Consider the following 57,180-nt stretch of genomic DNA (forward strand, 5'->3'; position numbering starts at 1 on the left):
GATTAAGTACAATTTTAAATGACAATCGAATAAAACGTTCCTTTCAACAATTTGAGACAGTTTATTGTTCATTTGTTTGGAGAACGTTTTATTTTTGCGCCAAATTTAGGCAAGCAGTTGGACTCTATGTAATGCTTGTAACCATTAATAGACTTCGAAAAACGATTAGATAGGAGTGATAGTTTTGGAACCTACTCGTGTACTTCAGGTAGTTACCATCATGAACCGCGGCGGACTTGAAACCATGTTAATGAATTATTACCGACAAATAGATCGCAGCAAAATACAATTCGATTTTATGGTACACCGAGAAGAAAGAGGGCATTATGATGATGAAATTTTAAAGCTTGGTGGGAAGATATACACGATGCCGCAAATTCGTCCGGGGAACTACAGACTATATTTTAAAATGCTGGACGAGTTTTTTGAGCAACACTCGGAATATAGCGTTGTACATTCACACATTAATGAAAATAGCAGTTTTGTACTGAGAGCAGCGAAGAGTGCGAATGTTCCCTGCAGAATTGCGCATAGTCACCTAAGTGATTTGGGGATTGATTTAAAACTGCCTTTTCGTATGTATGCAAGATTTGTAATGAAGAATAATCCAAACAAGTTTTTTGCATGTTCCAGAAATGCCGGTCAGTGGTTGTTCGGAAAGGGAGTATCGGATTCCGATGACATGACAGTTCTTAACAACGCTGTTGATGTAGACAGTTTTAAGCTTGATAAAGGTATAAGAAATCAGATTAGACAAGAATTGCAAGTGGGCGATAAATTGGTCTTGGGACATGTGGGGAGATTTAACAAGCAGAAAAATCACGATTTCTTAATTGACATATTCAAGTCTGTTCATGATAAATGTCCTGAATCTATGCTTGTGTTAGTTGGTGATGGATATTTAAAACCAGCTATAGAAAAGAAGGTTGCAAGGTTAGGTTTAAGTTCACATGTAAGATTCCTAGGAGTGAGAGAAGATATTGAAGCACTTCTGCAGGGGATGGATTTATTTGTTTTTCCTTCTCGCTTTGAAGGACTTCCTGTTGTACTTATTGAAGCGCAGGCAGCTGGTCTAATGTGTCTTGTTTCTGACGCGATCACACGAGAAACTGATGCTACGGGGCGTATTCAATTTATTAGTCTAAAGCAATCCCCTGTGGAGTGGGCGTCTCAAGTGCTTGCTTCTACTTACGAGCATGAAGATACATCTAGACTAATGCGTACAAATGGATTTGACACTATTGAAATGTCTAAATGGCTAGCAAATTATTATATAAACAATGGAACATATACAAATCAAGCTTAAATGTATGGAGGTAATGAAATGGTTCCGGTAGTAACAGTTTTCACACCAACATTCAATCGTGCGTATACTCTTCATTTATGCTATGAAAGTTTAAAAAGGCAAACTTCCAAAAAATTTGTTTGGCTAATCATTGATGATGGTTCAACAGATGACACTGCTGAACTAGTTCAACAATGGATATTGGACGGAGTTGTTAAGATTCAGTATCATTACCAAAATAATCAAGGAATGCATGGAGCTCATAACACGGCTTATGAACTTATTAACACTGAACTCAATGTTTGCATCGATTCAGATGACTATATGGCCGATAATGCCATTGAGCTTATTGTTGGTTATTGGGGGAAATATGGTAATGATAAATATGCTGGTATTGTAGGTTTAGATGCTGCACCTAATGGAAATATGATTGGCACAAAGTTACCAAATCATATTAAAGCCTCGAAAATATCAGAATTATATGCGAGACACAAGATCACAGGTGATAAAAAACTTGTATATCGGTCTGAATTAACACGTAAATGTCCACCATATCCGATCTTCGCAGGAGAAAAATATTGCCCATTAAGTTATAAATACCTTTTAATCGATCAAGAGTGTCCATTACTAATTATGAATGAAATATTATGTCATGTTGAGTATCTAGCTGATGGGTCCAGTATGAACATAATCAACCAATATAAGAGAAATCCAAAGGGTTTTTTACATTTCAGAAAAGTAGCTATGAGGTTTGCTCCAACCTATAAAGACAGATTGCGTGAGTCTATTCATTACGTTTCAAGTAATTTAATGATCAATAATTATAAATTTCTAATGGAGTCATCCTATAAATGGACTACGTTACTAGCAACGCCATTTGGTATATTACTCTATTTTTATATTTTGAATACGAATAGGAAGACAGTACTAAAGAATAATTAATAAGAAGTATTTTGCTTTGAATGAAAGGAATTGGTATCTTGGCCATTTTCTATATTAATCTTGTTCTAGTTTATATTTCTTCTTTGTTATCAAGATGCTTTGTTAAAAAAACGCCGTTATTAACTCTTCCTAGACCGAACTTTTTAATGGCTTTGTTTGCTTTGGTATTTATGGTTCTTGTTTCAGGGCTTCGTAGAAATATTGGTGATACTTATTTTTATATGAACTCCTATGCTCAAACTGATTTTAACTGGGAAAGTATTATAGGTGAAAAAGATATTGGATTTAATATCTTTCAAATGCTTTTACAAAAGATATCCCATGATCCTCAGTTACTAGTTTTCGTAGTAGCATTGCTAACGAATGTACTTGTTTTTATCACCTTGTATAATTATTCAAGATTATTTGAATTGAGTCTTTATATTTATATAACTAGTGGAATGTTTCTAATGTCGATGAACGGAATAAGGCAATTTTTGGCAGCTGCGATTGTATTTTCTGCGACTAAATACTTATTTAGTGGAGATTGGAAAAAATATATTTTAATTATCCTTTTAGCAGCACAATTCCACCAAAGTGCTCTTATTCTAATCCCTATCTATTTTATCGTAAGACGGAAAGCATGGACGTGGGTAACTACATCACTTCTTTTTGTAGCAATATTAATAGTGATTGGGTTTAATCAATTTTCATCGGCATTATTTTCCGTATTAGAAAATAGTCAATACAGCGAATATCAAAACTTTTCGGAAGGGGGAACGAATATTCTTCGAGTTGCTGTTAGTGCGGTTCCTATCCTTTTTGCATATCTGGGAAGACATAAACTAAGAAGTCTCTTTCCCCAAAGCGATTATGTTGTAAATATGTGCTTGTTAGCATTTGTTTTTATGGTCATTTCTACTCAAAATTGGATCTTCGCTAGATTCACCTTTTATTTTGGTTTGTACATCCCATTATTATTATCATGGATTGTACATCTATTTGCGGTAAGAGAACAGAAGTTAATCTATTACTTAATAATTGTCTTCTATTTTATATACTATTTCTATGAAAACGTTATAGCTTTAAAAATAGTCTATCATAGTAACTTTATTAATTAAAAAGAGGAATCGGAGTTAGTAAATAAGATTCGGAAGTCAGGTGGAAGTATGATAAATGTTGAAAATAAGCACAGAATTTTGCATATTGTCAGTGCTATGAAACGGGGGGGGGCCGAGACTCTATTAATGAATGTTCATAGAAATCTGAACACATCAAAAATCCAGTTCGATTATGTTTCTCATAGTAGTGAAACATGTGATTATGACGACGAGATAAGTTCGCTAGGCGGCAGAATATATAGAGTTCCAAGCTTGGGGCAATCGGGACCTCTTTCCTATATTAATCACTTGAAAAAGATTATGTCTAGTCAGGATTATGATGCTGTACATGCACATACCGATTATCAGAGTGGCATCGTTACACTAGCCGCGAAAATGGCAGGCATACAAAAAAGAGTCTGCCATTCTCACAGCAATAATTGGGGTAGGGGCGATGGTTTTAAGGAAAAAATGATATTAAAAACTTTACGAGCAATAATTAAATATTCCGCTACCGATTACTGTGCGTGCAGCATTGATGCTGCACGCTTCCTTTTTGGCGAGGTATATACGAATAAGCAGAGGGTGCGATTATTAAAAAACGGAATAGATATCAATCAATTTACACAATACACGGACACTGACTATTGTGTTAGGCAAGAACTCGGCATAGCGATTGGAAGTAAAATAATAGGTCATATTGGTCGGTTTTCAGAATCGAAGAATCATCAGTTTCTGCTGCGGATTCTAAAACAAATGCTAGAGGATGGCAAAGATGTCGTTGCAGTTTTGGTCGGCGATGGTCCGTTAATGCAACTTATCGAAGAAGAATCAACTCGTATGGGAGTTTACAATCAAATAAGATTTCTGGGTGTAAGAAGTGATATCCCCAGATTGATGAGGGCATTCGATGTTTTCGTATTCCCGTCATTATTTGAGGGGTTTGGTATCGTGATGTTAGAAGCACAAGGTTCAGGCACACCATGTATTGCTGCTGATACGGTTCCTAAGACCACTGATTTAGATCTAGGACTAATATCATTTGTTAGCTTAAATGACCCTATCGAAAAATGGACTAAAGAAATCGATAAGGCTTTCTTAAAAGAGAGACCGGATGATCACCAAATTACAAGTCACTTCGTAAGATCAGGTTTCGATATCAAACAAAATATTCAAGATTGGATGGTTTTATACGGGTTAGGGTGAAGGGGGAATAATCGATGAATAAGAAAAAACTATTAATCACCTCCTTTGATATGGCTATTGGAGGTGTTGAACGCAGTTTGATCGGATTGCTCAATCAGATTGATTACAGTAAATATGATGTGGATTTAATGTTATACAAACATGAAGGGGAACTATTCTCTCTGATACCCATTGAACCGAATTTATTACAGGAGATTCGAGAATACTCAACGTTTAGAAAATCAACGAAAGAAATTTTAAAAGAGGGTAATGTCTCCATTGGAATTACAAGACTTCTAGCAAAATACATAGGGACATTGCATGGCAAGCGTATTAAAAGTGAAGAACCGGGATATCTGGTGATTCAGTACGGGTGGAAAATGTCTCTTCCCTTTCTTCCTTCATTAAAAGATGAATATGATGCGGCTATTAGTTTTTTATGGCCTCATTATTTCGTTGGAAATAAGGTGCGGGCTAAAAGGAAAATTGGATGGATACATACCGATTATTCGAATATTTCCATTAATAAAGCACTAGACGATCAAATGTGGAACGCCATGGATAACATAGTTGCTGTTTCAGAAGGTTGTAAAGATTCCTTTCTAAACGTGTTTCCTTCCCTCTTGAGTAAGGTAGCAGTAATGGAGAATATCATTTCACCATCTTTTATTCGAGAACAAGCCAAAGACGACGTTACTTATGAAATGCCGATTATTCCGGGACGAACTAAGCTCCTTACGGTTGGCAGATTTTCTTACGCAAAAGGCATTGATGATGCTGTATATGCTTGTCGAAATCTCTTGGATAAGGGGTTTGATATTGAATGGTATGTGGTAGGTTATGGATCCMAAGAAGGCGAACTTCGTGAATTAATCAACAAATTAAGTCTTCAGGATCGATTTAAGATTCTGGGGAAAAGGACTAATCCTTATCCCTATATTAAAGCGTGCGATATCTATGTGCAGCCCTCGAGATACGAGGGGAAAGCTGTAACCGTTCGTGAGGCTCAAATACTTGGAAAGCCTGTACTTATTACTAATTTTCCAACTGCAAATAGTCAAGTTTACGATGGAGTTGACGGACTAATCACCCCAATGGGCATTGATGGTGTAGTTAATGGAGTCAGCAAACTTATTTCAGACAATGAGTTAAGAAGAAGATTGATAAAGAATACATTACTTAACGATTATAGTAACGGTAGTGAAATTGAGAAGTTGTATGCTCTGATAGATGTGTAATCTAATAATTATTTGGAGGACGAAAAATCATGGCAATTCTCGTAACAGGTGGAGCAGGCTACATTGGAAGTCACACATGTGTGGAGTTATTGAATGCGGGGTATGACATCGTCGTCGTTGATAATCTAAGTAATAGCAGTGCTGAATCTTTGCTGCGAGTAACGGAGCTTACAGGCAAAGAATTCGAGTTCTATCCCATCAGTTTGAACAATCGACCGGATATGGAGAGCATCTTTAGGGACCACAATATTGAAGCCGTGATTCATCTTGCTGGGCTTAAAGCCGTTGGCGAATCCGTTTCTGTACCTCTACGTTATTATCATAATAATATCTCGGGTTCAATTGTCTTATGCGAAATTATGCAAGAATTTGCAGTGAATAAGATTGTGTTTAGTTCATCCGCTACGGTTTACGGAGCGTCGGAACGTGTACCGATCGCTGAGAATGCGCCGCTTGGAGCAACCAATGCCTACGGACGTACGAAACTCATGATMGAAGAAATATTGAGAGATCTGTACGTATCTGATCCAACATGGAGTATTGCGCTACTGCGTTATTTTAACCCAATAGGCGCTCATGAAAGTGGTCGATTAGGAGAGGATCCGAAGGGGATCCCTAACAATCTGATGCCTTATATCACGAAAGTAGCGATAGGTGAATTAAACGAGTTGCAAATTTATGGCCATGATTATGAAACCGTAGATGGTACAGGTGTAAGAGATTATATCCATGTAGTGGATCTAGCACGTGGACACTTGAAGGCACTTGAGAAGGTTATGACAAACGCAGGGGTAGAGGCTTACAATCTGGGAACGGGTCACGGATTCAGTGTCCTCGAGATGGTTACTACTTTCGAGCGTGTAACTGGCATGCGTATCCCTTATAAAATAGCAACTCGAAGGCCGGGAGATATCGGTATATGCTACTCAGATCCAACCAAGGCAGCAAGAGAATTGGGATGGGTTRCTGATAAAGGTATTGATGAGATGTGTCTAGATGCTTGGCGTTGGCAGTCCAATAACCCCAATGGTTATCTGGAAGAAGAGGACACCTTTGACGGGGTTCACAATCCACGACTTATTGTGATGTAGGAGTTAGGAGTAGATCATTTATGAAAAGATTGTTTGATGTGATTGTCGCTATCTCGTTACTACTAGTATTTCTACCGATTATTGGTATCGTTGCCCTTCTGATTAGACTGAAACTAGGATCGCCAGTCATTTTTAAACAGCAAAGGCCAGGCTTACATGAAAAGCCGATTAATCTACTAAAGCTGCGCTCCATGACGGATGCCAGAGATAACGAAGGAAACTTATTGCCTGATGCAATGAGATTGACTCCCTTTGGTCGTTTTCTTAGGAAATTCAGTCTGGATGAATTATTACAATTGATCAATGTGATCAAAGGGGATTTAAGTCTAGTTGGGCCTAGGCCGTTACTGATGGATTATTTATCCCTCTATTCAGAAKAACAGGCAAAACGTCATTTAGTCCGACCCGGTATTACGGGATGGGCGCAAGTGCATGGCAGAAATGCGATTTCATGGGAAGAAAAATTCAAGCTCGACATTTGGTATGTAGAGAATAGAAGCTTTATGTTGGATCTCAAAATACTAGTATTAACGGTCGGCAAAGTGCTGAAGTCCGAAGGTGTCAGTCATGGGAATCATGTGACGATGGAGAAATTCTCTGGATCTAATCTTTCGTGAAAAGAAGTGATCGGTTGTGCAGTTTGTCGTGATTGGTGAAGGTGGTCACAGCAAGGTAATTAGAGAAATAATTCGAGCAAACAAAGCCAATGAAATCGTCGCTATTTTAGATGATAAGTATGATGCCCTCATTTTGAAAAATGGTTTGTATCAGGGACCAATTTCCTCAGCACATCAAATATTTGGTCTCGGAAATGAGTTGAAATGGGTTGTTGCCATTGGCAATAACGAACGAAGAAAGTCAATCATTGCGAAACTAGGCATACCCCATGAGCACTTTGCAACCCTTATCCATGAGACAGCAGTCATTAGCTCAAGTGCGTCCCTAGGTCATGGTACAGTCATCATGGCTAACACGGTTATTAATGCAGACGCCCATATTGGTCACCATGCCATTATTAATACAGGGGCAATCGTTGAGCATGATTGTCGGATTGAGGATTATGTTCACATCGCACCTAGGGCAACGTTGACTGGCGCTGTTGTTATCAAGGAAGGAAGCATGTTAGGAGCAGGAGCGACAGTCATCCCTGGCAAACAGGTTGGCGAATGGGCCATGGTAGGAGCGGGAGCAACGGTTATCCATGATATTCCCTCGTACCGGACAGCCGTAGGAACCCCAGCGATACTAATTAACCAAAAGAATTGAATGAAAGGTGTGGTTCATCTCATGTTTACCAACAAAAAAAGAATCTATCTGTCCCCCCCGCATATGAGCGGTAACGAAATAGCGTATATCCATGACGCCTTCGATACAAATTGGATCGCTCCGCTAGGACCGCATGTCGATTCCTTCGAAAAAGAGCTAGCAACCTATGCGGGTCTTGTTGATGCGGCAGCAGTTAGTTCGGGCACAGCGGCCATTCATCTTGCCTTGCGACTATTGGATGTTACAGAAGGGGACACTGTTTTTTGTTCAAGTTTAACTTTTGTGGCTAGTGCCAATCCAATTGTCTATTTAGGAGCTACGCCTATTTTTATCGATTCAGAACCAGATACGTGGAATATGTCTCCGCAGGCTTTGGAACGTGCTTTGAATGAGGCGGCTCGTAATGGGAAATTGCCTAAAGCTGTCATTGTCGTTAATTTATATGGTCAAAGTGCCAAAATGGACGAAATCTCAGCCTTGTGCAAATCGTTTCAAGTGCCAATCGTTGAAGACGCGGCGGAATCCTTAGGCTCGACCTATAAAGGAAGAGCAAGCGGATCGTTTGGAAAGTTTGGCATCTATTCCTTCAATGGCAATAAGATTATTTCCACATCAGGCGGAGGTATGCTGGTATCTAATGATACTGAGGGGCTGAACAAGGCACGTTTTCTAGCGACACAAGCACGAGATTACGCTCCACATTATCAGCATAGCCAGATCGGCTACAATTATCGTATGAGTAACGTTTTGGCAGGGATTGGCAGGGCGCAGCTCGCGGTTTTGGAAGAGAGAGTTGCTGCTAGACGTGTTGTATTTGCACGCTATTATCACGAATTAGCTCATTTGCCAGGTATTCAATTTATGCCGGAGTTGGCTGATACACGATCTAATAGGTGGCTGACAGCATTGACAATCGATGCGAAGGAGGCTGGGGTGACGGTTGAGTCATTAATCAATCTCCTGGCGGAAGAGAATATTGAGGCTCGTCCCGTTTGGAAGCCGCTGCATATGCAGCCTCTATTTGAGGGTGTCGCCTATTACCCGCATAGTGAGAATGACAATGTGTCGGAGCGATTATTCCAATCAGGCTTATGCCTGCCATCGGGTTCAAGTATGACTGAAGAAGAGCAAGATCGCGTCATTGCTTGTATTCAGAAATCTATACAAAAAGCCAAGAGTATCAGTGCTTAAGTAAGGTTTGCTTACTTATTTTTGTCCATTTTGGCGCGATGATGAATCATTTTCTGGAATAAGGTTATTTTCATTTGTATGTCAAGACAGTCTCGATAGAGGATATAATTGTAGTCATGCATGAATTTATGGTACGCATGTATCACACTTTTCCATCCTTTGATCCTAAATGAGGTCATTGCATGATTCCCCCCTTCAGTACAATCGTATGAGTAAATAGATAAATCTATTCAAGTATTACTAAATACTGACTTGCTGTTCTTTATTAAGAATCATAGATGAGGAGGCTATAATAATGTGCGGAATTGTGGGATATATCGGGAGTCAGGATGCGAAGGAGATTTTGGTAAAAGGATTAGAAAAGCTAGAATATCGAGGGTATGATTCTTCGGGTATTGCGATTTTAAACGACAGTGGTTTACATCTGTATAAAGAGAAAGGCAGGATTGCAGCACTTCGGGAAGTGATCGATCCTGAGCAAGAGGCGTTGGTAGGAATCGGTCACACGAGGTGGGCGACGCATGGCAAACCAAGTAAGCGCAATGCACATCCTCATCAAAGTCACAATGGTAGATTCACGGTCGTACATAATGGTGTGATTGAGAATTATCAAGAGCTGAAGGAGAAGTGCCTTGCTCATATTCCATTCTCCAGTGATACGGACACAGAGGTCATTGTACAAAAGATGGAGCAACTCGTGGACAGCGGATTATCTGTCGAGGAGGCTTTTCGGCAGTTACTACTAGCCATTAAAGGTTCATACGCTGTTGCAGTATTAGATAGTCAGGATACGGAAACCATTTATGTTGGCAAAAATAAAAGTCCTTTACTCATCGGGCTTGGAGCCGATTTCCATGTTATTACGAGCGATGCGATGGCGATGCTGCAGCTTACGAATCAATTCGTCGAATTGATGGATGAAGAGATGGTGATTCTTCGCCAGCATACCAAAATAATTAAAAACTTAGATGGTGAAACGATTCAAAGAAGACCTTTTCAAGTAAAACTGGATGCCAGCGATATAGAGAAAGGGTTATACCCGCACTATATGCTCAAGGAGATTGACGAACAGCCAGTGGTTATTCGCAAGGTAATATCCAAATATCAGGATGGCCAAGGGGGAATCTTAATTGACTCGCAGTTGCGCGAACGTATGACTATGGCGGATCGCATCTATATCATTGCATGTGGAACCAGTTATCACGCTGGATTAGTTGGTAAGCAACTGATCGAGAAAATCGCGAACATCCCAGTTGAAGCACATATCGCCAGCGAGTTCCTGTATAACAGGCCTATATTGTCCGCGAATCCGCTGTTTATCTTTATTTCGCAGAGCGGTGAGACGGCAGATAGCCGAGGCGTATTGGTTGCGATTAAACAGATGGGTTATCCTACCGTCACGATAACGAACGTACCTGGCTCGACGTTATCTCGAGAAGCCGATTATACGTTACTGACGCATGCAGGACCAGAGATCGCTGTAGCTTCAACGAAAGCCTACACGGCACAAATTGCTGTATTAGCGTTGCTAGCCTTCGATAGTGTAAGAGAGAAAAGCATGGAGCAGTTGCATGGTATGAATCCTTTTCATGAGCTGAGTATCGCTGCGAACGCGATGGAAATTCTGATTAATAAGAAGGAGATGATGGAAGAGGTCGTTTGGCAATATCTCACTTCCTCACGAAATTGCTTTTTTATCGGCCGAGGGGTAGATTATTACGTTGCATTAGAAGGCGCGTTAAAGCTGAAGGAGATTTCCTACATCCAAGCTGAAGGGTTCGCAGGCGGGGAACTCAAACATGGCACAATTGCCCTAGTTGAGGAGGGGACACCTGCCATTGCTCTCATTACACAGTCACATATTCGTGCGAATGTTCGGAGCAATGTGCAAGAAATCATGGCACGAGGTGCCAATGTGTGTATGATTACTATGGAAGGATCAGAGGAGAGCGGCGATCAAATTGTGCTGCCTGCGGTACATGAGTTGCTAACTCCTTTGGTGTCGGTGATTCCATTACAATTAATTTCTTATTATGCAGCTAAATATCGGGGCTGTGATATTGATAAGCCCAGAAATCTTGCCAAAAGTGTCACTGTGGAGTGATGATAACGATGATTGGTCACAATATATCGAGCATTCGTAAGCAAAGGGGGTATACATTGTCCGAGCTCTCGGAACGGACAGGTATTTCCAAGTCGTATTTAAGCAATATTGAGAGAAATTTGAAACAGAATCCTTCCATTCATGTCATCGAGAAAATTGCTTTGGTTCTTAAGGTTGATCTGAAAATACTTTTGAAAATTGCTGTAGAGGTGGAAACCAATCAGCAACTTGATCAGGAATGGATGGATTTTATTGCGGACTTAAAAAAGTCAGGAATTAAAAAGGAACGGATCCATGAGCTGAAAATCTTGATCGAGTTTATGAAATGGCATAATGACAAAATAACGAGTGTGTGATGAGATCTTATGAACTTATTCATGATAGATAAGCCAACACTAGCCCCTAAGGGGGCTAGTGTTGTTCTTTATTGGGAACAATATTTGTTCTTTAATAGGAATTCTGTTATACTAATAAGAGCAACTATTCCATTTTAAAGGGAAGATCTAATATGATTGGTAAACGCGTACAACAATTAAGGAAAGAAAAGGGCCTGTCCCTCACAGAATTAGCTGAGCGGGCAGGTGTGGCCAAATCGTATATTAGCAGCCTGGAGCGTGACATCCAAAAGAATCCTTCTATCCAGTTTCTAGAGAAGATTGCAGCTGTATTAAAGGTGCCTGTCGATCGGCTTATTGATGATCAAGAAGAGACAGTTGCAGGTGAGCGAGAGTTAGATGAGGAATGGTATGAAATCATTAAAGAAGCAATGACCTCTGGTGTAGATAAGCAACAATTTCGGGAATTTTTGGATTTCAATAAATGGAGAATGAAACGGCCTAACGATGAATAGCTAGCTTTGCTATGTAAACTTATGGGGACATACAAGGATCATTTTCATTTGTGTTTTGTGTTAGTTTCTTGGGTTGGAAGGGGTTTCTTAAGAATGCGCGGATATCTTCCATAGTAAGTCCCATCTTACGAGCGCTCATAATAAGATTGATCCACTCTGCATCATACTCTTCTATATCCATTTGCTTTAGCATATTCACAACCGACCCCTCCAAAACTTTCTGTGTAAGATACGCTTTGTATCGTTATATGTATTATCGCATGTTTTTTCTCCGAAATCAATCCCGTTAACATTAAAATTATACAAACTGTATCATTAATTGAGAAGAGGATTATGTATTATTTTGTATGCGATACAAGTCTTTAGACCTAGTTAGGAGGCGGACGCAGCATGGATGATACTCCCTTAAGTCGCAGGTCATTCCTCAAGCATAGTCTATTGGCGGTTGGTTCTCTAGGGATATTAGCGGGAATGAGCGGTGCTTATGGTATTTTCGGTGAGCCGAATTGGATCCAGACAACGACGGTTAAACTATCATACAAGCATTATCCAGCTTCGTTCGCGGGTATGCGAATCGTACAATTCAGCGATACACATATTAGCAAGTATTATGGCTTATCTCATTTAACTAGATTGACTCAGCTGCTGCAGCGACAAGAGCCTGATATCCTTGTTTTTACTGGTGATTTATTCGATTCCAGAGATGGCGAAATATCGGATGACGTGATTCCAATTCTATCTCAACTTCAAGCAGCGTATGGGAAATTTGCGGTACTAGGCAATCATGATCTGCGTATGGATGCGGCACGAATAACGGAGGTATTGGAGCAATCTGGTTTTAAAGTACTCGTCAATGAAAGCCAAAGAATCAGCCGAGGAGATGACAGTATTCATATTGTCGGTGTGGATGAGATATTCCATGGTAAACCTAATCTACCACTCGCCTTAAAAGGAATAGACCAAGATGAATTCGTCCTCTTGCTCGCACATGAGCCCGATTTTGCCGACTTGGCTTCGAAGTATCCTGTCGATTTACAACTTTCCGGCCACAGTCACGGTGGGCAGATTCGTATTCCTTTCTATGGAAGTGTATTCACACCAGACCTGGGCCAGAAGTACTCGATAGGTTTGTATAACTTCGACGGAACGGAATTCCATGTGTACACCAACCGCGGTATTGGTACGACTTTATTACCGATTCGATTTAATTGCCGACCTGAGATCACTGTATTCGTCCTCGAGACGAATTCCATATAAACGCAAAAACTCCGCGGCACAATGGATGCAGCGGAGTTTTCTATCAATAGCAGAACCACTTTTTCCAGATATTATAGGAGTCTTCGCATTCAATATCTTCGAAATCGAAATCATCCCAACAATCATCCCAATTATAATCGTCCCAGTCGTTATTGTTGTGATTGTTGTTGTTGCCCTTATCTTTATCCTTATCTTTATCCTTATCTTTATCCTTATCTTTATCTTTATCGTTATTCTTGTCTTTGTCGTTCTTGTTTTGATTGTTGTTATTGTTGCTATTGCTGTTGCTGTTGCTGTTGTTATTGCTGTTCGTGTTGCCATATGTATTTGAATTGAATATTTTACTTAAATTATTCATGAATTGAGATAGTAGCGTATTCTTCTGTGAATTTCCGTTATCATAGCCTGAAGCAAAGGCTGATGCAGGAAATAGAATGGTAGTCAAGATTATGACAATAAGAGGTATTCTTAGCATTTTTTTGAACATAGATGGCGCGACCTCCTTTCTTAATAGTATAGTAGTGTAGTAATATAGTATTGTTCTTTATTAAGAATTATACATTAAATTTTCGGGTTTGAGAACAGCGAAAGGCATAGATCATTTCTTAAATTTATGATACAATATGTAACATAATAGATGGAAAGGGAGTGGTATGCCAATAAAATGATAGCTTCACATATAAATAGATACATATCGTAACATATCCTATGAAACTAATTAAGGTCATGTGAGGTGCTACTCATGCAAGTTGTTCAACCAATTAGAGAACAAGAGAAGATTGAGCAAATCCAGGAAGTGTTGAAAGAACAATCGGTTCGTGACTGGCTGCTTTTCACAATTGGAATTAATTCAGGGCTCCATCTTAGTGATATTCTCTATTTAAAAGTAAAAGATGTAACCGATCGCAATATTGTGAGTGTAAGAGAGGAGAAAACGGGGAAAGTAAAGACATTCCAGCTTTCTTCGCAGCTGAAGGCTTATATTAAGGAATATGTCCAATATATGGATGAAGACAATTACTTATTTCCTTCTCAGCGTACGGGTCACCCTATTAAGCGAATTCGTGTTTATCGGATTCTTAATCAGGCTGCAAAGCAGGTAGGCTTAACAGATATAGGTACGCATACCCTTCGTAAGACCTATGGCTATCATTACTACCTCAAAACGAGAAATGTCTCTGTACTTAGAGATTTGTTTAATCAGTCAGCACCATCCGTGACTTTAAAGTATATTGGTGTCAATAACTAATGGAAGGCTGAGCGTTGAGAGCAGCTACTAATTACTCTAATGAACGCTCAGCCCTAACAAAAGCAATAAATCTTCTTGCTTCCTCGGCAGATAATCGTTTTCCATCCACTGTTAATGAAAACTTCTGTAGTATACCCTCGTCTGTTAAATCGAGATTTTCGACAAAGTCTCGCACTTCTTCGTCCAAGACCGTTTGTTGATGGTTCGTGCGGCCTAGCAAATAATCAATAGAAACATTGAAAAAATTTGCAATCTTATTAATAGTTTCATAATCAGGTTCCCGGCGATTGGTCTCATAGTGAGACAGGGATGCTCGGGAAATACCTATTTTGACGGATAAATCCTCTTGGGTTAGTCCTCTTTTTTCACGTAAAAGTGCAATTCGATCTCCGTATTTCAGCTTGATCAGTCCTCACTGTTCATAATCATTCACTTATTATATCCACTATCATTAACGAAATATACCAGAAGATAATTATAACAAAGCAGAGATTCATTTGACTAGATACAAAATGTATTTGAAATAATTAATAACCTCTTGATAAGTTACGAAATGTATCATATAATGAATATTATATACATATTGTAACAGGTTACGACATTTAGTCATACATTAAGGGGTGGGAAAAGATGATTAATTATGAAAAAGTATTTTGTGTCGAATGTAATGCCATGATGGACAAGTGCTATGCCAAAAAGATTTTTAAGACGGGCTACTACCATACCACAATTCCATTGGCCCATTGTATGAAGTGCGAGACTATGCAACCTATTTACTTTCCGAGCTATGTAGAAGGAATGGCTGTTGCGAGTTGGATTTGATCGGATAAGGCGGGAGCAACATGAGAGACATGAAATGGACTTGTGATCACCAATAAGCCACATTCTCTTAGTTGCATAAGAGACGTGGCTTATTATTTGTTTTCTTTCTTGTAATTCTATAATCTCGATGATACAATACGTATCTGATAAATAGATAAGTTAAAGGAGTGACTACATGCGTCGTTGGGTAGTGTACACTGCAGGCTGTCTTTTTGTTGGAATCATCGGGGGGGATTAGGTGTTTATAGGAAATATGAGCCCGTTCATCACTTTGAGCAAGTAGATGCTACCGATAAAATCATTCAATGTGCTTCTTCTTGGGACAGACGCAAGAAGTGATGAGAATTCTAGATCGGATGTTGTTATCGTTATGCACATTATTCCCAGCACGTGTAAAATCAATATGATCTCCATCCCCAGAGACAGTCGCGTCTACATAGAAGTGTGGGATACACCAAAATAAACCATGCTCATATCCTTGGTGAGATGCGGGGAGGTAACGAGGAGGGGACGAAAGAAGCTCTTCAAACCGTATCCAATTTTTTAGATGTACCGATCAATTATTACATGAAGACTAATTTTAAAGGGTTTGAAGATTTCATCGATACCATTGGCGGCGTGAATGTAGAGGTTAAAAACGATATTTATTTACTTCATTCTGGGGTGACACTACCTCAAGGCAAGCAGCATATTGATGGCAAATTGGCGCTGAGTCTGGCAAGAGAACGATACGCCTTTGCGAATGGAGATTTCGACAGGCAGAGCGAGCAAACACAGCTACTAAAAACGATTGCTACAGAAATTCTGAGACCAGAGCATATTGGTGAAATCGCAGGTTTGCTAACAAAGGTCAAGAAAGATATCGTGGATACGAATTTCCAAGATAGCGATATCATTAGCTTAGCCTGGCTATTCAAAGGAATGACTGCGGACGATTTTACAACCAAGCAAGTACCTGGCCAAAGTGGCTATGAGATGGATCCGTTAGTACAATCACGGCTATATTATTGGATTCCGGATATGGTGAAAGTGAAGGAAATCAGCGCTACGTTATTTAAAGATTAAGCTTTGCAGTCAAAAAAGAACTAACTTTCGCACTTTAGATACGTTTCGTATCTGAATAATTGGAATTATTTTTTTTCAAAATGACATCGTACGAGAGCCGCTGATTCTATCAGACTTGGGTGCGCTTACAAGATTTCTTGCCCAAATCAATACAGGATTCTAATCATATCCGAGGTTTTACGGGCATAACTTTGAAAACAGATGATGTAATTTTCACACGTGCTATACAAGTCTTTGAGGATCTATTGAACTTTCTTATTTTGTGAAATTCTCTTGACAAGATACGAGATGTATCATAAATTGAAAGCAGAATTAAAGCGAAATGTCATAAAACATAACATGATCAGGAGTGGTGCTCTTTTATGGAAAAAGATAAGCCAGTTACACTTGAGATTAAAGATGTTTTAAGACATTTAGGACTGGATTTGCAGCAGTTTCTGTTGTGGAAAGAAGACCAGTCGAAGAAAACCCTCCAAGTTCATCCAAACAATGCTCCCCTAACTCCCGAGCGATAAGACACATCGCATCGCGTCCAAACAATCCCCTATATACTCATTAACGTACGCCACACTAATCGCACATGGAAGTCAGCACCTGTTGTAGTCAGGCTCGAGATGATACATATCGTAACATTAAGGAGGGGAATAGATGACTACATCTTTTGCTGAAGGATCAGAAATGGTTTTGAAATATCCTTGTTATGGTTTGATGAATATTAAACAGATTGACGGGCGAATGCTGGATTCCAAGTACACGCCGTTCAAAGTGATCGACATTAGTCCTTCGCAAATGGGCTTTACTTCTTATTTAAGTCTACCCATCAATGAAAATGTGATTTGGTGTTTCCAATTTAAGTTGCATAACGAAGACATATCGATATGCGGCGTGCTTCGTGAAAGAAGCCAGTTTGAGAATGGCTATGTCTATGCCGTGGAGTGGTTGGAGGAAGAAACCTTGACAGGCGCCATCGTGCTGCAGACTCTCCGTTACTGGGAGCATCAATTTAAGAATGAATTTGAGAAGGCTGTTCGTGGCTATGTCAATGCCATGGAGATAGCCAATAAGACAACAATGGATGTTTCATGCTGATTGATACAGGCCAAGAAGTTAGAGTCTCTAAGGGACTCCTTCTTGACTTGGATGTATGTTTGCAAATCGATCGCAATTAGCTCATTTGATCGCCTCAGATGCGCATAATTTGGCCAGTAGGAGGAGTCGTTTAGCAGACGAAATGAAACGATCATAACAGAGACCTCTCTGTATAAACGGAGATTGTGGTCTCTACCATTACATTAACTATTGGAGGTCACAATGGAAATTGAACTCAGACAATATTTGACCATTGTTCAAAAAAAGATAGGGTTGATTGCAAGCATTGTGCTCCTGTCAAGTATAGTTACTGGGCTTGTGACTACTATTTGATTGCTCCGCTGTATGTATTAGCTTCAGGCATTTCAGAGGGGGCCATTGCTGCACTGTCCTATGCCTTTAATTTACGGGGAATAGCGACCGGTATCTGTATTACCCCCGTAATTACACTTACATTCCCTGAACTATCGCGGCTTTCGCATAACCAAGATTACGAGAAAGTTAGTACACTAACGCACAATAGTTTGTTTTCATTGTTCATTCTCTTAATGCCTCTAACCGTCATATTCATGTCCTTTAGTCATGTCATCGTTCAAACCCTTTTAGAAAGAGGAAGCTTCGATGCGCAAGCCACGGCAATGACCTCAGCTATTTTTTGGGCCTATTCCATAGGGATCATTGCTATTGGGTTTAGAGAGGTCACATTGAGAGCTTTCTATAGTTACGGAGATACGAAAACACCAACCTATATTATGATTTCTGGCACATTGGTCAACATTGTTCTCAGTTTCATTTTAGTGAAAACGATGGGGATTATAGGGCTCGGGATAGAATCATCAGCAGAGAAGTGCTTGAAGGAATAGATGCCAGACATGCGGAGTTATTGGCGTTTGATTTCCACCCCCGGGAATTAAAGTATTTATATTCTAAAATGGATATGTTTGTTGGGACTAGGATGCACTCCAATATTTTTGCTCTCTCCAATCATATTCCTACTGTCGCCATCAATTATGAACATAAAACGAGAGGCATTATGGAAATGCTTGGTTTACACGACTATGTGGTAGATATCTCGGATATTGAACCCGAGTCCTTCATACAGATGATCCATCATTGTTGGCTGAATAGGCAGGAATTAAGGGCTAAACTTGCGAAAGAAATTCCTCTTGTTGTGGAAGAAGCCGAGTTGCCAGCCCAAATTCTTAAAGTGCTATAAATGAGCTTAACCAAATGGATAGTTAAAGGGGTGAGATGCCTTGATTACTTATCTCAGAGCTGACATTCATCGTTATGTAAAAGTAGGTAACCACGTTAGTTTATTATCGAAAATGAAAATGCTAATTCTTCATGAGCCCATGTGGTATCTCATCATCTATCGAGCAGGGAGTTATGTGAAAGATCATGTTAAGATTCCTGTTATTAAACAATTATTATATATCATCTTATATATCCTTCATAAATTCTTTTCAGTACTGATGGGCATTCAAATTCCGCTCGGAACCAAAATTGGGAAAGGGGTCTATTTACCTCATTATGGTACGATCGTGGTTCATCAAGATGCCATAATCAGTGAGAATTGCAACATTGGACAAGGCGTTACGATCGGGATAGCCGGCAGGGGGGAAAGGAAGGGAGTGCCACAAATAGGAAATAAGGTCTATATCGCACCTGGAGCCAAAATTATTGGGAAAATCGTGATTGGTAATAATGTGATGATTGGTGCTAATTCGGTCGTAACGAAAGATGTACCAGATAACGCCGTTGTTGCAGGTGTTCCAGCCAAGATTATTAGTTTCAAAGGATGGGAATAGACTCGAAAAAACACGCCCTCTTGATGAGAGAAGGCGTGTTTTCTTCATTTTCTAATTCAATAAGTGCTTGAACGCGCTGTAATCAATCTTTTGCTTTTCGAGAAAGCTCGTCAAGCTCCGATAGTCTCGTTTCGGCGTTGCAAGTATGTAACCTTCGATACAGTGTTCTCTTGTGACCTCATTTGCATTGGCCTCTAGGGCTACTTGTCCGATACGCGCGGCGATGGAATGCTTGGCAATATCACGGAACGCTGTCGGGACAGGGGATACTAACTGGTCGAGAAATGCTTTGGAATCTGCTGTCCATAGGTGTCGAGAAGTGTCCACATAATGATTTTGCCAATCGAGTTTGGACTTGCCGTCCTCTTTGGGAAGGACCTTAATAAACTTGCGGAACATGAAGAACCCGCCGATAGACATGAAGGCAAGCAACACGCATACCCAGAAAATGATGAAATACATAAAGAAATCATTCGCCATTTATTTGTCACCTCACTAATTGTCTTCAATAAAGATAGTAAGAATTATACCTTATTTCTAGATTTCTTGCGACAATACGAGTAAAATAGGAGGGTAGCAGCTACTAATAAAGGAGTTATGAATCATGCCAAAAATTGGATCACACGTTTCGTTCTCAGATAAAGGCTTGTTAAATGCAGCAGAAGAAGCCGTTTCCTACGGATCATCCACCTTTATGATATACACAGGCGCACCGCAAAATACGCGCCGTAAACCGATCGAAGAGCAGTATATTGAAGAAGGCAAAGCCGTGATGGACAAGCATGCGATGAATGAAATCGTTGTTCATGCGCCATACATTATCAACTTAGGATCCTATAAAGATGATACCTTTGAACTTGCCGTGCGTTTCCTCCAAGAAGAAATCCGTCGGACCGATTACATCGGCGTTCGCAATATCGTGCTTCATCCAGGTGCTTATACGGACAAGGATGCCGACTATGGGATTGCCAGAATTGCTGATGGCTTGAATGAAGTGCTCGCTGGGGTCAAAGATACGAACGTTAACATTGCGCTGGAAACGATGGCTGGCAAAGGGACCGAAATCGGCCGCAGCTTTGAAGAAATCGCAGAAATCATGGAGCGCGTAGAGTTCAACAATAAGTTGACTGTCTGTATGGATACGTGCCATATTCACGATGCTGGGTATGATATTGTGAATGATTTGGACGGCGTGCTGCATCATTTTGATCGTACGATCGGTCTTGAGAAGCTCGGTGTCATACATTTGAATGACAGTAAGAATCCGCGCGGAGCGAGCAAGGATCGCCACGCACCACTTGGTTCAGGCTGGATTGGCTTTGAAGCGATGAATAATATTGCTAACCATGAGAAGTTGCAGCATTTGCCGATGATTCTTGAGACGCCTTGGATTGGAAAAGAAGACAAAACACAGCGTCCGATGTATGAAGCGGAAATTGCCTTGCTTTCCGGCAACTTAAGCAGTCGTTTTGGCGGCGAGTTCCTGGACCAAGTGGAGCGAATTGACTTTTTGATGAACAAAAAAGATATTCACTACCGCGACTTCGTTCTTAAAACATGGGAATTGCTCAAAAATGATGCGAAAGCGAAGAAAGCGGATGGACGCGAGCCGCTGGAACGTTTATATGATATGCTTCATGAGGAACGCCTTTTCGCTGATCTAAGCGAAGAACAAATCAATCAACGATTGATTGTCTGGCTTGCTGGAAATAGCATCTTGAAGAAGGCTTAAGTTTCACATAGACAGAAATTGCTAGGGGGATACAGATGGAAGCGGGAACCACGAACAGCTCAATTCGCCGGGAGAGCGAATTGATGAATAGAGCAAGAATGCTAATTTCTTGCCCGGATCAGCCGGGTATTGTAGCAGCCGTATCGCAATTTCTCTTTGAATATGGTGCGAATATTGTGCAATCGGATCAGTACACGATGGATCCAGAGGGCGGCATGTTTTTCATCCGAATTGAATTCGATTTAATGGAATTGGCAAGTCGCGTAGAGACATTAAGAGCGGATTTCTCCACGCTTGCTGAGAAGTTCTCGATGGACTGGAGCCTTTCCCTAGCAAGTCAGAAGAAGCGGATTGCGATCTTCGTTTCGAAGGAAGACCATGCCTTGCTCGAACTATTATGGCATTGGCGTGCGGGAGATCTCAAAGCAGATATTGCGATGGTAATCTCTAACCACAATGATATGCGTTCTCTGGTTGAGCCTTTCGGGATTCCATTTCATCACATTCCCGTTACCGCGGCAACCAAAGCAGAGGCGGAACAGCGCCAGCTTGAGGTTATTGGCGATAGCGTGGATGCAATTGTGCTTGCACGCTACATGCAGATCGTTTCACCATCGTTTATCCAAAATTACGCAAATCGCATCATCAATATTCACCACTCCTTCTTACCTGCTTTTGTAGGCGGTAAGCCTTACGCGCAAGCGCATAACCGCGGAGTCAAGATTATTGGTGCGACAGCGCATTATGTGACGGACGAGCTAGACGCCGGACCCATTATTGAGCAGGACGTTCAGCGTGTGAGCCACCGCGATAATGTCGATGATTTGAAAAGAATTGGTCGTCACATCGAACGAATCGTTCTTGCACGCGCAGTAGCGTGGCATGTGGAGGATCGGATTATCGTTCACAATAATAAAACAGTTGTTTTTAACTAGTGTAAGCAGGTTGTACCCAGTTATGGGTACAACCTATTTATATATAGGTGGGAAGTATAACGTTTTAACKGGTTATTGTGGCAAAGCCTTAAAGCAAATGGTACAATAATGCAAGCGAGTAAAGTCACTTGTATGTACAAGTTAATTGGCTGATGAAAATACAGAAATGATGGAGGTAAATATCGAATGACAGCATCAAACAAAACAATTGAACAATTAGCCGTCGACACGATCCGTACTCTTGGTATCGACGCGGTTGAGAAAGCCAAATCAGGCCACCCAGGTATGGTAATGGGAGCTGCGCCAATGGCTTACGTGCTGTGGAAACAGCATATGAAACACAATCCTTCGAATCCTAAATGGGTAAACCGTGACCGTTTCGTTCTATCTGCAGGACACGGATCCATGCTTCTATACAGCTTGCTTCACCTATGTGGCTATGATCTGCCAATGGAAGAGATCAAGAACTTCCGCCAATGGGGAAGCAAAACCCCTGGTCACCCAGAGTACGGTCACACAGCAGGTGTTGATGCAACGACGGGTCCACTTGGACAAGGCGTTGGTATGGCTGTCGGTATGGCGATGGCTGAAGCTCACTTGAGAGAAACGTACAACAAAGAGAACTTCCCAGTTATCGATCACTACACGTATGCAATTTGCGGCGATGGCGATATGATGGAGGGTGTGTCCTCTGAAGCAGTTTCCCTTGCAGCTCATTTGAAATTGGGCAAATTGATCATGATGTACGATTCCAACGATATTTCGCTTGATGGCGAATTGAATATGGCATTCTCTGAGAACGTGCAAGCACGTTTCGAAGCTTACGGCTGGCAAGTTATTCGCGTTGAAGAGCAGAATGACCTTGCTGCGATCTCCAAGGCGATTGCTGAAGCGAAAGCTGATACAACTCGTCCTACGTTGATTGAAGTGAAAACGACAATCGGCTTCGGTTCCCCGAACAAAGGTGGTAAAGGTGGTCACGTTGGACCTCACGGTTCACCACTTGGCGGCGACGAAGTGAAATTGACGAAACAAGCGTATGGCTGGCCGGAAGAGCCGGACTTCTATGTTCCGGACGAAGTTCGCGCACACTACGCAGAAATTCAAAAAGAAGGTACGGCTGCTGAGCAAGCTTGGACAAACCTCTTGAACGATTACGTTAAAGCTTATCCAGAGCTTGGTAATCAATTCAACGCTGCTGTGAATGGCGAATTGCCAGTTGGCTGGGATGCTGAATTACCTGCTTACACAACAGAAGACAAGCCAATGGCTACACGTGTTGCTTCCGGTAATGCGATCAATGCTGTTGCAGGCAAATTGCCGCAATTGATTGGTGGTTCCGCGGATCTAGCGAGCTCCAACAATACAATGATCAAAGGCGAATCCAACTACAGCGCTAGCAACTATGCTGGTCGCAACGTTTGGTTCGGTGTTCGTGAGTTTGGTATGGGTACAGCAATGAACGGTATGGCACTTCACGGTGGGGTAAAAGTGTACGGAGCTACTTTCTTCGTATTCTCCGACTACTTGCGTGCTTCCATCCGTCTTGCAGCACTTATGCAGCTTCCTGTTATTTATGTTCTAACACATGATAGTATCGCTGTTGGTGAAGATGGACCGACGCATGAGCCGATTGAACAACTTCCGGCACTTCGCGTAATTCCAGGCATCACCGTAATTCGTCCTGCTGATGGCAACGAAACATCCGAAGCTTGGCGTTATGCGATTTCCGAAGCGAAAGGTCCAGTTGCGCTTGTCTTGACTCGTCAAAACTTACCGATCCTTCCTGGTACGGTTGAAGGCGCTAAAGCGAACCTAAGCAAAGGCGGATACGTGGTATCCGATGCTGCAAACGGTCAACCAGATGCACAAATCCTAGCAACAGGTTCCGAAGTGCAACTCGCTGTCGCGGCTCAAAAATTGCTGCAAGCCGAAGGCATCAACGTTCGCGTTGTCAGCTTACCGAGCTTGGAGTTATTCGAGAAGCAATCCAAAGAATACAAAGATTCCGTTATTCTACCAGGCGTGAAGAAACGTCTTGCTGTTGAGATGGCGTACCCACTTGGCTGGGAGCGTTATACAGGCGACGAGGGTTCAATCCTTGGCATCTCCACATTCGGAGCATCCGCGCCAGGGGATACGGTTCTTAGAGAATACGGATTCTCGCCTGAGAACGTAGCAGCACGCGTGAAAGCATTGTTAGGTTAATATAATGGCAGGGGCTCAGCTCGTCTGAGCCTCGGCTTGTACGTATTCATAGCCATTTTAGAGGGGGAACTATTAACCATGTCTAGCTTTGAAAATGTAACCGTACTTACGAAAGCCAATGTTTATTTCGATGGAAAAGTAACAAGCCGCACTGTGCAGTTCGCAGACGGCACGAAGAAAACACTAGGCATCCTGCTTCCAGGTGAATATGAATTCGGAACAGATGTGAAAGAAATCATGGAAATCCAAGCTGGTGAGCTGAACGTATTGCTTCCAGGCAGTACAGAGTGGATTACAATCAGTGGTCAAGGTGAGTTCACCGTGCCAGCTAACGCGAAATTCAAGCTCGAAGTGAAAACAGTGAGCGACTATATTTGTTCGTATATCGCTGAGTAATACCTCGGGGAGACGAATGCTTGTAAAGCCAAAAACCATACATCCATTGAACATATAGTTCAATGGATGTATGGTTTTTTTTCATTTGGAAGACCAGCTATACAAAGAGCGGATCTCCATCTGCAGCACCTCTTCGATGTCGGTCATGCGAATCCATAATTGCTGGATTGAAGGGTGCTCATCGAGTAAGAGCGTATGTCGTTGCTTTATTCGAGCGAGGCTAATCCCAAACGACGCAGGACGTGCAGGATTGACGATGAGATCCTCAAGCAGCACGGTGATGCCGGCTTCTAAATCGAGGATTTCTTCGAAATGAAGCTGCTGAAATGGAGCGCTTATCGGAATATAAAGAGTGGTTTTACTAAAATCAAGTTCGTTAGGACGAAAACGCAACGCCATGAGGAATGGCTGTATACGCTCTTCATGAAAGTCATAAAAGACGGCTAGTTTGACGATCGGCCATTCCCCCTTTGCGCTTTAACTGTTCGAGTTTGTTCATGATCGCGCGGGTTGCATCAGACCAGTTATCTGGGCTATATGTGCTCAATTGACTTTGTGTAAATTGTTGATATTCATGATCCAATATCCCTTGCAGGACGCGCCGCTGGATTTGTTCAATCCGTTCATTGGCAAGTCGATAGGTCACCTGAAATTCATCAGAAAGAAAGGCGACCATTTCATTCTTTTGTTCAGGCAGCGATAGTTTCTTCAGCATGGACATAGGAATAGCCGCGTAGAGCTGAAACGCAGATGCATCCTGCTCTTGCCAATCGACGTAGCGATCAGGCATCACCATCTGGTTGCCGGAATGGCGAAGCACATGACAAAGCTCATGGAGGAAGTCTTCCCATTGTTCTTTGACGGATAATCGGCGGTCAACATTGATGCTGAATAGTCCATCTTTTTCGATGGCCATACTGTTCATATCCATCGTGTAAACCCAAATATGCAGCTTAGCAGCCAAGTTCGTCACGCTGAGCTGAGCTGGTGATACGATGCCAAGTTGACTATATAAAGCCTCTACCCACTGTTCAAGGGAGGTCGTTTGGTAATGAGTGAACAGGTGAAAACACCTCGCTTTAAGAATGTATGTTCGGTTATTTGTGGTAAAGAAAAGCCCGTTAGGGCTTAGCTTTACATTATTAGAAGAATACCTAGATTACTGCTGGCTGTCAGGTGTTCGGTTCTGCTGCTGCTCCTTGATGAAGTTCCAGAAACGGAGCATCTCATCGCGGCGCTCTTTGGGAGCGTTTTTAAAGTCTTTAAAAAATAAGCTGACATCAGGGTCATCGACTTCATCAGGAGCAGCCGCAGAAAGTCCGTCGAGTGACTCTTCTTCCGTCGGAGCAAAGCCTGCGAGCAGAAGCAGCTCGTCCTTTTCAGCTATACGAAGCGCATCAGCTAAGGAGATAACCGTTTCCCGCGAGGGATTGAAGCGGTTATTTTCTATGGAGTTAATGAACGAATAACTAACACCGGACCGTTCGCCAAGTTCTCTTAGGGAAAAATTGTTCATCTTCCGCAGATCTCGAATTCGGATGCCGAATTGCACCATATCTTTCATCGTTTGATCACCTGGTTCTATTGTAAATGGTGAGCGGTGCAAAAAACAAGGGGAGATCACCAAAAAGTTTTGAATATCAAAACTTTTTGTGTTGAAATTTTAAACAAGACAACGTATGATGTGTTTAGAATTTCAAAACAACAAATTTTAGGAGATGATTGAGGGATGGTAAAACATATTTTGAATATAGAGAAAGAACAGATGGATCGCCGAGCAACACGCAAAAGGGTGGAAAGTGTACTTGAAGCCGTACGTATGTATCGAGCAATGGGCTGCTTGCGGAGAGAAAATGGAGCTGTTTCGAACAGGAATGAGTTGTTCAAAGTGGCGGAGCAGGGGGCTATCTACCCTATGAGTTCAGAGGAAAACTTGCTAGGTGAGTGCGGTGAAGTTGAGCAAGCGATCTCTCGACTGGACGAGCAGGAGCAGGAAATTATTCGGGAGCGGTATCTAAAAAAGGACAAGACGTTTGACTTTCTGCTGTTTCATGAGCTTAATTTGAGCGAGCGTACCTATCATCGGATAAAGGCCAGAGCCATTGAAAAATTGGCGTACATGTTGCGACTGGAAGTGAAGGTGCAATAAGGTCTACCAGAATTGGCAATTTTTTGGCAATTCGCTCCGATTATGGCATGGTAAGATCGTTGTGTAGCCAAGCAAGGGAGGCGATGGTGCTAAGCAGATGTATAAGAAACCGTTCCGGCGGAGGCGTAAGGAGTGAAGATTTGTTTTGAAAAGGAAAAAAATGTTTTGAATTTCAAAACACCAAAAAGAAAGGAGCAACATATGAACCAAATCGCATTTGATCTGATTTCAGACATACTCCGTGCCATTGGGAKGTACACTTTCGGCGGGTGGTGCGAGCTTACAGGCCTCTTCCTAATGGTGATACTAGTCGAGTACATCACAGGTATTGCTGTCTCAATGAAAGAGCAAAAGGGCCATATCAGTCAAGTTGGCTTTTGGAGACTTGCGCGCAAAGGGCTGATGCTGCTTGTCATTATGCTAGCGCATCGCCTGGATATCCTCATGGACATTGACCTGATGATGACAGGGGCGATTTATTTTTACTTGGCTAATGAGTTGATATCTATCACTGAAAATTACGGACGTTTGGGTCTACCACTTCCGCTCATTGTAAAGCAATTGATTCAAATTTTGCGAAGCAAGGGGGAAGGGCTATGAGAGTCCAGATGATGTTAAAGGGGATAGTACTATGAGAAGGGGAGTCTTTTTTTATTTCAGGATAATGTCGAAACCGCCATATGCAGCATATAACCAATGTGCAGGAAACAACTTCTTTCTACATCTGCGCTGCACTGGAAACTCGGGAGCCCATATACAGCAAGCGATTAAAGTTCATTTGGCAAATTGGTTGTCTGGAGTGCATAGCTGATCAGACACTTTTCCTTAATAATAAGATAAACAATATTAGGTAAGGAGAGCGTACAACATGAAAGAGAAAGTTCAATCCGTGATAGTACCTGAATTTTCGAATAGACACTATGTGATTACTGCGTTTGGAGCCGTGGGGGATGGAGTCCACTCCAACACAGCAGCGATCAACAAGGCGATTGAGGCTTGTGCAGCATCGGGAGGAGGAACAGTTGTCATCCCGCGCGGGATTTGGTTAACAGGTCCCATTCAACTGCAAAGCCGAGTTCGGCTGCATACGGATGAAGGGGCGCTAGTTACGTTCAGCCGAAAATGGGAGGAGTATCCCCTCATTCTGAGTAACTACGAAGGCTTGAAAGCGGTGCGGGCTATGCCGGCCCTGTATGGGGAGCAGCTGCAGCAAGTGGCGATTACAGGGACAGGCATTTTCGACGGTTCAGGTGATGCGTGGCGGCCAGTTAGGAAGCATGAAATGACCCAGCAGGTATGGAACGATATCGTGCAAACTGGCGGTGTAGTCGACGACAAGGACACGTGGTGGCCAACCGAAGAAGCGATGATCGGGAGAAAGTACACGGAAGCGCTTCAGACTGAAGGGAATTACGAAATTGATCAGTATGAGCCCTATAAGGTTTACTTGCGCCCTGTCCTGCTAGGGTTAACGGCCTGCACAGAGGTCCTATTGGATGGACCTACTTTTCAAAATTCAGGCAGCTGGTGTTTGCACCCACGTCTATGCGAGCATGTGACGATTCGCAACGTCAAGGTGCGGAATCCATGGTATTCCGTCAATGGAGACGGGCTGGACCTTGAATCATGCCGATTCGCGAACATTCATGATTGTATGTTTGATGTAGGAGATGATGCGATTTGCCTGAAATCCGGTAAAAACTTACAAGGACGCGAGGTGGCTGCGCCTACGGAGTATGTCTCCATCCGAAACTGTACCGTGTATCACGGACATGGTGGATTTACGGTGGGGAGTGAAATGTCAGGTGATATCCGTCATGTTAATGTCTCAGATTGTACGTTCATAGGCACAGACAACGGACTTCGTTTCAAGAGCACGAGAGGTCGCGGCGGCATCGTCGAACATATCCAGATTGCAAATATTCAAATGAAGGATATCATTCACAGTGCGATTGTTTTTGATATGTATTATGAAATCAAGCAGGATGAGGTGGACAGGGTCGAGGTCACAGAAGAAACGCCTTGCTTCCGTCATATCTCGATTAAAGATACGGTAAGTGAGGGCTCGTCCAAGGGGATCTTCATCCGCGGATTACCGGAAATGCCGATCCATGATCTACATTTTGAACGAGTAACCATTGCGGCAAATACAGGTATCGTTTGTATCGACGCGCAAGATATCTTGTTTCAGGACGTTCAGATCACACCGAAATCAGGTGACGTGCTGACACAAAGGAACAGCCGTCATATCCGATTTACGGATCGTCATCGGAAACCAGTCTGGTTTGCTGATTTGGGAGATGGTCAATTCCGTAATCCCATCCTTTATGCCGATTACTCGGATCCTGATGTCGTACGTGTCGGGGAAGATTTCTATATGACGGCTTCAAGCTTTAACAGCTCCCCTGGCTTGCCCATTCTTCATTCGAAGGATTTGGTGAACTGGACCGTAATCGCCTATGCGATTGACCGTCTTCCCGATAGTTATGAAGCGGTGCGCCATGGGGAAGGTGTGTGGGCTCCGAGCATTCGGTATCACGACGGCAAGTTTTGGATATTTTTCAGCGCACCGGATGAGGGGATTTATATGACAACCGCCGAGAATGCGGTAGGTCCTTGGTCGCCTCTTCACATGGTTAAAGAGGTGAAAGGCTGGATAGATCCATGTCCATTATGGGATGAAGATGGCAAAGCCTATCTGGTTCATGCTTTTGCAAAGAGTCGTACGGGAATTAAGAGTAAGCTGAAAATTTGCCCCATGCGTCCTGATGGAACAGCACTTCTAGGTGATGGTGAGATTATCTTTGACGGAACAGAGCATCACCCAACGATTGAGGGCCCTAAGCTATATAAGCGAAATTGCTATTACTATATCTTTGCCCCTGCCGGAGGCGTGCCGATTGGTTGGCAGACGATTCTACGTTCCAAACAGATTATGGGCCCTTATGAGGATAAGATAGTTCTGCATCAAGGGGATTCTCCGATCAACGGGCCTCATCAAGGCGGATTTGTTGAACTGGATTCAGGTGAGGCTTGGTTTCTTCATTTTCAAGATCGCGAAGCATACGGAAGAATTGTGCATCTACAGCCAATGTGCTGGGAGAAGGATTGGCCAGTTATGGGCATAGATACGAACGACGATGGCATTGGCGAGCCTGTTCTTATCAACGCTAAGCCTAACGTAGGCAGGGACTATCCACTTGCAGTGCCGGAAACCAGCGACGAATTCGATGATCCATCCTTAGGTCTGCAATGGCAATGGCAAGCAAACTATCGAAGTGAATGGTGTTCACTCACAGTGAATCCAGGGAGCCTACGCCTCTACGCCCAACGGCTCCCTGAGCACGCAGCAACGCTATATGAGGCTCCGAATGTGCTCTGTCAGAAGTTTCCTGCGCCTGTATTTGCAGCTGCAGCCAAGGTTTCCTTCCAGCACATCGATGAACAAAATCTGGCGGGATTAACTGTTTTTGGGCATTCGTACCGTTACACAGCGTTGCAAAAAACGGATACAGGGTTTAAGCTAGTTTTTGGTGAAGGCAGCGGGAATAAGGAATCCTCTAGTGAAGAGATGACAGAAAGTGTAGCTGTACCGCATGGCGTTCACGAGATCTGTTTGCGTGTGGACGTAGAATTAGAGGCATCCTGCACGTTTAGCTATAGTTGGGATGGGGCGAATTACTTGCCAATTGGCAGGGGTTTCGAAGCTGTCCCCGGCGGTTGGGTAGGTGCCAAGCTTGGATTATTTTGTCTTACCAAAGGTGAAGCTGCAAGCCAAGGGTATGTGGATATCGACTGGTTTCATGTGGTGTAACAAAGACTGGTGGAGGCGTCGAGGATTCCGCATGCTGGTCTTCAATACTTAGGAAGGGAATCGTGCTGGCATGCAAAAATACTTACTTCGATTACTCGGTTTCACTCTTATCCTCGGTGCGCTTCCAACAGTCATCATTGGTATTGCTTCTTACTATATTGCCACACAAGATATCGAAGAAAAGGTTAATGAGGGTAACCTGCAGCTATTGCAGCAAACGCAAATGCGTGTAGAACAAACCTTAAGATCGATGGAATTATCCGCCCTACAGTTCGTCAATTCCTCACTCGTTAAAGGGAGTATGAATGAATCATTGACCGGTGAAGACTTCATACAAGTTCGAGAACTAATGACAGGATTATATAATATGCAGTCCAAAGCCGTCGTTAAGCAAGCCTATCTCATGAATATTGAGAAAGATTGGGCGGTTTCTTTGAATGGGCTGAAGCTAGCAGACAGTATGGACAATAAGAAGGAATTTCTAGCCTATGCGAAGCAACCAGAAAGTATTTTTTGGAATACAAGGGATATAGGGAGTGTTAATACGGCACTTGAGAGTGATACGACATCGGAACTTACTTCTGCCCCTAGCGAAACTATCAGTCTCGTGTACAAAATCCCGCTTGCTCCAAAGACAAATACACCTAAGGGACTGCTCGTCGTACAAATATCGACCTCTGAAATCCATGGCGGGTTGACAGCCAAAAACACACTAGGAAAAAATTATGTCCTAGATAAAACGGGGATGGCTTTCCTATCAACAGCTAGTGACAAAGAAGCTAACAGTGAAATTAATCATATCATTCAGGATCGTGTGAGCAATCAACTGCAAAAGCAAGGCTTTTTCAAAGCGAAAATCGGTGATAAGAACATGGGAGTATCGTATCTTTCCTCTGGGAACAATAGCTGGACCTTTGTAAATGTTGTTTCGATCGAGGAAATTACGAAGGGAAGCAAGAAAATTGCCATATTCACTGCCGGTGTGTGTGGGTTCATCTTACTACTTGTGCTTATCTTTGCTTTCTATGGAAGCCGACGCATGTATACACCGATCCGCAGCCTGCTTGAATTTATGAAGAAGATGGATACCGATGCCAATCCAGAACGTTTGGGTACAGATGAATGGAGTTATATCAAGGAAAGCTTGCAATCTTTATTCGTATCAAGAGGCCGGCTCGAGAAACAAATGCAGGGGCAGTCGGCTCACTTGAAGGAATTTTTTGTGCTGAAGCTATTTACGGGTCAAATCTCCGATAGTGATTTCATGTACCGTTCTAGAATGTATGGGTTTCCGACAGAATGGGATCATCTGGGTGTTCTTACGGTACAAATCGATAATCTTCAGGATACACGTTATCAGGAGCAGGATCGAGAGCTGCTGCTATTCGCTATTAATAACATTGTTGGGGAGCTTCTTCCACAGCAATCTAGGTTTAGTCCCATTCTATTGAATGAATCCCAAGTTACGTTGCTGGCAGTGTCTACGGATCAAACACAGGATCTGAAAACGTATTTCTACCAAACCGCTGAGCTGATTAAATCGACTGTGGAACAGTACCTTCAACTGCAAGTGAGCATTGGTATTAGCGCGTCGTTCGATAAGCTTTCCTATACGGTTAAGGCCTATGGCGAAAGTTTAACGGCGTTGAAATCTCGGATTAGTCTGGGGCCTGATATCATTGTTCATTATGAGGACATGGAGCAGAACGGGAATACGGAAACCGCCGTATATGCGCATCTGAAGGTCGTTGAAGATCAGTTAATTCAGGCGTTGAAGGATGTTCAGTTACCCAAGGCGGTAGACATCTTTAACCAATACTTATCTTCAATTCTGCATAAAGATGGGTTTCTACATGAGCATCATATTTTATTAATGCAGGTGATGGCTCGTATCTTATTAATTGTGCAGGACCGAGGCGTATCTGTGAAAAAGGTATTGGACGGCGATGGGGATATTGAGCGCTTCCTCAAGCTGCAGACGCGCGAGGAAATTTCCTTATGGTTTCAATCGCGGTTATTCGCGCCGGTCGTCCGTATTCTCACCGAAAAGGCGGATACTCAGTTCCTAAATATTGCTGATCGTCTAATGCGAATGATTCATGAACAGTACGATCAGGAAATGACGTTGGAATCGTGTGCATCTGCCCTAAATTTCCATCCTGTTTATTTAAGTCGTGTTTTCAAGAAAGAAATTGGCGTGTCGTTCAGCGATTATTTGTCGGAATACCGCATGAACATGGCGAAAGTGATGCTAGAGACAACGAACCTGAAGATTTCAGAAATCGGGGAGAAATTGCAGTATAAAAATATTAGTGCCTTCATCCGAACCTTCCGCAAAACCTTCGGTATGACACCAGGCAGCTATAGGGAGCTGCTCGATCAGAAGTAGATACCACCTAAGATCATAAAGGCTATCTCATAACGGTTAGATACCGGTCAATGAGGTAGTCTTTTTCCTTTTCCCCGTGTTACATGGAGGTTTCTTACGGCATACGCCAAGTTGTGTGAAAGCTATGTTATACCGAAATTGGCCATAGATAGATGGTTCTCTTCCTAACTTTCAATCAAGTTATCTGCAAGGTATTTCTTTACATAGGGGGATCACACATACTCGAGTCATATCCCATATCGGATGGATAGCAGAAGGAGAGAATTGACATGAAGCTAGATACAGGATTGAAAGCGGCTCCAATCAAAAAAGCGAAAATCAAACAGCGCAAGGCGATATGGATGCAAGATTTTATTCGTGACAAATGGCTTTACTATATGTTGTTGCCTGGCGTCGCGTATTTCATTATTTTCAAATATATTCCGATGTATGGCATCCTAATGGCTTTTCAGGATTACAAGCCTCATTTGGGATATATGGGGAGCCCGTGGGTAGGTTTAAAGCATTTTCATCGTTTCTTTAATGAACCGCAGTTTTGGGGATTATTCCGAAATACGGTATTACTTGCCTTATACAATATTGCTTTCTTTTTCCCCTTACCGATCGTACTTTCCCTAATGATGAATGAGATACGCAGGGAGAAGTTCAAACGGTTTGTGCAAACGTTGGTCTATATCCCCCATTTTGTTTCTTGGGTCGTGGTCGTTGGTATCTTTTACATTCTGCTTACGACAGAGAACGGTATACTCAACGAATTATTGTTTAAGTTGACCGGTGAAAAGATTGCCTTCCTCATGGAGCCAGAATGGTTCCGAACGATGATCGTCACGCAATCGATTTGGAAGGAAGTTGGCTGGGGGACCATCATCTTCTTGGCAGCGCTTGCTGGCGTTGATATGCAATTATATGAAGCTGCAAGAATGGATGGTGCTTCTCGGTGGCGGCAAGTGTGGCACATTACACTGCCAGCGATCAGCTCTACGATTGTGATTCTCTTCATCCTTCGTCTAGGTAACTTTCTCGATGCGGGCTTCGAGCATATCTTCTTGATGCTTGCACCGACAAACCGCGAGGTTGGCGAAGTGTTTGATACGTACGTGTATATGAAAGGCTTGGAGCAAGGGCAGTTCGGATACAGCGCGGCTGTCGGTTTATTCAAGTCTACAGTTGGATTATTTCTTGTTCTAGGCTCTAATTGGCTCGCCAAACGATTTGGGCAAGAGGGCGTCTACTGATCATAGCTCATAAATGGAGGAATGACTGCAATGTCTTATGATAAAACGCTTGGAAACCGCATCTTTGACGCAATTAACTATACGGTGCTGCTCATTGTCGCACTTGTCTGTGTCTTGCCCTTTGTATATGTATTAGCCATTTCGTTTACAAGCCCATCCGAGGTGGCCAAGGGCGGCATCCTCTTATTTCCCAAGGAATGGTCGCTCTCTGCTTATACCTATATTTTATCCACGAATACCTTGATTCGCAGCATGATGGTTTCCATTTATATTACGGTCGTCGGGACGTTTATCAACTTATTATTCACAGCCCTCATGGCCTATCCATTAGCGAAAAAGAAGCTAAGAGGACGACAAACGATTTTACTTGGCGTTCTGATCACCATGTTGTTTAGCGGTGGTATGATTCCMACGTATTTTGTAGTCAAGGACTTGCATCTGACGAATACGTTATGGTCGCTGATGATTCCAAGTGCTATTAGTGCCTTTAATCTTATCGTTTTGAAAAATTTCTTCCAAGAGATTCCGGACGGGTTAGAAGATTCAGCTAAAATTGATGGCTGTACAGACCTCGGTGTCTTGTTCCGAATCGTGCTGCCGCTCTCCATGCCAGCCATGGCTACCTTTGGTTTATTTTATGCGGTGGCGCACTGGAATCAATTCTTCAATGCGATTATTTATATCAATGATAATGCGAAGTGGCCGATTCAAGTGCTCCTAAGAGAGATTATTATGCTGGCTCAAAGCCGGATTGGCGACACGGGATTCGATGAGACGGAAATTCAACCTTTGACGATCCGCATGGCGGTCATTGTATTTGCAACATTGCCAATCTTGATTGTGTATCCGTTCTTGCAAAAGCATTTCACAAAAGGCGTTATGTTAGGCTCGGTTAAAGGTTAGAGCTAGATGCTAGATGCTAGGTGCGATAATACACGATAATTAGCCCTTTTATGAAGAGGAGGAGCGTACACATGTCTACATTTCGTAATCCGATATTGCCTGGTTTTTATCCTGATCCTTCAATTTGTAGGGTTGGGGATGACTATTACATGGTGACGTCTACGTTTGAGTATTACCCAGGGGTTCCAATTTTCCACAGTAAGGACCTTGTTCATTGGCAGCAGTTAGGGCATGTGTTGGATCGTCCCACTCAGCTGAACTTAGACGGAACGCCATGCTCTAGAGGGATTTATGCGCCAACGATTCGCTATGCGAATGGTGTCTTCTATATGATCACGACATTCGTGGTGAGTGCGACAGGCGAGCGCAGGAATTTCTTCGTTACGGCCGACAATCCAGCAGGTCCTTGGTCGGACCCCTTCTGGCTTCAAGGTGCGCCAGGAATAGATCCATCGTTGTTTTTCGATGAAGACGGCAAGGCGTATTACACCGGTAACCGGATGCCGCCTGCTGGGCAGCAGTATCCGAAGCATATGGAAATATGGCTGCAGGAGCTTGATCTGGAGACGAAACAACTCGTCGGTCCAACCTTCAGCTTATGGGATGGCGCATTGAAGGGCATTCATGCGCAGGAAGGGCCGCATTTGTACCGCATCAACGGTTATTACTACTTAATCATCGCAGAGGGTGGAACTGGTCATACACATTCCGTGACAATTGCTCGATCTGAGACATTGACGGGACCTTACGAGGTCGGCAAAACCAATCCCATACTGACGCATCGCCATTTAGGGCAAGCCTAYGGGATTGTAAATGTCGGGCATGCGGATATTGTAGAAACGCAAAACGGGGAGTGGTGGATGGTTTGTCTAGCCTCCCGGCCTTATGGAGGGCATTACCGGAATATGGGGCGTGAAACGTTCCTAATTCCATTTATATGGGAAGAAGGATGGCCGGTTGTCAATCCAGGCAAAGGCATCGTGGAATTGGAAATGCGTCGGCCAGATTTACCACAACATCGTTGGTCTTCGAAGCCAGCGTGCGATCACTTCGACGCACCTGAGTTGGATCAACGGTGGAGCTTCCTGCGGACACCGCGAGGTGATTTCTGGAGCCTCACGGAGCGGCCCGGGCATCTCAGGTTGCGGCTAAAGCCAGATTCCATCACGAAGTTTGAGAATCCAAGCTTCGTAGGGCGGCGCCAGCAGCATTTCTCATTTGCCGTGCGAACTTCGGTGGCGTTCACGCCGGGAAGCCCTCATGAAGCCGCAGGTTTAGTGCTGCTGCAGAACAATGACTTCCAATTCAGGCTGGAAATCAGCATGAATGAAAGTTCCCAAACGATCCTGCGACTCGTTAGAAGGGAGAATGGCATCGAGACTGTGCTTGCTTCTTGTAAGCTCCATGCCGATCGCGTCTATCTGAAGGTGGAGGCGCTCGAACAGAGCTTGCGCTTTGACTACGCTGAAACAGCGGAAGCTTGGATGCTGTTATGTGATCATGTCGACGCTACCATTTTGAGCGCGGATAAAGCTGGTGGATTTGTTGGCGCATACATAGGCCTGTTTGCGGAGAGTAATGGCGGACAGAGCAAGAACCATGCGGATTTTGATTATTTTGAGTACGTTGAGCTCGATACGAATTGATCTTCAGCCAACAAGTAACGGCTTAAGCTTCATTTAGCGTATAATCATTCATTGGAGGGGTAACTAGAATGAACAGAAGAAAACAGATTGCGACGCTTATGGGAACAGCTTTGTTGACAACGACCGTATTAACAGCTTGTTCGAGTAAGGGAGATACAGGATCGGCAAGCACGATGAAGGTTCCGGACAATACGCCTTTTCCACTTTCACTTGTGGTGAACCAGGTTGGTGAAGTGCCTTCGAAAGACAGTGAAATGGAGAAGTCGATTAGAGCCTATACGAACACTGATCTGCAAATACAATGGATACCTCAGGCTGCCTATGATGAAAAGGTTAATGTCATGATTGCTTCGAATGAGCTGCCTAAGTTGATCAAACTAAACTACAATAACCCGAGTATCATTAGCTCCGTCAAATCAGATTTGTTCTGGGAAATCGGGCCCTATCTCAAAGATTACAAAAACCTGGCTGCTCAAAATCAGCAGTTCTATGACAATATTGCGGTTAACGGTAAGGTGTATGGTGTTCCTTTGTTTCGCGATTTAGGACGGTCTGTTGTTCATTTCCGCAAAGATTGGATGGATGCACTAGGTCTTAAAGCACCGAAAACGTTGGATGACTGGTATAACGTTGCCAAAGGGATGACCACAGGTGACCCTGATAAAAATGGCAAGAACGATACGTACGGACTCATTTTATCCAAAAGATATAATCAAGACGCGGATTCCTTGTTAACTCGAATTACCGTTTCCCAAGGCGGGCCGAACAAATGGCAAGTCGTGGACGGCAGCTTTACACCAGAATTTGTCTCGGAGCCATTCTTCGAAACGATGAAGTTGTTTAAGCGGCTGTACGAAGAGAAGTTGATTAACCAAGACTTTGCAGTAGTCGACGTGACAGAAGTTGATAAACAATATCAATCAGGACGCGGAGGTATCACGATTAGCGGAGGCAATGCGCAGTCTTGGTATGATAAACTCATTAAAGTTGTGCCGACAGCGGTTATTGATGCAGGACCTCTAGAGGGCCCGAACGGTATTAAATTGCCGAGTGAGAGTGGGAACAACGGTTTCTTGGCGATTCCAAAGTCATCCGTTAAGACCGAAGCTGAGATGAAGAAGGTATTAACCTTTGTGGATAAGCTCATGGATCCGACGATGGCAATGCTATTGGTAAAAGGGATTGAAGGAAAGCATTGGGCGGATAAGGGCGAATTTACTGAGCCGCTTGATCGTGATGCGGATGCCAAAGAAGTGAAGCCTTATCGTGATAACTTGCCTCAACGTAGTGAGGCTTACAATATAGCGAAGCCTATGAAACAGCCAGATCTGTTCAATAAGAACAAAAAGATTGGCCTAGAAAATGAGAAGTATATCGTGGTAAACCCAGCGCTTACGCTAGATTCGGCTACGATCTCAGAGAAGGGCAAAGAGCTGGATCAAATGATTACAGATGCCGAAACGAAATTCATTATGGGTAAAATTGATGAAGCGGGCTGGAAGGCTGAGATTCAGAAGTGGCGAACAGCTGGCGGAGACAAAGTGATCCAAGAATTCAAAGAGTCTTATGCAAAAGCGAAAAAGAAATAATGGATTGTAAAAAAGAGCTGTCTCTAGGGTCCCCTAGGGACAGCTCTTTTCCTAATAGCGCTATTTAGTAAAGTGTATAATGCTTAAATGTCCTACACCGTACTCGCAATATGATCCTCAATATACTGCTCCAGCTTAATCCGCACATACGGCGGCAAGCCGGACAGCATACAACCATAGCGGAAGCTGCGTCCTTCGGTCACGATGCGAATGACACGACCCGTAATCGGTGGTAATCCAGCTTCCTGAGGGAAGTGGATGACGACGAACATATCCGGCGCAAGCAGCACATTGGTCGTGATCTGCAGTCCGCTTTCGGATAAATCGAAGAGAGTTCCGTCAATATTTTGCCCGGAAAAAGAGCCTTCTTGCTCCCATTGGTAAATGGATAGCTTCAAGTTAATATCCAGCTGAACCCGTGTATTTTTGCGACGTTCGCGACCCGAGAGCGGGGAAGCGGCTTTCACCGGTTCAGTAACAACAGGTGCACTAGGATTAACAACATCTTGTCCCATCCATTCCTCGTAGCACTTAATGACAGCGCTAAGATCTTCCTCACCTAAGCCTTTACTTAGGCCGATCTGGAACAGATTGGTAGCAGACTGCAGCATGGGCGTCGGTAATTGAAACTTACTCGTTATTTCTTGCGCTAGCAGCAAATCTTTCAGCATCAGCTTCAAGGAGAATTGATTGCTGAAATCGCGATCGAGAATTTTATCGCCTTTGAGCTCAACTTGCTTGCTATTGGCTCCGCCTGAGCGGACGATTTCTAAGAATTGGCTAGGGTGAATCCCAGCTTTCGTGGCAATTGACAGGCCTTCGGCAAGTCCCGCAAGATTAATCCCGACCATCGTATTGTGAGCGAGCTTTGCATAGGAGCCAGAACCGCTCGGTCCTAGGTAAAGGGCTTTGCTGCCAAGTACGTGGAACAATTCTTGCTGCTCTTCGAATACTTCCTGGCTGCCGCCAACCATGAACGTAAGCGTACCTGCTTCAGCAGCGGGCTTCGTACCTGTAACAGGCGCGTCGAGGAAGTCGACGAAATGTGCTGCGAGCTCTTCCGCGAGCTTTTGACTTGTTTGGGGAGATACGGTGCTGGTGTCAATAATCGTGAGTGCCGGGTGAATACCTCTCAGAATACCTTGCTCACTGTAAAATGTTTCGAGAAGCGCAGCATCATTGCTGAGCATTGTAAATAGGACATCTGAGTTGCGAGCGACTTCCGCAGGCGTGAGGCCAACCTCAGCCCCCATTTGCTCAAGCTCGTCCGCTTTGCCAGCAGTACGATTATACACAGTTACCATAAAACCTTTTTGAATAAGGTTAGCAGCCATGGGCCTACCCATTGTGCCAAGTCCAATAAAGCCGATACGTTTCATGTCCTCACCTCTGACTTCATTTTAGCATGGGAATTAATACCTGTGAATTCCTTTCTCGCTTGCTTTTAGACAAGCAAATAAGTATGCTAGGAAAAGGTGAAAAATAGAGATGGAGGCGAACCTATTGAGTAAAAAATTACAATTTGATTACAGCAAGGCATTATCCTTTCTATCCCAGCATGAGGTCGATTATTTGTCGGCACAAGTGGAGCTAGCCCATGATCAGCTTCATAACAAAACAGGTGCAGGCTCTGATTATTTAGGATGGGTAGATCTTCCTGAGAACTATAATCGTGAAGAGTTTGCCCGCATTCAAGCGTCCGCGAAGCAAATTCAATCGGATTCCGACGTGCTTGTCGTGATCGGTATTGGTGGTTCCTATCTAGGTGCACGTGCTGCGCTAGAAATGTTGTCTCATTCTTTTTATAACATTTTGCCAAAAGATAAACGTAAAACACCTGAGATTTATTTCGTAGGAAATAACATCTCTTCTACATATGTCACGCACTTGCTTCAATTGCTTGAAGGCAAAGATTTCTCCGTGAATGTGATCTCCAAATCCGGTACAACAACTGAGCCAGCGATTGCTTTCCGTATTTTCCGCGAATTATTGGAGAAGAAATACGTTAAGGAAGCCGCTCGCAAGCGTATCTACGCAACAACGGATCAGGAGAAGGGCGCTCTCAAAACTTTGGCAACAGCAGAAGGCTACGAAACTTTCGTTATTCCGGATGATGTTGGTGGACGTTACTCCGTGCTAACAGCGGTTGGTTTATTGCCAATTGCGACTGCTGGCATTGATGTTGAAGCGATCATGAAAGGTGCGGCAGATGCGCAGCAAGAATTCTCGAATCCGAAGCTGAGCGAAAACCAAGCTTACCAATATGCAGCTGTTCGTAACTCCTTGTATCGTAAAGGAAAAACGATTGAAATCCTTGTGAACTATGAGCCATCCTTGCACTTCGTATCGGAGTGGTGGAAGCAATTGTTCGGTGAGAGCGAAGGGAAGGACTACAAAGGGATTTATCCTGCTTCCGTAGACTTCTCAACGGATCTTCACTCCATGGGACAATTCGTTCAAGATGGTAATCGCATTTTGTTCGAAACGGTTATCCAAGTTGACCAAGTGGCTGATCATATCACGATCGGTACAGATAGCGATGATCTGGATGGTCTGAATTTCCTTAGCGGCAAAACGATGGATTTCGTAAACAAGAAGGCATTCCAAGGCACGATGCTTGCGCACACGGACGGTCAAGTACCGAACCTGATCGTAACATTGCCTGATATGACGCCTTACTCTTTCGGATACATGGTCTATTTCTTTGAAAAAGCATGCGGCATCAGCGGCTATTTGATGGGTGTGAATCCGTTCGATCAACCGGGTGTTGAAGCGTACAAAAAGAACATGTTTGCTCTCTTAGGCAAGCCTGGCTATGAGAAAGAAAAAGCCGAGCTTGAGGCTCGTTTGCAGCAATAATTTTCAACTTAAACAAAAAGCGATCAATCCTATCGGATAGGTCGTTTTTTTGCACCTTTTTTTCCATTATTTATGTGGTAAATTTTCTTTCTATATTGTCGAAGTCTAATGTTGTGTGTAGAATATAGTGAAACAGTTGTTTCCTTCTACCGAGAAAGGTTGGCTATGCTAGCACATTATCGCACAATCCATTCGTATGGTTCGTCTGAGATTATCATCAAGAAGTCACGTTTCATCGGTCATGCTAAACCCGTAGAGTCAGAAGAAGAAGCAATCCAGTTTATTGAAGCGATCAAGAAAGAACACAGAGCGGCGACGCATAATTGCAGTGCGTATATCATTGGGGAGCGGGATCAAATCCAGAAGCAATCCGATGATGGAGAACCCAGCGGTACCGCAGGGAAGCCGATTCTGGAAGTGATGAAGCATCAAGGGCTCAAGAATACCGTTGTCGTAGTTACTCGTTATTTTGGTGGCATCATGTTAGGTGCTGGCGGACTTATTCGCGCTTATACGGATGGGGCTGTGGCAGGCATAGAAGCAGGAAAGCCGATTTATAAAGTAAATCATCAGCTCGTGCTGATTGAAGTCGATTATACATGGTATGGCAAACTGGAAAACGAACTGAGAAATCAAGGGATGCTGCTAGGGGATATTGGGTTCACGGACAAAGTAACCGTTCCTTGTTATCCTTTAGCGGCTGAAGCGGAAGCATTCATGAATTGGGCAACTGATGTTACACAAGGTCAAAGCTTGATCGTCGCGGGTGAGAACGAATATATCGTTCACGAGAGCTTGCCTGAATAGGCAGGCTCCCAGAAGACCCAACAAATTTCATATGAGCTGAGGATGCGGAGGGATAGGAATGGCTAGGAAAGCAGTCGCGCAAGAGCTTAGCAGAGAACGAATTCTTACAGAGGCGCGGGAATTATTCGCTACTTTCGGCTATCGCGCTTTAACGATGCGAAGCATTGCTAAAGCAATGGGGTACAGTCATGGTGCGTTATATTACCATTTTAATGAAAAAGCTGAGTTATTTTATGCACTAATTAAAGACGATTTTGCCTTACTGCTGCAGCGTCAGCGGGAAATGATTGTTCGTGAGCATGGGTTTAGCGTGAATTTGCTTCAAAAGTTAATGATGGAATTCGTCTGGTTTGGTTTAAGTAATCCGAATCACTACGAAATGATGTTTATGATTAACGAGCCAGAACTACAGCAATACTCTCGTACCGAACAGGCGCAGTGCTTGGACATGTTTGCCATTGTGATTCGTGAAGTGATGGTAGATCAGCCAGGAGCTGAGAGTCGGAAGTTTACACTTCCGTGGAATTTGTTTATGTCTTTACATGGCTTTATTTCCTATTGTATTCAGTTTAAGCTATCATACGAGGATGCACGTAGATTGGCTGACGAGCATATTCGCCTTATCTGTGTTAGTCTGGATGTCGATTCCGCTGAATTGCAACGTCCGCTAGTCAAAATGGTTGGGCCGAATGTACTTAAATCAATCGTGATATAGAAGAAATAAGGAAGCGAGACGTTCTGTCTTTGCTTCTTTTTTGCATATGAGACAAACTGTATTTTACATTACCTTGTATGTGCTTTAAAATGATGAAAAGACAGCGATGGAAGGATGATTACATTGGATTTGAATACATGGTCGGAAGCGAACGTTGAATTTATGTTTGAAGGTATTACGAGAAAGCTGCGCATGGCAACAGGAGGATCCATTAAAGCCTCCAACGTGAAAGAAGAAATGTACGAGGATTTGAAGGATCTTTATGATATGGTTACGAGCAAGGATCGTTTCAGCATTAGCGAGATTGACGCGATTACAACCGAGCTTGGGAAAATTCGCAAAGCCTAGTAGACACATACTTATCCTAAAAGCATACCGCCTCACCGCATAAGCCTGCCGCTGTTTCTGACCTTGTGTTGGAGGAGCGGTTTTTTGTTGTGATTTGGTTCCGAACCCCGAACTTGGAACTACGGGGCAGCGTGGGGGTTTGGTCGATTGCTCTCGCTCATCGCTCCCCTTCTCAAAAATGCAAAAATACAACCTTTTTCGCTAAATTATGGATGAAATTGGTGAATTCGTGCAAAAAGGCAACCTTTTTAATGTATTTAAGGATAATCTCCTGAAATCACTCCAAATTGATGCCTATTTGCATCAATTTCCAATAACGTTGGGGAAACCCACTCGAAAAGTGCTCTTTTGCATTTTGGACCACAATAGAAAGTATAAGTTTTCGGATCCCGAAAACATCTTTCTATTTGGCGATAAAACCATATATAGGGACCTTTGGTCGGAGACCAAAGTCTCTCAGCTTTAACGCGGTCGCACATCTTTGAATAGCCTCGATAGAGGTTTTCTCACAGGGTTAGAGGACTTGAAGACTTGAGAGTTATCAGAAAATCAACAACCTTACTTCATCGGGCACTACATTCGTAGCTTCCACTCACTCCCTTGCTACTCATTACTTCACATTCTCCTACTACCTCACACTACTTCACATTCTCCTATTACCTCACATTACCTCACATTTTCCTACTACCTCACACAACTCCACTTTTCCCACATTCTTCTATTTATCCTTACTACTCTCCAATTACCCTTCAACTACTCTCCTTACCCTCCTGTCCCGTTCCCCCTTGGCGGCCGCAAGACATCCTGATCGTGTGAATAACTGGATTTTCTGCATCTAATTCAAGCTAAATTTTCGATTTTTGGGAAATAACTGGATTTTCTCACGTTAATTTCAGCGAATTTCATCAAATTGGTCATACCGAGCACAATTACCTGTAGGAAATCCAGTTAAACGCCAACAATGCTAGATTTCCCCGGATTTAGCTGTAGAAAATCCAGTTAATCAATCAGCGCAACCCCAGCATCCCCAGCAACCCCAGCAACCCCAGCAACCCCAGCAATCCCAGCAATCCCAGCAATCCCAGCAATCCCAGCAGCCCCAGCATCCCCAACATGAGCCCCACACTACCAGCTACTTGCCTGATTTCTACGTTTCGCGATGCTAGTGACCGCCAAATGCTAGATACTGCAGTTAAATCCCATCAATCGGCACTCGGGATTCATCAATCGCCAATCGCCAATCGTTACATTGCATGAAATGTCCAGGTGGATACTCGAATTCACACTCGCTCATCAGCGTAAAGTTAAGCTTGCGACACACAGCATTCGATGCTGGATTGTGAATCGAGGGGAAAGCATGCATCCACTGAAATTTGGCCTCTGATCTCGCATGGGAAATAGCTGCCTGTAAGGCGCTACTGGCTAGCCCGCGACCTTGAAAGCTGGGCAGCACACTCCAACCGACTTCGTAAACATGTTCTCCTTGCCAATGGCTGTCCCAGTATCCAATACTACCCACGGCTTCACGATCAGGCAGCAGTACGATGCTAAACATGTGCCCCTTGCCTTTGCCGCTAATTTCCAGATACCGTTTATGACGAATTGCCAGCTGCTCCTCTGTTTCCGGACCACCCAGGTGCTCCATCATCTCAGGAGCATTAATCAGCCGCAGAAGTTCAAGATCCAATTCGGACCAAGGCACGATGGTAACCTGTGAAGCGTTCACTTTCTCTGACATTTGCTCACTCCTAACATACGTAGTAATCTAGCAATTGGGCTCTGCTGTTATCTCCATCATATCGGAACGTATGTTCCGTTACAAGTCATCATCCATTTTCCCATACATAAAATCCCTTTACCAAGGACAAAATAGGTAGAAATTGGCACATAAGGAGAAAGTGACATTGACGCAACATGGAGAGGCTTCCGCCGCTACTTTACCGCAATTCCCCAAGTCATTCTGGCTTGATTCTGTCGACAAGCTCCCGCAGTTTCCCCCACTAACAACCGATCTGAAGACCGATGTAGTCGTCATTGGCGCAGGTATTACTGGCATCACAACGGCCTATCTACTCGCCAAGCGAGGCGTTAAGGTTGTTGTTCTGAATGCCGGTCCAATCCTAGAAGGAACGACGGGACACACGACCGCCAAAATTACAACGCAACATGGACTGATATATCATGAGTTTCTTTCCCATTTTGGAGAGGAGAAGACTCGTCTTTATTATGAGGCCAATCAAGAAGCGCTGACGCTTATCAAACAAACGATTGCTGATCTAAACATCGACTGTCAGCTTACAGATGAAGATGCTTATCTCTATACGAGTGATGATGATTATTTAAACCAACTACAGGACGAATACATGGCATATGGGCAGCTGCAAATCGGTGGCGATTATCTGGAATCCACGCCTCTGCCTTTCGCGACGAAAGCAGCCATCCGACTAAAGGGGCAAGCTAGGTTCAATCCTGTGCCTTACCTGATCAGACTCCTTCAGGAGATTACGAAGCTGGGTGGTCAAATTTATGAGGGAACAACCGTCGTAGGTGCGACCCAAGAGCAGCCATCCCTTGTCAAAACAAAGCAAGGGCATCAAGTTACATGCAATTATGTTGTCACAGCCTCCCACTATCCGTTCAACGACATCAAGGGCGCGTATTTCACTCGTCTGCATGCGGAGAAGTCGTATGTCATTGCAGCACGCACGGAGAAAGCTTACCCTGGGGGGATGTACATCAACGTAGAGCAGCCAACTCGTTCTCTTCGTGCTGTCACCATCAATGGGGAACCTGCGGTTCTTATCGGCGGTGAGGGTCATAAGACAGGGCAAGGTCTATGTACGCATCAGTATTATGAAAATCTTCAGAAGTTCGGCGAGGAGATGTTCGGTCTTCAGGAGATTTTGTATCGTTGGTCGGCTCAAGATGTGTTCACACTGGATAAAATGCCCTATATCGGACAGCAGTTTTCCGATGCTCCTAACCTCCTCATGGCGACTGGCTTTCGCAAATGGGGAATGACGACCAGCATGGTAGCGGCGTTGCTGAATACGAAGATTATTCTAGGGGAGAAGAGCCCCTACGAAGAAGTGTTTACACCGCATCGTTTCCATGCCGATCCCAGCATCAAAACATTTGTCATGCAGAATGCCAACGTGGCCAAAGAGTTTGTTGCTGGCAAGTTTGATTTGCTGCATAAGCACCCTGAAGAACTGTCGCCTGATGAAGGGGCTGTCGTTAGTGTGAAGGGGAAGAGAGCTGGTGCTTACAGAGAGCCGAATGGCGAACTGCACATTGTTGATACGACTTGTACCCATTTGGGGTGTGAAGTCGATTGGAATGACGCGGAGCGTACATGGGACTGTCCGTGTCACGGTTCCAGATATTCGTTCCAAGGTGATGTCATTGAAGGACCAGCCAAAAAGGCATTGACCAAGCTTACTGTAGAGACATGAGCGTATTTTTGCTAAAAATGGACAGCTATCCATGCGATATTACCCCATAAGCCATACACTGTAGAGCAATGTATCTCTGCTCACGTGAAGGAGGTGGACGTTCGTGGCATCCAGAATTCGTAAAGACGAAGTGCGTAAATTGATCGGGAAAGAAATTGTGGCTCTTAAGAAAGATGGTACACAAGTAACGGGTAAATTGGTGCGGATCAGCGGTAACACGTTGATGGTTTCTCCACAAAACGGAAAAAAAGTGCAAGTAAAAGCGATTATTCCGTTGGTTTTATTTGACCTGTTAGCGATTGGCACTACACCTTTTGGCTTTGGTGGGTTTGGCGGTGGCTTTGGTGGAGGCTTTGGCCCTGGCTTTGGTGGGTTTGGCGGTGGCTTTGGCCCTGGCTTTGGCGGCTTCGGTGGTCCAGGACTCTGGTTCTGATCATCGCGCTCGAAAAAGACTCTTTCCTTCTGGGAAGAGTCTTTTCTCATTGGGAGAAGCATCTACGAAAGGCCGCACCATTTCCCTGCTCACTGAATAGGCTAAGATACAGGTTTACGGCGGGGTCCCGTGCATGAGGGAGCAGCCCTAGAACCAATCGCGGATAGGGAGTGAGCAGCATGCCGAGTTCCATCGTGTTTAACATGATCAATATTAATAATCAGAATACGAATGCAACGATCGGGATTGGTGAAAATGCACAATCCAGCTGGGATTCCCATAGCAAAAACAATTACGGCACCGGTGAATTCATCGGTAATTCGATCGCCTGTAACTTCGTCAATACCATCTTTGATAATGACTTTATTGATGCGCCAATTAATGATCAGGACTTTAAACCAGCCATAACGAATCAAGTTTAAATGAAGGGTGGGTTGTAAGCGATGCTGAATCTACCCGGACCGTTAGACCCGCCATTGATTCAATTTGATTCGATTCATGTCAATTCGATCGCCGATGCTTCTGGCATATTCATTGGTACGAACGCACAAGTAAATTGGTCAACGAGCGGTAAAATCAATAGTGGCCTTGGTGAAGTGAGTGGTGAACATAACGTGGTGTGGAACAATATAAACACCGTGTACGATAACGATATCATTGATGCACCCTATACCAAGGGTGATTTGATCATTGGCCGTGTTTGAAAAATAAAGCTCCGCGGGCAGCCTTACTCGGCCGTTTGCGGAGCTTTCGTCGTTGCGTCTGTTGGAGGTGGAGAGGCAGCTGCTGTGGTGAAGCCCGATGCTTGTGCTTGCACAGTTATCATCTCTTGCAGCCATTCGGGCGTATCGTTATCGCCAACATTGAGCATGTCGAGGAAGTCGGAATCGTTCAGCATCGAACGGGTACCGACCAACTGATTATGGTCGCCTTCGACGGCGCCAAAGCCTTGAACTGTTTTTTGATTACTTTGAAAATCAGTGGGCCAATTATTTCCCATATTGATGCAGGATGCACTTTCCACGGAGCCAATCCGGATCGAACCGATGATAAAGGTTGGAGACATGAATGATGACACAGTCAATCACCTCATCTTTATACTTTTGACGACTGGGGAGGGGTATAGCGGTAGCCGGTTGAGGTTCGCTCAGGGCCTGGACCCTCTTGTTCGGGCGACGATTTCGAGAGATCGTCTGACGCGCGCTCCTGTCGCGGTTCTTTGGTGACTTGAGAACGCTGGAATGCCTTATCCACGGCCTCATCCTGCGCTTTCCCATTCGGTTTAGCACCGAAATTGTTGCCCAAATTCAACGAACCGCTAAGCTCCTTAATGTCGAGATGATCGAGTCGAAATGTTAAGTTTTCGAGAACAGGCTGATGGACGTGCAGATTATCGATATGAATGCGCGGGTGTTTAGCAGAGAGGTCGGCTAACTGTTCTTCCAATTTTCGAAGCCGCTGTTCCAATAAGTGAACGGTTTGTGTGTGTACGGAAGACGGCAAAGATTCTGTTCGCATAACTGATGGCGGTTTGGGAGTGGCGTTAGAGGGTCCGGTTGGAGGCGGCGACTTTTTCTTTTTTTGAAACCACATAGGTTAGGTCAGCTCTTTCGTGTATTCGGTTTAACATCAAACGTATCATTATCCAGGACCGCATGCTTCCCGCCCAACACAACATTACGTTTACCATTTATGGCCCCAAGCCCTTGATTCGTCTTGACAGAATGTCTTCTGCCGCTGATCCGATTACTGCCCTTATTAACGCTAGAGTTCTCCGTTATGTCATCAATATGAATGGATTGAAATTGGATCCGAACCATGGTCATTCCCTCCAAATCCTCTAATTTTAGCTTCTCCCTCCCATGTATATGGGGACAAACGCAGAATCATTTCTTTTTTTGCAAAACAAAAAGATCACCGTAGCTCCTCCTTCATAAAAGGAGGAGCTACGGTGATCTTTCTTCAACCGTTGTCTCAAGTAAACTGTATGGGAATAACCTTCTCTCCACCCTCCGGAGCAAGCGGAATACGAATGATAAGCAAACCGTTATGATACTGTGCTCGCATCTGATCGGTCAAAGCTCTGCCAGGCAAGCGAATCGCTCGCTCAAATGTGCCAAAATAGCGCTCAGACAGTCGCATTTGCTCATCACTGACCTGATAAGGACGAACGAGCATTCCTCTGATTAAGAGGGACTGGTCGCGGAAGGATAGCTGGATGTTCTCAGGGGATGACAATCCTGGAACCTCAGCGACCACAACGAGTTCCTGCGGCGTTTCATACATATCAACTCGGGGTCCGGTTAGCGGAATAATACTGGCAATATCCTGCCAGAACTCGGGGCCTAACACATCGCCGGCTTGCGCCGATAGTCCCTTCCAATCGGGTTTTGACGAACGATTGCCTGGAGGATTCATCTGCCATCATCACCTGACTTCACCATTAAAAGTAGAGCTGCAAGCAGCTTGCTACTAGTTTATGTGGGGATGCGTCGGATTATGGCTGACATCTAAAATGCGGGACATGCTTACTGCTGCGGAGGCTGCTGATTCGCCATCTGCTGCTGTGCCATGCGTACGAGTTCTCGTACCATCGCGCCGCCGATTGGACCGCCGACTCGGCCGGCGTCTTCTGAGCTGAGTTGCCCATTATAGCCTTGCTGCAAAGGGACACCAAGTGTGCGGGCAACCTCGTATTTGACAAGATCAGGTCGCTGCGGATTAACGGCATAGCCTTGATTTTGCATAACGTGGGCCTTGAGAAGCCCTAAGCCATGTTCGGATTCGGGCACCATAGCCCGGTTTCTTCTTCTTCGTGACATCGTCTATCACCTCTTAGGTGTTAGGATGCCCTGCCTCATTTCGAATCATGAGTACGAAAGGTGAAATATTTATGCCCGACATAATTGCCAATCGTGTACAAGCCATTCCCTACCAGGATGGCACCGTTATGGAGCCAGTTCGTGCTGGCATTTGGGAGATAAGAACTGAGCGCTTCGGCAAGCAGCCAGCTGATCCCATAAGAAAATCCGTAACAGACGAGTATGATCAGTCCGAACTTCCACCAACTGCTGCCGATGCTGGCTTTGGAGCGAAAGGTAAACGTACGGTTCAGCAGATAACTCACTACCGCACCAATCGTATTGCCGCCAAAGGTCGATAGCCAGTAATTCAGATCTAGTAGGTTATAAAGTGCAAAACTGGCGGATAGACCCACCAGCGTATTCAACACACCAACGAGTAAGAAACGCGCAAAGCTGCCTGTTAGCAAGGATTTGAGTGAAGTGGAGGTCATTCCAATTACCGCCTTGCAGAGGCAGGTTGACTCGCCTGCGAAGTGAGGGTTGCCTGCTCTTGAGCTTGCTCGGTTAAATCCTTTTCGATAACGAAAAGCGGGCGCTGCTTCACTTCTTTATATATTTTACCTATGTATTCGCCGATCAAACCAATCGCAAGTAGCTGTACACCACCGATGAACCAGACAGAGAGAATAAGAGAAGTCCAACCCGTAACGTTCTCCCCAAGTAATTTGCCTACAATCGCATAAATAGCCGCAACTACACTAAGTGCGAAGAGCAGAAAGCCCATCACCGTAACCAAACGAATGGGAGTTACACTGAAAGATGTGATGCCATCGAAGGCAAAAGCGAGCATTTTGCGCAGCGGATATTTGGATTCACCAGCAAATCGTTCCTTCCGGTCATAATAGACCTGTGTAGAGGGAAATCCTAGCAGAGGGACTAATCCTCGGAGGAATAAATTAACCTCTTGAAACTTCTCCAAATTATCGAGCGTACGCTTGCTCATTAAGCGGAAGTCCGCATGATTGTATTGAATTTTTACACCTAACGAAGTCATGAGTTTATAAAAGCCTTGCGCTGTAGCTCGCTTGAAAAAAGTATCAGATGAACGATCCTGACGGATACCGTAGACAATATCGTAGCCTTCATGGAATTTAACAAGAAATTCACGAATGACAGATGTATCGTCCTGCAGATCCGCATCGATGGAAACGACACAGTCGGAATACGCTTTCGCTTTCAGAAGTCCAGCGAGTAAGGCGCTTTGATGACCGGCATTTTTGGCCAGCTTAAGCCCAGTAATGAATGGATTGGAAAGGTGGAATCGCTCGATTAGCGACCATGTTGCATCTTTACTGCCATCATCAACAAATAATACCGTACTGCCCTGGGCAACCAATTGATCTGTAATGAGAGAATCTAATACTTCACTGAGTTGAAAAACAGTTTCGGGGAGGACTTCTTCTTCATTATAACAAGGGACCACAATGGTCAAAATCGGTTTAGACACAGTACCTCGTCTCCGTCCTAAGTAGGGAATAGATGAAATTCAGGCTTAAGCTTTTATTATAGCTAAAAGGACTAAAAAAAGTAAGCGGCCGGAACGGAATCACCGTCCCAGCCGCTGTCATGCAATTTATATTACCAACCAAACCCGAATGTACTAAGAACGATAACCAAGAGGACATATAGTACGAGGACTACAGCAGTGCTTGAATAACCTACGCCGCCAGTTCCGCAACCACAACTCATGTCAATCCCTCCCTTCACAAAATTACTATATGTCATCTGACTAGAAGGTGTATGGATGAATGACCCGATTGCGGAATAAATAATTGGGCAACGTGTCCATTTTGTGGGACTGGTAGGGGATGAGCACCTAAAGTAGGGAGGAGGCAATCAGACGCATGCGTTACGAGGAGCGTCAACCGGATGAGACATTGCAGCGTTATATTAAGTGTTATTGGTATTTGGAGCGGGATTACAGCGCGGCAGAGGAGGAGGAGACGCTGTGGCCAGATGGCTGCCAAGAGTTGATCTTTCATTATGGAGCTAATTTTTCTATAGGTGAGCAAGTGTTGCCAAGAGCATTTTTTGTCGGAGCCCTTTCACGTTATCATCCACTTACCGCAGAAGGTCCCGTTCGTATATTCGGCGTGCGATTGCTGCCATGGGGTTTGCGGGCTTTCAAAGAGATGGATCATCGTACGTTGATCGATAAGTTTCTGCCTCTCGCTGATTTGTTTCCCGAACATGAACTTCCTGAGTTGGTTCCGCAGTTGGCAGAGGCAGATTTGGACGAAGGCATCGCTTTGCTGACAGCTTATCTTTATCGTCATTTCCAACCAGAAACCAAGCATGCCGCGATGATTAATATATTGTCCAAACTATATCGAACACCGATGGAGCAGGATGTTCCCATCAGCGTCATCGAGAGTGGATACTCTCAGCGGCATTTTGAACGGATTTGTTCAGAGCTCGTTGGCATGTCACCCAAGCGATTAAATGCCGTATCCCGTTTTAACTTGGCTAGGCTCCAAATTTTCTTCAACCCAACGATTGATATCGCGAGCTGTATGGGCCAGTTCGGCTATCATGATTACGCGCACTTTTCCAAGGAATTTAAGAGGTGTCTCGGCGTTACACCGACGGCGTATAAGAAGTGGTTGTTGGGGCTTGGGGTGGTGCGTTAGTGGTTATTGAGTGACAGCTGATACATATCGACACAGCGGACACAAGCGACGCAATCGATACTGTAGACACACCAGACACAGACACAGAGGACACAGCGGACACAAGCGACGCAATCGATACAGTAGACACACCAGACACAGAGGACACAGCGGATATAAGCGACGCAATCGATACAGTAGATCAAGCGACACGGCTTCGGAACGGCAACCCGACAGAATCKAGCAACCCGACACCTCCGCCCCCCTCGATCCATCTGACTTTGCAGAAACTCTTGCCTTCAGGTGGTTGCTTAGGTAAATAACTGGAATTTCTCCATCTAATTGAGGAGTATTTGGGCGAATTTGTGAAGTAGCTGTATTTTCTCCAGTTAATATTGGCCATTTCCTTCGACAGGAGAGAAATAGGTGGAATTAACTGGATTTTTTCCATTTAAATACCAAAAACTTTGAATAGTGTCGAAAATAGCTGGAGTTTTTACAGTTAAAGTTGCAGGGAGGGGGGGGAGAGGTGGGATTGCTAAAGAGTGACAAGACTGACAAGAGTGAAGTACCACGAATTATGATAAGGTTTCCCACTTCGCCCACATTTCCCTAGGGTTCAACTCGTAAACTTCACTTTCCCGAAACATAAACTGGTGCATAATCAATTCGCGGCGCAAGGTAGCGAAATCTGGATGATAGTTTTTGAGGAAGAGGTTAAGCTCTTTTTCGGCGTAGGAGCGGCCTTTTTCTAGTTCAGTGACAAGATGCTCCAAGACAATCAGTTTTTTCTTGAGCTGTGCTGGTATATGTTTGAGCTTGCCATCGAGCGTAAAAAAGTTCCGTAAAACAGACTTCTGAAGATTTAAATTTTTGTCTTCCGTTTCCATGGATGCGGGAGCCTCCTTTTTATTTTTGAAAATCAAATCAGCAGTTGCTTGACCGTTGCTACGAATGAAGGCGTCGTTCAAGGTGAAATAAATCGTGTTTTTGTCACGGCGTTCATGAATCAAGTTGGCTTCGCGAAGTTTTGAGGCATGATGGGTAATGGTCGCGGGAGTAACGCTCAGCTTCTCAGCGAGAGTTTGCCCATTCGTTTCGCCGTCCGCCAACAAAATAAGCATACGAATACGCGTAGCATCCGACATGGCTTTGTGATAAGTGATGATTTTATCTAATTGCATAGACGAGAAACAACTCCTAGTAATCTAATTAGATATTAATCTAATTAGATAATAATTAAATTAGTTTGGCATGTCAAGCGTAAAAGTTTCCTTCTAGACAGGGGTCATGTAAAATACAAGTATGGAAGTCAAAGCTTAAAGGGGAAGAATGATGCGAATTCTCGTCATGACAGCAGTCGTCCCTGAACGAGATGCCATACAGCGGGGTCTTGGTCAGGATAGCAGATTTGAATATGCTTTAGCCGGCGTGGGGCTAGCCGCAGCGGCGGTGAATGGTGCCCTTGAGCTTGCTAAAGCCGATTATGACTTATTGATTATCGCTGGTATTGCAGGTGGTTTCGTCGGCCAAGCGGACATTGGCTCGCTTGTTATTGCGAGCGAAATCATCGCCGCCGATCTTGGCGTGGAGCTGCTGGATGGCTTCAGCAGCTTGGACGAGCTGGGCTTCGGCACAACGCGCATCAGCGCGAATGCCGAACTTGCCCAGCGTGTGACGGCGGCGCTGCAAGCCGCCGGTTTGCAGGCGCAAGCGGCGCCGGTACTGACGGTGGCCACGGCCACCGGAACAGCGGCAACCGCCGCTGCGCTGGCTGCGCGCGTGCCTGGCGCTGCCGCCGAAGCCATGGAAGGCTTCGGCATAGCGACAGCTGCGCAGCAGCGCGGGGTGCCTGTGTTGGAGATCCGCGCGATCTCCAACGCGGTCGGACCGCGAGACCGAGACGCCTGGCGGATCGGTGATGCCTTGAAAGCTTTAGAAGCAGCAGGTTCAGTCTTAGCGGAGGTGCTTTAAAATGAAAATAGCGTTCTCACCTTGTCCAAACGATACCTTTGTTTTTCATGCCTGGGCGCATGATTTAATCCCAGGCGCACCAGAACTCGATGTCCTCTACGCGGACATCGATATAACGAACCGTCTGGCTGCCGAAGGCACAGGCCCCGACGTGCTCAAAATCTCCTACGCAGCACTCCCATGGGTGCTGCAGGATTACGCCCTGCTGCCCTGCGGCGGCGCCTTGGGCAGAGGCTGCGGCCCGCTTGTGCTGACGCGGCCAAGCGAAGGAGCGGCTGACCCGGCTGCCCTTAGCGGCCGCCGAGTAGCCGTGCCAAGCGAACGCTCGACGGCGTACTTACTGTTCCGCCTATGGGCAGAACAGAACGTGCCTGGCGGCGTAGGCGAAATCGTGGTCATGCCGTTTCACGAGATCATGCCCGCCGTGCGGGACGGCCTCATCGATGCCGGCCTCGTCATTCATGAAGCGCGGTTTACTTACCCGTCGTACGGGTTAGCGCTTCTAACAGATTTGGGCAGCTGGTGGGAGCAAGACACCGGGCTGCCAATCCCACTGGGCGCCATCATCGCTCGGCGCACCATGGATTTGAAGGCGCTCGCGGGCTGGGCTCGCGCCTCCGTTGAGTACGCGTGGGCGCATCCGGAAGCTTCGCGCGACTATGTCATGCAGCACGCGCAAGAGATGGATCCGCAGGTCGCGCAGCAGCACATCGACCTGTACGTCAATGAGTTCACTGCTGATCTCGGCGATAGCGGCTATGGCGCTGTCTTAACCTTGCTCCAGCGGGCAGCGGAGACAGGTCTTGTGCCGCAGATGGATTATGCGGCTTTACTGAAATAGCACGGGTATGGAACAAGGCTGTCTTCCTTGTAGTTGAATCTACTTGGATAGACAGCCTTTTTGTGTTCTTTGTATACTCACGTAGCTCCGCGCAATACTCCTCATTTACGTTTTTTACACACTCAAATATAAAGTAAAGTTAAAGTAGATTTGTAGTCATCGAGCAATCATAATTGGCGTATGCAAGAACACTTAGGTTATGAGGTGAATGATTTAGCATGCCAACGAAGCTATTTTTATCCTTACGGGGCAAGTTCATTATTTTATTTGCTTTGCTCATTACGGTTCCCTTCTTTATTAGCGGGTGGATTACCTACTATCAATATATCTCGAATGTTGAAGAGGATTCCCGCAGATATACGCGCCAAATTATTGAGCAGGTTCACATTAATCTTGATCGATATATGAAGGACATGGATCGCATTACGATGGCGCCTTATTATAACCAAAACGTAATGAATATTCTGAGAAAACACCCAAGGCAAAGTAACTCCGTATTTGTGACTTCCGATGAATACAGCAAGATGAATTTGATGATTTCTTCACTCACCTTTGATCGAAGTGAGATAAGGAGCATCTTGATTTTTGCCCTTGACGGGAACTTATTTAGCAACCTGGAGACTACCGTTGATCGTTACTGGGAAGCTTCAAGCAACCCATGGATGGCAGATGTTCAGAAGGGGGACGGTTCCATTGTTATATTGCCGCCTCACGACGCAGGCTACTATTTGGATGGCACAGAAAGGGTCATTTCCATTGCACGTGTTGTTAGAGAAATTTCCACCAATGAATATTTGGGGATCGTGAAGGTTGATCTGACTGAGATGGGCTTCAAAAGCTTGTTGGATTCCACGAATTATAACGGCAAGAGTCAAATTTATATTTCGGATCGTAATGGTGTTGTGATCTTCCCGATTGATGGGGTGGATATGGATAGTTCATTGAGCTGGAAGGAAATTAACAACAGCAAAGAACAAATTTCGGCAAAGGTAAGTTCTGAATTTACGGGTATGCAAGTGACGGGTTTTATTCCGAAGAGTGAGGTAACCGCGGGAGCTCGCAAGCTAGTGAGGTCTACGATTATCGTTTCGGTTATTTCGATGCTAGTTGCTTACCTCCTAGCCGTTGTAGCTTCAAGCCGATTAGTGAAGCCTATTAGACATCTTCAGAAGAAAATGAAGAAGGTGCAGATGGGTGATTTCGGGGAACGAGCTGAAGTCGCCTCCCATGATGAAATTGGCCATTTGACAGGCGGCTTTAACATGATGGTAACAGAAATTGAGCGCCTGATTAAAGAGGTGTATGAAAGCAAGCTTCGTGAAAAGGATGCCCAGCTATCGACGCTCGAGAGTCAAATTAATCCCCATTTCATCTACAATACGCTGGAATCGATCAACCTGATGGCTCTGGAGTCGAATCATCCTAAGCTATCAAGTGTTGTCGTCAGTTTAGGCAGGCTGCTGCGATTTACGGTAGATAAGGATGAGCGCCTTGTCTATCTGAAGGACGAGCTGCTATTCGTGGAATCCTATATTCAGATTCAGTCGTATCGATTAGGTGGACAGCTTCAGATGGAGCTTGATGTCGACATGGGGCATGAGGAGTATCTCGTTCCCAAATTAATGCTTCAGCCTTTGATCGAAAATGTCATTGAGCATGCCATGGAAGAGGACCCTGTCATCGTCCGAATCGCCACATATTTAGAAGAGGATCACTTTGTCATCACTGTTTCAGACGATGGTAAGGGGATTAGCG

Annotated in this window: 64 protein-coding genes and 2 pseudogenes (2 of these 66 running past the window's edge); 48 read left to right on the forward strand and 18 right to left on the reverse strand. The window is 44.2% G+C overall.

Annotated features, from left to right (window positions below):
• From AB4114_RS12820 to AB4114_RS12880, 13 genes are all read left to right on the forward strand, one after another.
• Positions 1–173, forward strand: the final stretch of a protein-coding gene (locus AB4114_RS12820; RefSeq protein WP_441988820.1) for a glycosyltransferase. The gene continues 889 nt to the left of window position 1, outside the view; only the last 173 of its 1,062 coding nucleotides appear in the window; its start codon lies off the left edge, out of view; the stop codon is at positions 171–173.
• A gap of 11 nt (positions 174–184) precedes the next feature.
• The gene (locus AB4114_RS12825; protein ID WP_441988821.1) at positions 185–1,306 is read left to right on the forward strand and encodes a glycosyltransferase family 1 protein; all 1,122 of its coding nucleotides are present in this window, start codon (positions 185–187) and stop codon (positions 1,304–1,306) included.
• An 18-nt stretch (positions 1,307–1,324) separates the two neighbouring features.
• Positions 1,325–2,227, forward strand: coding sequence for a glycosyltransferase family 2 protein (locus AB4114_RS12830; protein WP_441988822.1), 903 nt, complete (start codon positions 1,325–1,327; stop codon positions 2,225–2,227).
• A 38-nt stretch (positions 2,228–2,265) separates the two neighbouring features.
• Complete coding sequence (locus AB4114_RS12835; RefSeq protein ID WP_441988939.1) at positions 2,266–3,327, forward strand: EpsG family protein; 1,062 nt, start codon at positions 2,266–2,268, stop codon at positions 3,325–3,327.
• A 48-nt stretch (positions 3,328–3,375) separates the two neighbouring features.
• Positions 3,376–4,512: a glycosyltransferase family 1 protein gene (locus AB4114_RS12840; RefSeq protein WP_441988823.1), complete on the forward strand. Its 1,137-nt coding sequence runs from the start codon at positions 3,376–3,378 to the stop codon at positions 4,510–4,512.
• A 14-nt stretch (positions 4,513–4,526) separates the two neighbouring features.
• Positions 4,527–5,729, forward strand: coding sequence for a glycosyltransferase (locus tag AB4114_RS12845; protein WP_441988824.1), 1,203 nt, complete (start codon positions 4,527–4,529; stop codon positions 5,727–5,729).
• Positions 5,730–5,758: 29 nt separating this feature from the next.
• Positions 5,759–6,820, forward strand: a complete 1,062-nt coding sequence (galE, locus tag AB4114_RS12850) for a UDP-glucose 4-epimerase GalE (RefSeq protein WP_441988825.1) — start codon at positions 5,759–5,761, stop codon at positions 6,818–6,820.
• A gap of 20 nt (positions 6,821–6,840) precedes the next feature.
• Positions 6,841–7,437: a sugar transferase gene (locus AB4114_RS12855; protein WP_441988826.1), complete on the forward strand. Its 597-nt coding sequence runs from the start codon at positions 6,841–6,843 to the stop codon at positions 7,435–7,437.
• 16 nt (positions 7,438–7,453) lie between these two features.
• Positions 7,454–8,086 (forward strand): acetyltransferase, encoded by a 633-nt coding sequence (locus AB4114_RS12860; protein ID WP_441988827.1) that lies wholly within the window; start codon positions 7,454–7,456, stop codon positions 8,084–8,086.
• Between the two features lie 21 nt (positions 8,087–8,107).
• Positions 8,108–9,277, forward strand: coding sequence for a DegT/DnrJ/EryC1/StrS family aminotransferase (locus AB4114_RS12865; RefSeq protein WP_441988828.1), 1,170 nt, complete (start codon positions 8,108–8,110; stop codon positions 9,275–9,277).
• A gap of 295 nt (positions 9,278–9,572) precedes the next feature.
• Positions 9,573–11,381, forward strand: coding sequence for a glutamine--fructose-6-phosphate transaminase (isomerizing) (gene glmS, locus AB4114_RS12870; protein ID WP_441988829.1), 1,809 nt, complete (start codon positions 9,573–9,575; stop codon positions 11,379–11,381).
• Positions 11,382–11,389: 8 nt separating this feature from the next.
• Entirely contained in the window at positions 11,390–11,737 is a 348-nt protein-coding gene (locus AB4114_RS12875; protein WP_056608965.1) for a helix-turn-helix domain-containing protein, read from the forward strand.
• 152 nt (positions 11,738–11,889) lie between these two features.
• Entirely contained in the window at positions 11,890–12,231 is a 342-nt protein-coding gene (locus AB4114_RS12880; protein WP_441988830.1) for a helix-turn-helix domain-containing protein, read from the forward strand.
• 19 nt (positions 12,232–12,250) lie between these two features.
• On the opposite strand, the gene AB4114_RS12885 is transcribed toward AB4114_RS12880, so the two are convergent.
• Positions 12,251–12,424: an anti-repressor SinI family protein gene (locus AB4114_RS12885; RefSeq protein WP_441988940.1), complete on the reverse strand. Its 174-nt coding sequence runs from the start codon at positions 12,422–12,424 to the stop codon at positions 12,251–12,253.
• 197 nt (positions 12,425–12,621) lie between these two features.
• Between AB4114_RS12885 and AB4114_RS12890 the strand changes: the two genes are divergently transcribed.
• Complete coding sequence (locus AB4114_RS12890; protein ID WP_441988831.1) at positions 12,622–13,488, forward strand: metallophosphoesterase; 867 nt, start codon at positions 12,622–12,624, stop codon at positions 13,486–13,488.
• A 43-nt stretch (positions 13,489–13,531) separates the two neighbouring features.
• Here the strand turns inward: AB4114_RS12890 and AB4114_RS12895 are convergent, their stop codons facing one another.
• Positions 13,532–13,975, reverse strand: coding sequence for a hypothetical protein (locus AB4114_RS12895; RefSeq protein WP_441988832.1), 444 nt, complete (start codon positions 13,973–13,975; stop codon positions 13,532–13,534).
• 255 nt (positions 13,976–14,230) lie between these two features.
• Between AB4114_RS12895 and AB4114_RS12900 the strand changes: the two genes are divergently transcribed.
• Positions 14,231–14,737 carry a tyrosine-type recombinase/integrase gene (locus AB4114_RS12900; RefSeq protein ID WP_056608974.1) on the forward strand — a complete coding sequence of 169 codons (507 nt, stop codon included), beginning with the start codon at positions 14,231–14,233 and terminating at the stop codon, positions 14,735–14,737.
• 31 nt (positions 14,738–14,768) lie between these two features.
• On the opposite strand, the gene AB4114_RS12905 is transcribed toward AB4114_RS12900, so the two are convergent.
• Entirely contained in the window at positions 14,769–15,137 is a 369-nt protein-coding gene (locus tag AB4114_RS12905; protein WP_171631228.1) for a helix-turn-helix domain-containing protein, read from the reverse strand.
• 705 nt (positions 15,138–15,842) lie between these two features.
• On the opposite strand from AB4114_RS12905, the gene AB4114_RS12910 reads away from it, so the two are divergent.
• From AB4114_RS12910 to AB4114_RS12945, 8 genes and pseudogenes are all read left to right on the forward strand, one after another.
• Complete coding sequence (locus AB4114_RS12910; protein ID WP_441988833.1) at positions 15,843–16,022, forward strand: LCP family glycopolymer transferase; 180 nt, start codon at positions 15,843–15,845, stop codon at positions 16,020–16,022.
• Positions 16,004–16,624: an LCP family protein gene (locus tag AB4114_RS12915; RefSeq protein WP_441988834.1), complete on the forward strand. Its 621-nt coding sequence runs from the start codon at positions 16,004–16,006 to the stop codon at positions 16,622–16,624. The genes AB4114_RS12910 and AB4114_RS12915 overlap by 19 nt, the downstream gene beginning before the upstream one ends.
• A gap of 362 nt (positions 16,625–16,986) precedes the next feature.
• Positions 16,987–17,139 carry a hypothetical protein gene (locus AB4114_RS12920; RefSeq protein WP_171631099.1) on the forward strand — a complete coding sequence of 51 codons (153 nt, stop codon included), beginning with the start codon at positions 16,987–16,989 and terminating at the stop codon, positions 17,137–17,139.
• A gap of 133 nt (positions 17,140–17,272) precedes the next feature.
• Positions 17,273–17,713, forward strand: a complete 441-nt coding sequence (locus AB4114_RS12925) for a hypothetical protein (protein WP_441988835.1) — start codon at positions 17,273–17,275, stop codon at positions 17,711–17,713.
• A gap of 329 nt (positions 17,714–18,042) precedes the next feature.
• A complete protein-coding gene (locus tag AB4114_RS12930) occupies positions 18,043–18,576 on the forward strand; it encodes a lipid II flippase MurJ (RefSeq protein ID WP_441988836.1) in 534 nt (177 codons plus the stop codon).
• A pseudogene (locus AB4114_RS12935) lies at positions 18,561–18,719 on the forward strand (polysaccharide pyruvyl transferase family protein); the annotation flags it as partial. The gene AB4114_RS12930 and the pseudogene AB4114_RS12935, both read left to right, overlap by 16 nt.
• Positions 18,720–18,752: 33 nt before the next feature.
• Positions 18,753–18,929, forward strand: a complete 177-nt coding sequence (locus AB4114_RS12940) for a hypothetical protein (protein WP_441988945.1) — start codon at positions 18,753–18,755, stop codon at positions 18,927–18,929.
• A 40-nt stretch (positions 18,930–18,969) separates the two neighbouring features.
• A complete protein-coding gene (locus AB4114_RS12945) occupies positions 18,970–19,524 on the forward strand; it encodes a serine O-acetyltransferase (RefSeq protein ID WP_441988837.1) in 555 nt (184 codons plus the stop codon).
• 51 nt (positions 19,525–19,575) lie between these two features.
• Here the strand turns inward: AB4114_RS12945 and AB4114_RS12950 are convergent, their stop codons facing one another.
• The gene (locus AB4114_RS12950; RefSeq protein ID WP_056609006.1) at positions 19,576–20,004 is read right to left on the reverse strand and encodes a DUF2621 domain-containing protein; all 429 of its coding nucleotides are present in this window, start codon (positions 20,002–20,004) and stop codon (positions 19,576–19,578) included.
• A 124-nt stretch (positions 20,005–20,128) separates the two neighbouring features.
• Between AB4114_RS12950 and AB4114_RS12955 the strand changes: the two genes are divergently transcribed.
• The 4 genes from AB4114_RS12955 to ppnP all read left to right on the forward strand — a co-directional run bounded on the left by AB4114_RS12955 (position 20,129) and on the right by ppnP (position 24,795).
• The gene (locus AB4114_RS12955) at positions 20,129–21,256 is read left to right on the forward strand and encodes a deoxyribonuclease IV (RefSeq protein WP_441988838.1); all 1,128 of its coding nucleotides are present in this window, start codon (positions 20,129–20,131) and stop codon (positions 21,254–21,256) included.
• A gap of 35 nt (positions 21,257–21,291) precedes the next feature.
• Positions 21,292–22,191: a formyltetrahydrofolate deformylase gene (gene purU / locus AB4114_RS12960; RefSeq protein WP_441988839.1), complete on the forward strand. Its 900-nt coding sequence runs from the start codon at positions 21,292–21,294 to the stop codon at positions 22,189–22,191.
• Positions 22,192–22,377: 186 nt separating this feature from the next.
• Complete coding sequence (gene tkt / locus AB4114_RS12965; protein ID WP_441988840.1) at positions 22,378–24,399, forward strand: transketolase; 2,022 nt, start codon at positions 22,378–22,380, stop codon at positions 24,397–24,399.
• A 78-nt stretch (positions 24,400–24,477) separates the two neighbouring features.
• Entirely contained in the window at positions 24,478–24,795 is a 318-nt protein-coding gene (gene ppnP, locus AB4114_RS12970) for a pyrimidine/purine nucleoside phosphorylase (protein ID WP_056609015.1), read from the forward strand.
• 81 nt (positions 24,796–24,876) lie between these two features.
• Here the strand turns inward: ppnP and AB4114_RS12975 are convergent, their stop codons facing one another.
• From AB4114_RS12975 to AB4114_RS12985, 3 genes are all read right to left on the reverse strand, one after another.
• Positions 24,877–25,194 carry a hypothetical protein gene (locus AB4114_RS12975; protein WP_441988841.1) on the reverse strand — a complete coding sequence of 106 codons (318 nt, stop codon included), beginning with the start codon at positions 25,192–25,194 and terminating at the stop codon, positions 24,877–24,879.
• A 31-nt stretch (positions 25,195–25,225) separates the two neighbouring features.
• Complete coding sequence (locus AB4114_RS12980) at positions 25,226–25,768, reverse strand: ImmA/IrrE family metallo-endopeptidase (protein ID WP_441988842.1); 543 nt, start codon at positions 25,766–25,768, stop codon at positions 25,226–25,228.
• Between the two features lie 186 nt (positions 25,769–25,954).
• Complete coding sequence (locus AB4114_RS12985; protein WP_171631129.1) at positions 25,955–26,359, reverse strand: helix-turn-helix domain-containing protein; 405 nt, start codon at positions 26,357–26,359, stop codon at positions 25,955–25,957.
• Between the two features lie 165 nt (positions 26,360–26,524).
• Between AB4114_RS12985 and AB4114_RS12990 the strand changes: the two genes are divergently transcribed.
• The 9 genes and pseudogenes from AB4114_RS12990 (at position 26,525) to AB4114_RS13030 (ending at position 38,520) form a co-directional block, all read left to right on the forward strand.
• Positions 26,525–26,944, forward strand: coding sequence for an ArpU family phage packaging/lysis transcriptional regulator (locus AB4114_RS12990; protein ID WP_441988843.1), 420 nt, complete (start codon positions 26,525–26,527; stop codon positions 26,942–26,944).
• 201 nt (positions 26,945–27,145) lie between these two features.
• The gene (locus AB4114_RS12995) at positions 27,146–27,544 is read left to right on the forward strand and encodes a phage holin family protein (RefSeq protein ID WP_441988844.1); all 399 of its coding nucleotides are present in this window, start codon (positions 27,146–27,148) and stop codon (positions 27,542–27,544) included.
• A 268-nt stretch (positions 27,545–27,812) separates the two neighbouring features.
• Positions 27,813–28,919: pseudogene (locus tag AB4114_RS13000) on the forward strand (glycoside hydrolase family 28 protein); the annotation flags it as partial.
• Positions 28,920–29,192: 273 nt separating this feature from the next.
• On the forward strand, positions 29,193–30,758 hold the full coding sequence (locus tag AB4114_RS13005) for a glycoside hydrolase family 43 protein (protein ID WP_441988941.1): 1,566 nt from the start codon (positions 29,193–29,195) through the stop codon (positions 30,756–30,758).
• Positions 30,759–30,828: 70 nt separating this feature from the next.
• On the forward strand, positions 30,829–33,147 hold the full coding sequence (locus AB4114_RS13010) for a helix-turn-helix domain-containing protein (RefSeq protein WP_441988845.1): 2,319 nt from the start codon (positions 30,829–30,831) through the stop codon (positions 33,145–33,147).
• Positions 33,148–33,488: 341 nt separating this feature from the next.
• Positions 33,489–34,382 carry an ABC transporter permease gene (locus tag AB4114_RS13015; protein ID WP_236288661.1) on the forward strand — a complete coding sequence of 298 codons (894 nt, stop codon included), beginning with the start codon at positions 33,489–33,491 and terminating at the stop codon, positions 34,380–34,382.
• Between the two features lie 30 nt (positions 34,383–34,412).
• On the forward strand, positions 34,413–35,285 hold the full coding sequence (locus AB4114_RS13020; protein ID WP_236288319.1) for a carbohydrate ABC transporter permease: 873 nt from the start codon (positions 34,413–34,415) through the stop codon (positions 35,283–35,285).
• Between the two features lie 71 nt (positions 35,286–35,356).
• The gene (locus tag AB4114_RS13025; RefSeq protein ID WP_441988846.1) at positions 35,357–36,931 is read left to right on the forward strand and encodes a glycoside hydrolase family 43 protein; all 1,575 of its coding nucleotides are present in this window, start codon (positions 35,357–35,359) and stop codon (positions 36,929–36,931) included.
• A 68-nt stretch (positions 36,932–36,999) separates the two neighbouring features.
• A complete protein-coding gene (locus AB4114_RS13030; RefSeq protein WP_441988847.1) occupies positions 37,000–38,520 on the forward strand; it encodes an extracellular solute-binding protein in 1,521 nt (506 codons plus the stop codon).
• Between the two features lie 92 nt (positions 38,521–38,612).
• On the opposite strand, the gene AB4114_RS13035 is transcribed toward AB4114_RS13030, so the two are convergent.
• Complete coding sequence (locus AB4114_RS13035) at positions 38,613–39,899, reverse strand: NAD(P)-binding domain-containing protein (protein ID WP_441988848.1); 1,287 nt, start codon at positions 39,897–39,899, stop codon at positions 38,613–38,615.
• A 124-nt stretch (positions 39,900–40,023) separates the two neighbouring features.
• Between AB4114_RS13035 and AB4114_RS13040 the strand changes: the two genes are divergently transcribed.
• The 4 genes from AB4114_RS13040 (at position 40,024) to AB4114_RS13055 (ending at position 43,249) form a co-directional block, all read left to right on the forward strand.
• Complete coding sequence (locus tag AB4114_RS13040; protein ID WP_441988849.1) at positions 40,024–41,379, forward strand: glucose-6-phosphate isomerase; 1,356 nt, start codon at positions 40,024–40,026, stop codon at positions 41,377–41,379.
• A gap of 165 nt (positions 41,380–41,544) precedes the next feature.
• Positions 41,545–42,186: a YigZ family protein gene (locus AB4114_RS13045; RefSeq protein WP_056609032.1), complete on the forward strand. Its 642-nt coding sequence runs from the start codon at positions 41,545–41,547 to the stop codon at positions 42,184–42,186.
• Between the two features lie 58 nt (positions 42,187–42,244).
• Positions 42,245–42,901, forward strand: a complete 657-nt coding sequence (locus AB4114_RS13050) for a TetR/AcrR family transcriptional regulator (protein WP_441988850.1) — start codon at positions 42,245–42,247, stop codon at positions 42,899–42,901.
• A 114-nt stretch (positions 42,902–43,015) separates the two neighbouring features.
• Positions 43,016–43,249, forward strand: coding sequence for a DUF1128 domain-containing protein (locus AB4114_RS13055; RefSeq protein WP_376769501.1), 234 nt, complete (start codon positions 43,016–43,018; stop codon positions 43,247–43,249).
• A gap of 1,192 nt (positions 43,250–44,441) precedes the next feature.
• On the opposite strand, the gene AB4114_RS13060 is transcribed toward AB4114_RS13055, so the two are convergent.
• Positions 44,442–44,987: a GNAT family N-acetyltransferase gene (locus tag AB4114_RS13060; protein ID WP_441988851.1), complete on the reverse strand. Its 546-nt coding sequence runs from the start codon at positions 44,985–44,987 to the stop codon at positions 44,442–44,444.
• 166 nt (positions 44,988–45,153) lie between these two features.
• On the opposite strand from AB4114_RS13060, the gene AB4114_RS13065 reads away from it, so the two are divergent.
• The 4 genes from AB4114_RS13065 (at position 45,154) to AB4114_RS13080 (ending at position 47,841) form a co-directional block, all read left to right on the forward strand.
• A complete protein-coding gene (locus AB4114_RS13065) occupies positions 45,154–46,704 on the forward strand; it encodes an FAD-dependent oxidoreductase (RefSeq protein WP_441988852.1) in 1,551 nt (516 codons plus the stop codon).
• Positions 46,705–46,807: 103 nt separating this feature from the next.
• A complete protein-coding gene (locus tag AB4114_RS13070; protein WP_441988853.1) occupies positions 46,808–47,137 on the forward strand; it encodes a hypothetical protein in 330 nt (109 codons plus the stop codon).
• Positions 47,138–47,316: 179 nt separating this feature from the next.
• Positions 47,317–47,559: a spore germination protein gene (locus AB4114_RS13075; protein ID WP_056609042.1), complete on the forward strand. Its 243-nt coding sequence runs from the start codon at positions 47,317–47,319 to the stop codon at positions 47,557–47,559.
• A gap of 21 nt (positions 47,560–47,580) precedes the next feature.
• Positions 47,581–47,841: a hypothetical protein gene (locus tag AB4114_RS13080; protein ID WP_441988854.1), complete on the forward strand. Its 261-nt coding sequence runs from the start codon at positions 47,581–47,583 to the stop codon at positions 47,839–47,841.
• Between the two features lie 23 nt (positions 47,842–47,864).
• Here AB4114_RS13080 and AB4114_RS13085 read toward each other — a convergent pair whose 3' ends face one another.
• The 8 genes from AB4114_RS13085 to AB4114_RS13120 form a co-directional block, all read right to left on the reverse strand.
• Positions 47,865–48,215, reverse strand: a complete 351-nt coding sequence (locus AB4114_RS13085; protein ID WP_441988855.1) for a hypothetical protein — start codon at positions 48,213–48,215, stop codon at positions 47,865–47,867.
• A 17-nt stretch (positions 48,216–48,232) separates the two neighbouring features.
• Entirely contained in the window at positions 48,233–48,730 is a 498-nt protein-coding gene (locus tag AB4114_RS13090) for a hypothetical protein (protein ID WP_441988856.1), read from the reverse strand.
• An 8-nt stretch (positions 48,731–48,738) separates the two neighbouring features.
• Positions 48,739–48,957 carry a hypothetical protein gene (locus AB4114_RS13095; protein ID WP_441988857.1) on the reverse strand — a complete coding sequence of 73 codons (219 nt, stop codon included), beginning with the start codon at positions 48,955–48,957 and terminating at the stop codon, positions 48,739–48,741.
• A gap of 154 nt (positions 48,958–49,111) precedes the next feature.
• Positions 49,112–49,555: an Hsp20/alpha crystallin family protein gene (locus tag AB4114_RS13100; RefSeq protein WP_441988858.1), complete on the reverse strand. Its 444-nt coding sequence runs from the start codon at positions 49,553–49,555 to the stop codon at positions 49,112–49,114.
• A gap of 110 nt (positions 49,556–49,665) precedes the next feature.
• The gene (locus AB4114_RS13105; protein WP_441988859.1) at positions 49,666–49,959 is read right to left on the reverse strand and encodes an alpha/beta-type small acid-soluble spore protein; all 294 of its coding nucleotides are present in this window, start codon (positions 49,957–49,959) and stop codon (positions 49,666–49,668) included.
• 35 nt (positions 49,960–49,994) lie between these two features.
• The gene (locus AB4114_RS13110; RefSeq protein ID WP_441988860.1) at positions 49,995–50,432 is read right to left on the reverse strand and encodes a GtrA family protein; all 438 of its coding nucleotides are present in this window, start codon (positions 50,430–50,432) and stop codon (positions 49,995–49,997) included.
• A gap of 5 nt (positions 50,433–50,437) precedes the next feature.
• The gene (locus tag AB4114_RS13115) at positions 50,438–51,448 is read right to left on the reverse strand and encodes a glycosyltransferase family 2 protein (protein WP_441988861.1); all 1,011 of its coding nucleotides are present in this window, start codon (positions 51,446–51,448) and stop codon (positions 50,438–50,440) included.
• Between the two features lie 131 nt (positions 51,449–51,579).
• Positions 51,580–51,690, reverse strand: coding sequence for an MYXO-CTERM sorting domain-containing protein (locus AB4114_RS13120; protein WP_200962405.1), 111 nt, complete (start codon positions 51,688–51,690; stop codon positions 51,580–51,582).
• Positions 51,691–51,845: 155 nt separating this feature from the next.
• On the opposite strand from AB4114_RS13120, the gene AB4114_RS13125 reads away from it, so the two are divergent.
• Positions 51,846–52,631: an AraC family transcriptional regulator gene (locus AB4114_RS13125; RefSeq protein ID WP_441988862.1), complete on the forward strand. Its 786-nt coding sequence runs from the start codon at positions 51,846–51,848 to the stop codon at positions 52,629–52,631.
• 557 nt (positions 52,632–53,188) lie between these two features.
• Here the strand turns inward: AB4114_RS13125 and AB4114_RS13130 are convergent.
• Positions 53,189–53,794, reverse strand: a complete 606-nt coding sequence (locus tag AB4114_RS13130) for a metalloregulator ArsR/SmtB family transcription factor (RefSeq protein WP_441988863.1) — start codon at positions 53,792–53,794, stop codon at positions 53,189–53,191.
• A gap of 148 nt (positions 53,795–53,942) precedes the next feature.
• Between AB4114_RS13130 and AB4114_RS13135 the strand changes: the two genes are divergently transcribed.
• From AB4114_RS13135 to AB4114_RS13145, 3 genes are all read left to right on the forward strand, one after another.
• Entirely contained in the window at positions 53,943–54,584 is a 642-nt protein-coding gene (locus tag AB4114_RS13135) for a futalosine hydrolase (protein WP_441988864.1), read from the forward strand.
• A 1-nt stretch (position 54,585) separates the two neighbouring features.
• Positions 54,586–55,425, forward strand: coding sequence for a 1,4-dihydroxy-6-naphthoate synthase (locus AB4114_RS13140; RefSeq protein ID WP_441988865.1), 840 nt, complete (start codon positions 54,586–54,588; stop codon positions 55,423–55,425).
• Between the two features lie 218 nt (positions 55,426–55,643).
• A protein-coding gene (locus AB4114_RS13145) for a sensor histidine kinase (protein WP_441988866.1) crosses the window boundary here: on the forward strand, positions 55,644–57,180 show its 5' portion. 221 nt of this gene lie beyond the right edge of the window; the window shows 1,537 of its 1,758 coding nt (coding positions 1–1,537); the start codon lies at positions 55,644–55,646; its stop codon lies beyond the right edge, outside the window.

The organism is Paenibacillus sp. 2RAB27 (genome assembly GCF_052115445.1).
Lineage (GTDB): Bacteria > Bacillota > Bacilli > Paenibacillales > NBRC-103111 > Paenibacillus_E.

What these genes read in the sequence shown, in the direction of transcription:
- AB4114_RS12940 (WP_441988945.1), top strand. Translation starts at nt 18,753, where the DNA reads ATGCTTGGTTTACACGACTATGTGGTAGATATCTCGGATATTGAACCC.
- AB4114_RS12900 (WP_056608974.1), top strand. Translation starts at nt 14,231, where the DNA reads ATGCAAGTTGTTCAACCAATTAGAGAACAAGAGAAGATTGAGCAAATC.
- AB4114_RS13135 (WP_441988864.1), top strand. Translation starts at nt 53,943, where the DNA reads ATGATGCGAATTCTCGTCATGACAGCAGTCGTCCCTGAACGAGATGCC.
- AB4114_RS12880 (WP_441988830.1), top strand. Translation starts at nt 11,890, where the DNA reads ATGATTGGTAAACGCGTACAACAATTAAGGAAAGAAAAGGGCCTGTCC.
- AB4114_RS13130 (WP_441988863.1), bottom strand. Translation starts at nt 53,794, where the DNA reads ATGCAATTAGATAAAATCATCACTTATCACAAAGCCATGTCGGATGCT.
- AB4114_RS13120 (WP_200962405.1), bottom strand. Translation starts at nt 51,690, where the DNA reads ATGAGTTGTGGTTGCGGAACTGGCGGCGTAGGTTATTCAAGCACTGCT.
- AB4114_RS13105 (WP_441988859.1), bottom strand. Translation starts at nt 49,959, where the DNA reads ATGTCACGAAGAAGAAGAAACCGGGCTATGGTGCCCGAATCCGAACAT.
- AB4114_RS12840 (WP_441988823.1), top strand. Translation starts at nt 3,376, where the DNA reads ATGATAAATGTTGAAAATAAGCACAGAATTTTGCATATTGTCAGTGCT.
- AB4114_RS13035 (WP_441988848.1), bottom strand. Translation starts at nt 39,899, where the DNA reads ATGAAACGTATCGGCTTTATTGGACTTGGCACAATGGGTAGGCCCATG.
- AB4114_RS12975 (WP_441988841.1), bottom strand. Translation starts at nt 25,194, where the DNA reads ATGGCGTTGCGTTTTCGTCCTAACGAACTTGATTTTAGTAAAACCACT.
- AB4114_RS13060 (WP_441988851.1), bottom strand. Translation starts at nt 44,987, where the DNA reads ATGTCAGAGAAAGTGAACGCTTCACAGGTTACCATCGTGCCTTGGTCC.
- AB4114_RS12885 (WP_441988940.1), bottom strand. Translation starts at nt 12,424, where the DNA reads ATGCTAAAGCAAATGGATATAGAAGAGTATGATGCAGAGTGGATCAAT.
- AB4114_RS13030 (WP_441988847.1), top strand. Translation starts at nt 37,000, where the DNA reads ATGAACAGAAGAAAACAGATTGCGACGCTTATGGGAACAGCTTTGTTG.
- AB4114_RS12895 (WP_441988832.1), bottom strand. Translation starts at nt 13,975, where the DNA reads ATGTTCAAAAAAATGCTAAGAATACCTCTTATTGTCATAATCTTGACT.
- AB4114_RS12875 (WP_056608965.1), top strand. Translation starts at nt 11,390, where the DNA reads ATGATTGGTCACAATATATCGAGCATTCGTAAGCAAAGGGGGTATACA.
- AB4114_RS13050 (WP_441988850.1), top strand. Translation starts at nt 42,245, where the DNA reads ATGGCTAGGAAAGCAGTCGCGCAAGAGCTTAGCAGAGAACGAATTCTT.
- AB4114_RS13090 (WP_441988856.1), bottom strand. Translation starts at nt 48,730, where the DNA reads ATGTGGTTTCAAAAAAAGAAAAAGTCGCCGCCTCCAACCGGACCCTCT.
- purU (WP_441988839.1), top strand. Translation starts at nt 21,292, where the DNA reads ATGGAAGCGGGAACCACGAACAGCTCAATTCGCCGGGAGAGCGAATTG.
- AB4114_RS13015 (WP_236288661.1), top strand. Translation starts at nt 33,489, where the DNA reads ATGCAAGATTTTATTCGTGACAAATGGCTTTACTATATGTTGTTGCCT.
- AB4114_RS12985 (WP_171631129.1), bottom strand. Translation starts at nt 26,359, where the DNA reads ATGAAAGATATGGTGCAATTCGGCATCCGAATTCGAGATCTGCGGAAG.
- ppnP (WP_056609015.1), top strand. Translation starts at nt 24,478, where the DNA reads ATGTCTAGCTTTGAAAATGTAACCGTACTTACGAAAGCCAATGTTTAT.
- AB4114_RS12865 (WP_441988828.1), top strand. Translation starts at nt 8,108, where the DNA reads ATGTTTACCAACAAAAAAAGAATCTATCTGTCCCCCCCGCATATGAGC.
- AB4114_RS13055 (WP_376769501.1), top strand. Translation starts at nt 43,016, where the DNA reads ATGATTACATTGGATTTGAATACATGGTCGGAAGCGAACGTTGAATTT.
- AB4114_RS12830 (WP_441988822.1), top strand. Translation starts at nt 1,325, where the DNA reads ATGGTTCCGGTAGTAACAGTTTTCACACCAACATTCAATCGTGCGTAT.
- AB4114_RS12890 (WP_441988831.1), top strand. Translation starts at nt 12,622, where the DNA reads ATGGATGATACTCCCTTAAGTCGCAGGTCATTCCTCAAGCATAGTCTA.
- AB4114_RS13100 (WP_441988858.1), bottom strand. Translation starts at nt 49,555, where the DNA reads ATGAATCCTCCAGGCAATCGTTCGTCAAAACCCGATTGGAAGGGACTA.
- AB4114_RS13010 (WP_441988845.1), top strand. Translation starts at nt 30,829, where the DNA reads ATGCAAAAATACTTACTTCGATTACTCGGTTTCACTCTTATCCTCGGT.
- AB4114_RS13110 (WP_441988860.1), bottom strand. Translation starts at nt 50,432, where the DNA reads ATGACCTCCACTTCACTCAAATCCTTGCTAACAGGCAGCTTTGCGCGT.
- AB4114_RS12920 (WP_171631099.1), top strand. Translation starts at nt 16,987, where the DNA reads ATGGAAAAAGATAAGCCAGTTACACTTGAGATTAAAGATGTTTTAAGA.
- AB4114_RS12950 (WP_056609006.1), bottom strand. Translation starts at nt 20,004, where the DNA reads ATGGCGAATGATTTCTTTATGTATTTCATCATTTTCTGGGTATGCGTG.
- AB4114_RS12955 (WP_441988838.1), top strand. Translation starts at nt 20,129, where the DNA reads ATGCCAAAAATTGGATCACACGTTTCGTTCTCAGATAAAGGCTTGTTA.
- AB4114_RS13045 (WP_056609032.1), top strand. Translation starts at nt 41,545, where the DNA reads ATGCTAGCACATTATCGCACAATCCATTCGTATGGTTCGTCTGAGATT.
- AB4114_RS13080 (WP_441988854.1), top strand. Translation starts at nt 47,581, where the DNA reads ATGCTGAATCTACCCGGACCGTTAGACCCGCCATTGATTCAATTTGAT.
- AB4114_RS12910 (WP_441988833.1), top strand. Translation starts at nt 15,843, where the DNA reads ATGCTACCGATAAAATCATTCAATGTGCTTCTTCTTGGGACAGACGCA.
- AB4114_RS13140 (WP_441988865.1), top strand. Translation starts at nt 54,586, where the DNA reads ATGAAAATAGCGTTCTCACCTTGTCCAAACGATACCTTTGTTTTTCAT.
- AB4114_RS13095 (WP_441988857.1), bottom strand. Translation starts at nt 48,957, where the DNA reads ATGGTTCGGATCCAATTTCAATCCATTCATATTGATGACATAACGGAG.
- AB4114_RS13075 (WP_056609042.1), top strand. Translation starts at nt 47,317, where the DNA reads ATGCCGAGTTCCATCGTGTTTAACATGATCAATATTAATAATCAGAAT.
- AB4114_RS12925 (WP_441988835.1), top strand. Translation starts at nt 17,273, where the DNA reads ATGACTACATCTTTTGCTGAAGGATCAGAAATGGTTTTGAAATATCCT.
- glmS (WP_441988829.1), top strand. Translation starts at nt 9,573, where the DNA reads ATGTGCGGAATTGTGGGATATATCGGGAGTCAGGATGCGAAGGAGATT.
- AB4114_RS13125 (WP_441988862.1), top strand. Translation starts at nt 51,846, where the DNA reads ATGCGTTACGAGGAGCGTCAACCGGATGAGACATTGCAGCGTTATATT.
- tkt (WP_441988840.1), top strand. Translation starts at nt 22,378, where the DNA reads ATGACAGCATCAAACAAAACAATTGAACAATTAGCCGTCGACACGATC.
- AB4114_RS12990 (WP_441988843.1), top strand. Translation starts at nt 26,525, where the DNA reads ATGGTAAAACATATTTTGAATATAGAGAAAGAACAGATGGATCGCCGA.